This is a genomic window from Pontibacter liquoris (assembly GCF_022758235.1).
Lineage (GTDB): Bacteria > Bacteroidota > Bacteroidia > Cytophagales > Hymenobacteraceae > Pontibacter > Pontibacter liquoris.
The window spans coordinates 2,362,201-2,419,871 of record NZ_JALEBG010000001.1; the positions used below are offsets into that span (position 1 = coordinate 2,362,201).

The window sequence follows — 57,671 nt, forward strand, 5'->3', positions numbered from 1 at the left end:
CAGCCATCAACTACGTCATTGCGGCGGCCCAACCCGGCGATGTGGTGAACATGAGCCTGGGCGGTGGCATCTCGTCCACCCTCGACAATGCGGTGCTCACCGCTGCGGGCAAAGGCATCCTTTTTGCCATTGCTGCCGGCAACAGCGGGGTAGACTGCGCCGGGGCCTCACCTGCGCGGGTAAATGCAGCAGGCGTGTATACGGTTTCAGCCATGGATGCTTACGCGCGCCTGTGGTCCGGATCTGACTATGGCTTATCGGTTGATTTTGCTGCGCCGGGTGTAAATATCATCTCTACAAACAAAGCAGGCGGTTTATCCTCCGGATCTTCCGGCACCTCTTACGCTTCGCCACATGTGGCCGGCATTCTGCTGCTCCGCGGCGCAGTAGCCTCGCAGGGAACCATCACCGGCGACAAAGATGCCTCACCCGACCCGATTGCTTCGCTCAACTAATAATAATTCGTAATAAGTATAAACAAAGCAGGCTGCCCGATAAGGAGCAGCCTGCTTTGTTTATACTGTACTGTTTGTTGCGCCGACAAGGAAAGCTACCACGACATTTCCTTTTTATACATTGATACCGCCAGGCGTATTTTATAATACTCATACTTACCTTCCAGGTGCTCGAACAAATCCTTAAGTTTTGCCTCGGTGCCATACTTGTCCAGCATCTTGCCAATGGCCTTATATTCTGCCTTGTTTACGTAGTGTTCGATCGGAATATCATAGCCCTGCTCATATAAAGTGGCCAGGTGCGAGTAAATCGTCACCGGGTTCAGGTTACGCTCCTTGGCAATGTGGTCGGGCGTATGACCTTTCTGAAACAATTCGAATGTGACCAGATGCGTAGCTCCTTTCAGCTTGTTGCCTTTTGCCTGCTCCTCGGTTACAAAGTCGATAATCTCGTTGATAAATGCATCGCCATAGTGGCCATACTTGAGCTGGCCCACCCCCGAAATAGCCAGCATCGAGATTTTATTCGTAGGTCGCTCAGCCGACATTTCCAGCAGGGTGCTATCAGTAAACACCACGTAGGGCGGCACGTTCGCCTCATCGGCTATGCGTTTTCGCAGGGCACGTAAACGGTCAAACAAGGCATCTTTGATCAGCTCCTTTTTCGGTCGTGGTTTAAAGCGTTCCTCGGCTTCTTGCTGTTTTACCTCTTCAAATTTTACGAGCTGCACCTGCCGGTTCTCAAAAAGCACCTGTCGGCTCTGCTCGGTCAGCTTTAATGTATAATTCTGATCATAGGCTAGTTCTATGAGCCCGGCATTCAGCATCTGGTGCAGGTAACGGTTCCAGTCCAGCGGGCCAATGTCGCGCCCGGCCCCATAGGTTTTGATCTTATCGAAACCACCCTGCAGCACGAGACTGTTGCGCGAACCGCGGAGCACATCAACCAGCAGCCCCATTGTCACCTGCTCCTGTGTGCGGGCAATGGCCGACAAAGCTTTCTGCACGATCAGAGTGCCGTCGAAGGTGGTAGGCGGGTTGCGGCAGATGTCGCAATTACCGCAGTCTTTCGTCATTGCTTCGCCAAAATACTGGAGCAGGATGCGCCGGCGGCAGGCGGAAGCTTCGGCAAACTGCTGCATGCGCTCCAGTTTTACCAGCTGCAGTTCTGTCTGGTTTTTATTCCCTTCCCCTTCCGAGAGCATGTTGCGCATGTTCATCACATCGGCAAAGGAATAAAACAGCAACGCATCCGAATTGGCCCCATCCCGGCCGGCGCGGCCAATTTCCTGGTAATAGCTTTCGATGTTCTTGGGCAGGTTATAATGGATCACCCACCGCACATTCGATTTATCGATGCCCATACCGAAAGCTACGGTCGCACAAACGATCTGCACGTCGTCGCGCAGGAACTGCTCCTGGGCTTTGGAGCGCAGCTGCGGGTTCATGCCGGCATGGTAAAAGGTAACTTTGTAGCCGCTGGCTTTCAGCTTCTGCGCCAGCGATTCGGTGGCTTTCCGGCTCAGGCAATAGATAATGCCCGGCTGGCCGTGGTGGCGCGCCAGAAATTCCTCGATGTGCTTGAACCGGTTCTGGCCGGGCTTAACAGTCAGGTTAATATTAGGCCGGTCGAAAGAAGATTTGAAAACCTTTGGGTTAGCCAGGTGCAGCTGCCCCTGGATGTCTTTTTGCGTCAGCTTGTCGGCGGTAGCGGTTAACGCCACGACCGGCACCTGCGGAAATTGGTGCTTTAGAGCCTTGAGTTGGGTATATTCCGGCCGGAAATCATGCCCCCAGGCCGAGATACAGTGCGCCTCGTCCACAGCAAACAGCGATACTTGCAGGCGTTTGAGAAAAGAGAGAAAACCCGATGACAAAAGTTTTTCCGGCGACACGTACAGCAGCTTCAGCTCGCCTTCCAGGCACTTGTTCTCGATCGCATACTGTTCGTCGGCCGTTAAGGAGCTGTTCATGTAAGCAGCTGTAATACCGTTGGCATGCAGCGCCTCCACCTGGTCTTTCATTAGCGCGATCAACGGGGAGATCACCACGCAGATGCCCGGCAGCACCACCGCCGGTACCTGGTAACAAATGGACTTTCCGCCCCCGGTTGGCATCAGCACCACTACATCCTTCCGCTGCAGAATGCTTTCGATGATCTGCTCCTGCATGGGCCTAAACTGGTCATAGCCGAAGTATAGTTTAAGTGCCTCGCGTGCTGCTCGTATATCCATGGGTCTCTCTTTCGCTTTGCAGATGACAGGCCGGCGGTCTGCTCCTCATCATACTACAAAGATAGCTATTAAAATTAGCAATGGCAGGTTTGAGGTCCGCTTTCCGTGGCCAACAAATAACTCTGACAAATGGCTCCCGTAGTTTAATTACATACTAACAATTATTTAAAGTTCTTAAACTATGAAATCAGAGCAAACGAATAACCTCGAACACCTACTTGTAAAATGCATGACCGCCTGCGAAACCTGCGCCACACTTTGCCTGCAGGAAGATGACGTGAAAATGATGGTTCCCTGCATCCGGCTGGACCGTGATTGTGCCGATATCTGTGTGCTGACGGCACAGTTTGTTGCCCGGGATTCGGCCCATGCCGTGCATGTGATGAAAGAGTGTATTGAGATATGCCGCAAGTGCGCTGCTGAGTGCCGAAAGCATGACATGGATCATTGCCAGAAATGCGCCGATGCCTGCGAAGAATGCGCCGATGCCTGCCAGCAATGGATTGGCAGCAGAAAAGCCACCGCATAGTATAAATCACATTAAATATAAAAGCCCCGGCGCTGCTGTTCAGCGCTGGGGCTTTTGCTTGTCGCTGCTTTAGCAGCGATTAAAAAATAGCATCCAGAATGGCTGTCACAATAGAGAGCACCAAACTGAAGATCAAAGCCCACAGGAAGCCATCCACCGAAAAGCCCGGCACCAGGTAATCAGCCAGTAATATGATGAGCGCATTGATCACCAGCAGGAACAGGCCCAGCGTAAGTATGGTAACCGGTATGGTCAAAAACACAAGTATAGGGCGCACAATCGCATTTAATATGGCCAGCACCAGGGCCAGGATAATGGCAGTAACAAAGTTGTCGATGCTGACGCCCGGAAGCACGTAGGCAGAAAGCATAGCCGCTGCGCCCACGATCAATAATCTGATAATAAATCCCATAGTTTATAGCTTAAAGAGTATATAGTATAAAGTATTCCGATACATACGCACCATCTCCAAAGAAAGATAAGTTTGCTTTTCCCGCTGCCTATCCGAAGCCCGCAGATACCTGTTACAAATATTATAAAAATCGAAAGCCCGCAGTTTATTCTTGCTGCGGGCTTTCTGACTACCAGGTATAAGAGGCGGGCAACACCTCCGCTCCGGGGTGTTTTATAGCTGGGCCTCCAGGCGCTTCTGCGATACGGCTGCCCAGTTGCAAAGCTTGTAGAGCAGGCGGGCGCCTACGTTTCCGTTCCACTCGCTGTCGCCGGGGGCAACTTCGCACAGGTCAAATCCTATGATCTCGCGGCCGGATTTTACCAGCTGCTTGATCAGGTAAACAGCCTGTTCAAACTCGAGTCCGCCAGGCACGGGCGTACCGGTTGCCGGGCAAAGCTTCGGGTCCAGTCCGTCAATATCAAAGCTGATGTATACTTTCGGAGGCAGCTGGGCAATGATCTTTTTACACTCTTTTTTCCAGCTGTCGCCAGCATACATGTTTTCCTTCAGCGTAGCGTCATAGAAGATCGTCACGCGCCCGTTGGACTGCTCGGCCAGTTCAGCTTCGGCCTGACATAGGTCGCGAATGCCCACCTGCACCAGTTTTTTTACCTGCGGCAGCTTCAGGGCATTATACATGATGGAAGCATGCGAATACGTAAAGCCTTCGTAAGCTTCGCGCAGATCCGCGTGCGCATCAACCTGCAGTATGCCGAACTCCTCATTTTTTTCGGCCAGGGCGTGCAGCAGGCCCAAGGGGGTGCTATGATCACCGCCTAATACGCCAACCAGCTTATTCTGCTCCAGGTAACCTAAAGCTTTCTGCTTCAGCCACTGCAGCATCTCCTCCCCTTTTTGGGTGATCTGCTGAGGAGTTTGCTCAAAGGCTGCTCTCCCGGTTTCGGGGCTGCCGTCTTCCAGCCAGTTGATGTACTGCTCGGCCTGCTGGCGGAGCTCCTCGCTGGTCGCCTGCCACTCGCCGGAGATCTCTTCCATGGCAATCCCCAGCTTCCAGGCATCCCGGATGGAAGGTTCAAACAGGTCGATCTGCGGAGAGGCCTCTTTGATGGCCTGCGGCCCCTGTGCTGTGCCGGCGCTATAAGAAACCGTTACTTCCCAGGGTGTCGGAATGAGGACCACTTCGGCCTCCTCAATAGTAAAAGGAAGGCCAAACAGGCCGCCGTTCACATCGCCCACGCCATTGGGATCAAAACTGGCTATTTTTTGTTCTTTGCTGTTCATATCTGTTTTGCGCCGGAGCGGTTTATAGGTTAACTTCAATAGATGGTTTAAGCAGCTCCTTCACAAAGTTCGGAAGGGCAAATGCGGCCGTATGGATCGCTTCGTTATAGTATTTGAGGCCCTGCTGCTGCGAGAACCGGGCGGCCGCTTCGCGGTCGAAGTGCAACGGATGCGAGGCGCCTTTGGAGGAATACGAAAAGCTCCAGGTCCCGGTCGGGTACGTCGGGATAGCAGCCAGGTAGCAATGTACCTTGTCCTGCCCGAATATCTGCTTGTAGGTGTCGTATATCTCCGTGAATACACCACTGTTAAAGCGTGGCGATTCCGATTGCGTGATCATCAGCCCGTCCGGGGTAAGGCAGCGGTATACCTGGCGATAGAACTCGGCTGTAAACAAGCCTTCGCCCGGGCCAACCGGGTCGGCAGAATCCACAATGATCAGGTCGTAACGGCCATCGGCGCACGCGTTGATATACTTAATACCGTCTTCCACCAGCAGGTTAAGGCGCGGGTTATCAAACGAAACGGCTGTTTCGGGCAAGTGCAGCTTGCATGCCTCTATTACCAGTTCATCAATTTCCACCAGCGTTACTTCCTCCAGTTGCTCATGGCGCAGCAGCTCGCGCACCGTGCCGCCATCGCCGCCGCCAATAACCAGGGCGCGTCGGGCCTGCGGATGGCTGAACATGGGCACATGCGTGATCATCTCGTGGTAGACATACTCATCTTTCTGGGTGCACATCACCATGCCATCAAGCGTAAGCATGTTTCCGTAGGCCAGGGTTTCGTATACTTCCACACGCTGGTAAGGCGAATCTTTTTTGTAGAGCTGGTTGCCTGAGTGCTTCAGCGACAAGGCAATATTCTCGTCCCGCTCGGTAAACCATACATCGCGCGTAATGGTGCCGGCCGGCGCTCCCGGTGCCGCGGCTTCGGTCCGCAGGCTTTCCAGGTTAAACTCTTTGCGCGTGAGCAGGTCTAGTTGCCCGCGGCGGCACTCCATCGACGAGCCATGCCCCGCTTCAAAGGCCTCTTTCAGAAATTTGTAAGACACCCACGGATCTACGGAGTCGCCGCAGGTAAACAGATCGACGGCGGCATAGCCATACTCAGGCCAGGTATGTATAGCCAGGTGGCTTTCCTGGATCACGACAACGCCCGAAACTCCGTAGGGGGAAAAATGGTGAAAGGTGCTGTTAATAACGGTAGCTCCGGCCGTTTCGGCGGCAGCTACCATGCTGTTCTCAATATGAACAACGTCGTTCATGAGCTCAGGAGAGCAATCGTAAAATTCAACTAAAATGTGTCTGCCTAACGCGTTCATCCAGTGCTTTGGGGTAAGTTATAAAATTACTGAGAAGGCAAAACAACGAAAACTATGGCTATAATCAAAAGTATGGCCGGCACTTCGCTGTGCGCCGGCCTGCCGGAAATGTTTCTGACGCGGCCAAGCCGGCAAGCTTTTACGGCAGCTCTGTGGCAATGATCGCTTCCACTTTATACTCCTCCGCCATATCTCCGAACACATCAAACGTATTGTGGAAGCTCTCAAATTCTTTGAGCAACTTATACTGGGCCACGTGGTAGAGCAGGAAAAGCTCCGACTGGGTAAAGCTTGCCTTGGTAATAAAGCTGTAGTATTCTCCCTCGTCCTGCGCTTCGGAGCGGTAGCGCTGGATCAACTTGAAGAGTACGCTCAGGTTTTTGAGGTAGGGATTGAGGCTGGACTGGTAAAACTGAAAATGGTAAATAAAATACTCCTGGAAAACCCGTGAGAGGTGCTCGGGTGTTTTTTCGGCAGGCGCCATCGTGCGCACATGCTGCACAAAAGAGGACATGACCTTCTCCTGAAAAAAGACAAAGAAATTAGTGCCTGACCAGGCGCTGTTGTTGATGTCGTAGGCGGTGAGCGAGCTGATGATCTCGTCGTGCTTGCTGATGAAGCTGATAAAGAGGGTCGAAAAGTTCTGCTGCTGGTAGATGCGCTGCGTTTTATGCAACTCGATGCGCTGCAACTCGAATTCGTTTTTCTGGTAAGTCAGCGTAGCAAAGAAGAGGAACACACCGGCCAGGGCCCAAAGCGAGCCCACAATGCCGCCGATAAACTCGCCATACTCGCCAAACACATTTCCTTTGCGCTGTTCCGGCTCCAGGTATAGCTCGTGCAGGAGGTTGAATTTGATGGTGCCCCAAACAAGGACGATGGTGCCGGCAATGATGAGCAGGTAGCCGGTAAGCTCATAAGCACTAAGCTTTAATTTTGGTGCGGACATGCGCAGAAGTATAGCCGTATAAATTGTCAGCCATACTTACTGCATTTGGCCTTACTCGGTTTCCAGCATCGGGTTATTTTCGGTGCCGAACGAGCGGATGATATCGAGAATTTTAAGCAGCGTAGACGTATCGAAAAAGAGCAGCAGCGGTAATTCCACACTCTTGAAATTATGCGTGAACTGGGTAATGACTGTGAACACCAGCGGCTGGAAAAGCGGGTGTTGCACCAGAATATCCTTTAATGAGTCGGCAATGTGGCTTTTTGGCAGCCGGGGAGGTGAGCCGTAGATATCGGCTTTCAGGATGTTGGCCAGCTGCGTGACCAGCGCCCCGGTTATGATGTTACTGATCTCGAGCAGCAGCGATTCCTGCATCACCGAGAGCTCTCCTTTCTGCACGTCGATCATACTCAGGCATACTTCCGAAAGGCGTACGATATGATCGTCGGAAAAAAGCATGAGGGTGGCGCCGTTAAAATCGCCTTTGATGTCGGAGAGAATGATCGTATGGGTATCCTCATAGCGGGATACCAGCTGCAACAGGTCCTTTACCTCTATCAGCTGAATATCCGGAACTTTGAGCAGCACTTTATCCCGGGCCACCACTGCAAAGGAATCTGCTGCACGAGCAAGCCCGATATTGAGTATTTCTTTGATGATATCGCGCTCTAACTCTGAAATCTGAGGTTCCACCATACTTAGTAAATTCTTAGTTCCCTTAACCATCGACGCACTCTTTACCTTCTGTTTATAAAAAATCGCGTGATTGCCGGTACATCCAGTACCAGGCAAACCTTTCCGGTGCCAAGCAATGTAACGCCTCCATAGAGGTCAATGTTTTCAAGTGGTTTGCTCAGGGGCTTCACCACTATATCTTGCTGGCGGTATAATTTATCTACAATCAGCCCTAACTTCCGGTTGTTGTACGCCACCACAATGATGTTCTGTACATTTCCTTTCAGCCGGGATTTGTCACCAAGTTTCATATTGGCCTCATCGGCATTTAAAAGCTCGTGCAGGTAAACTACCGTCACGGTCTCTCCTTTGATATCGGCTACCAGCATATCGCCCACTTCGTGCAGCTCATCGATGTCCATGGCCACCACCTGGTCGGTATGGATCAGTGGAATGCCGAAGAAGATACTGTCCACTTCAAAGAGCAGGGCGCCTTTTACCGCAATAGAAGTCGGCAGGCGCATGGTAAAGGTTGTTCCCTTGTTTCTTTTGGAGTCCACCTGCAGGCGGCCGCCAATCGAATCGATCGCATTCTTCACCACATCTAGCCCTACGCCCCTGCCCGAGAATTCGGTTACTTCGCGGGCCATGGAGAAGCCGGGCTCAAACAAGAACGAGAGCACCTCCGACTCCGACAAGTTGCTGGCAACATCCGCTGACACCAGGTGCCGCTCTACCGCTGCGCGTTTTACCTGTTTCAGGTCAATGCCTTTGCCATCGTCTGTCAGCGTAATCACCACATTCTCGCGGTCGCTGCGGGCGGTAAGCGTCAGGTTACCCGTTCCGGGCTTGTTGTTTTTTTCCCGCTCGGCCGGTGCTTCAATCCCATGGGTAATGGCATTGCGCACCAGGTGCAGCAACGAGTCGGTAATGATCTGTAGAATGTTCCGGTCGATCTGGATGTCCTGACCTGTCAGCTCCAGGTTTACCTTCTTTTTCTCAGCTACAGCAATATCGCGCACCACACGCGGAAATTTGTTAAAGAGCGTGCCTATACTTACCAGGCGGGCATCCATCACGCTATACTGCAGCTCGTCGGTAATGCGGTAAAGGTGCGAACTAACGGTCTTTAACTCATCATTTTCTGTTTCGCGACTAATCGAAAGGATGCGGTCGCGGTCGATCATCAGCTCGCCCACCAGGTTCATCAGGTGATCTAGCTTCTTGATCTGAATGTAGATCAGGTCAGAGAGCGACAGGTTCTTGGAAGTATGATACTTCTGTACCTTGGCCAGTTCAATGGTGCTGTCTGATAGACTGTCTACAATAATATCCAGGTTGCGCAACAGCACCGGATCGGGTTCTCTGGCGGACTCATTGTCGATGTTGGTGATCAGCTCACCCAGCATGTCAATGCCGTCAAAAAGTACCGTTACCACCTCGTCGCTAAAGCTGAGCTCCTTGTTGCGGATCAGGCTAAAGGCCGTTTCGAGCTTGTGCGACACATCCGAGATCTGCAGGTAGCCGATGGCTTTTGCATTCGCCTTCAGGTTATGCAGCAAACGGAAGATCTCCGCCAGGGTCTGATCGTCCTGTGGCTGTTTCTCCAGTACGCTGATATGCCTGTTCAGCGCATCGTAATATTCGAGCGCTTCAGCGATAAATATCTCTTTGTATTCCTGTTCTCTCGATTTCATACGGCGGTGCCAGTGGCACTAACTACGTCCTGCCGGGCTGATAACCGGTTTAAGTAATGCGGAATATCAGCTAAAGGCAGTACCTGATTGGTAAATCCACTGTCGATGGCGGATTTAGCCATCCCGAAAATCAGGGATGTTTCTTCGTCCTGGGCGATCACGAGCCCGCCCCTGCTCTGGATGTGGCCTGCGCCTTTGGTGCCATCTTTTCCCATGCCGGTAAGGATGACGCCAATTACCTGTTTTACCTCGCTTTCAGCAACCGACTGCATCAGCAGGTCTATACTTGGCTGATCGAAAGAGTCCGAAGGCTCCGTGGAAAAACCAACTTTTAGATTGGCCTTATTGCCCATTACAGGGACTACCACTATGTCTTTGCCTCCTGGCGCCACGATGATCTTGCCTTGTTTGAGCAGGAGTCCTTCGCGGCCTTCCTCCACTTTCAGCTTCGTGAGCTCCCGTAAACGGGCAGCAAACGATTCGGTAAAGCTCTTCGGCAAATGCACCACTATCACCACGGCCGCCTGTAGCATGGGCGATAACTGCTTTACAATCGTTTCAAGAGCCTGCGTGCCCCCGGTAGAGGCTCCGATCACAATGACCGTTTCCGGTGCGCCCTTCAGGCGCTTTGCAGGAATCAAGGGTAAAAAGGACAATTCCTGCTGCAATTGCGCCAGGCGCTCTTTCGAGTCCCAATGCGGCGTATGCCGCACTGCCCGTACTTTTGAAATAACTTCCGAAGCAATGCCGCGGTAGTTAGTATAGTATGCGGGACCCGGTTTCAGCACGATGGCATATACGCCCAGTTCTGTAGCCTGTTTTACCAGCTCCAGCGACAGCTTTTCTTTTGCTATCAGCAGGATCACCGGTGTGGGCTTTTCACTAAAAATGCGCTTCAGCACCAAAAAATCCCGGTTGTCGGGCAGCATGTTATCCAGTACCACCACATCCGGCTGCTGGCTGTGTAAGGCAGCCAGCAACTCATCGGCCCCTGCTGCCTGGCCCTTCACACCCATATCCTGCTCGGCGCTGATGATATCGTCGAGCACCAGCCGGTGGTAACCGGATGAAACAGCAATAATTACTTTGATCTTCTCCTGCACGCTTCTTCTCTCCAAAAGGGGTAAAAATTACTGCCTGAGACGGAAATTTATTTAAGCCTGCGGTGTTTCAGCAAGTACTTTGCTCACTACCTCCAGCACTTTCTCTTCCGAAAAAGGTTTTACAATGTAAGAGAGGGCGCCATATTCCATCGCTTCGTTCACGATCACCTCCTGGCCTACTGCGCTTACAATGATCACTTTCATGTCCGGCTGGTCTGCCTTTATGCCTTTCAGCACATCCAGGCCGGTATTATCGGGCAAGATCACATCCAGCGTGATCAGGTCCGGCTGAGTCGACTTGGCCAGTTCAAGGGCTGTCTGCCCGTTCGGGGCCTCCCCAACTACTTCGTAGCCGGCATCCGTCAACATGTTCTTCAACATGGTGCGCATGTAGAAGGAGTCATCAACGATCAAGATTCTTTTCATACTATAAGGTATAATTTCTGTTGGTTAGCTGCCTAAGCAGTAAGCTGTAGCACTTCGTCATTGGTCAGGATCCGGAGCATGTCCAGTACAATGATCAGCCGGTTATCTACCTTCGCAATGCCTTCGATGTAGTTTTCGTGTATGCCGATGTCCTGCAGAAACGAAGGTGCTTTATCTATTTTAGACATCGGCAGGTTCAACGACTGCGGCACTTCCCGCACCATCACCCCGATCTTGTAATCCCTGGCCTCAATGACGAGGGTATAAGATAAATTAGGATTTACGTCTTCCGGCATTGGCGCCGGGCGGATACCAAAACGGTCCTCCAGGCTCATGATGGCAATAATATCACCCCGGATATTGGCTACTCCTTTTACAAAATCAGGTGTGCGCGGCATACGGGTAATGCCGGGGGTTACGGTTACTTCCCGCACCTGCTCGATCTTAATGCCATACTCCTCGGCGCCCAATTTAAATACGATCAGGTGCACCATCACTTCCATGGCAGGCTGCCTCTCTGAGGCTGCATCGCCTGGATTATCGGCAGGAGTGGCATTCGCAGCAGTATCTACTGCTGCGTCCTCCTCTTTATTTCCGTGCTTTACCATTATTTATTCTTTCCTTCTCCCGCTGCCCGGGTGCCTTTATCCCGTGAACCTGTCGCCATTCTGCTGTTACCGGTCGAGGTCTTCAGCATTTTCTGTGTCGTAGGAATAGAGGTTAGGCGGCGGTTCTTACCGTTGTTAAAGATCAGGTTTCCATCAATCAGCTTGAAGGCCGAGATACTGATCTGCAGATCGGCTGCAATATCGTTCAGGTTCTGAGAAGACGAGGTGAGTTCCTGCATCGAAGCGGAGAGCTGCTTGGCTGTGCTGGCCACCTGCTGCGTACCAGATGCGGTCTGCTCAGCAATGGCTACCACTTCTTCCACATACTTCACCACATCCCCGATAGAGGTTTTCTGTACTTCGGTTGCCGTTAAGATGTCCTGCGCTGTTCGGAGCGTTTCACCGCTGGAGGCGGCAATGTTCTTAAAGGCGCCGGATGCTTCAAACGTTGCATTCTTTCCTTTTAACACGCGGCCTTCCATGGTCGAGATCGCCGTTGCGGCAGAGGCCGTATCTTTTTTCACGTCTTCTACCAGCGTTGCAATCTCATTAGCTGACTTGCGTGAGCCTTCTGCCAGCTTCCTGATCTCTTCGGCTACCACAGCAAAGCCTCGACCGGCTTCCCCGGCACGGGCTGCTTCGATGGCCGCATTCAGGGCAAGCAGGTTGGTCTGAGAAGCAATATCGGTGATCACACCCAGAGATTTGGAAATTTCCTGGGAACGTATACTTAATACCTCAATGGTTTTGGCTGTCAGGGCAGCAGAACTGGAGATCTCTTCCATGTTCTTCACCACCTCGGCTACCGTTTTGAGACCCAGCTGCGAGGTTTCCTCACCAACTTTAGCAGACTTGTTCACTACTTCTGCCCGGTTGGCCGTTTCCTTCGTTGCGTTCATGATCTCTTCGATCAGCTTAAAGGCCTGGTCTGTTTTAAGGGCCTGGTTTTGGGCCCCTTCTGCCATTTGCTGCATGGCCAGGGCTACATCTAGGGTCACTTTGTTCATCTCCAGCCCTTTGCCAGCCATTTCTTCGGAAGAGCCTCCTACTACCAGCGAGGAATCGTTGATCTCCCCAAGCAGTGCATTCAGGTTTTCTACCGCAAGGTTCAGGGCATTAGCCATATCGAGGATATCACCTACCGATTTGATCTCCACCTGCTGAGTCAGATCACCTTCGGATATGGCGCGCACCACACGGGATACTTCCAGTACCGGCGTCACGATGGACTCCAGCAGGTCGTTCAGTGTATCCACCAGTTCTTTCCAGCTACCGCCAACTCCTTGCAGGGTTGCACGCTCGGTCAGTTTGCCTTCCACACCCGCTACTCTTGCCACGCGGCTAACCTCACCCGCCAGGCGGTTCAGGTCCACCACCATGGTGTTGATTGTATCGGCCAGTTCGGCTACTTCTCCTCTGGCTTCCAGCGTCAGTTTCTGCGTCAGGTCACCTTTGGATACAGCTGTTACTACTTTTACGATGCCCCGCACCTGCGTTGTCAGGTTGCTGGCCATCGTATTTACGTTGTCGGTCAGTTCTTTCCACACACCGCCCACGTTTGGCACGTTGGCCTGGCCGCCCAGTTTACCTTCCGTACCCACTTCCAAGGCTACCCGCGAAACCTCACCGGCAAAGATATTCAGCGAGTCCACCATGCGGTTGATGTTTTCCTTCAACTCGCCCAGCTCTCCTTTCACATCCACCGATACTTTCTGCGTTAAGTCGCCTTTGGATACGGCGGTGGCTACCTTGGCAATATCTCTTACCTGTAAGGTAAGGTTAGAGGCCATGGTGTTCACGTTGTCAGTCAGTTCCTTCCAGGTACCGCGTACTTTCGGCACATTGGCCTGGCCACCCAATTTACCTTCGGTTCCTACCTCACGCGCCACACGGGTTACTTCATCAGCAAATACGTTAAGTGAGTCCACCATCTGGTTCAGGTTCTCCTTCAGGTCCAGTATCTCACCACGTGCTTCTACTGATACTTTTTGCGTCAGGTCACCTTTCGCCACAGCGGTAGCAACCTTGGCAATATCGCGCACCTGCGAGGTCAAGTTGCTGGCCATGTAGTTCACGTTCTCCGTCAGGTTCTTCCAGGTACCACCCACGTTCGGCACATTTGCCTGGCCGCCCAGTTTACCTTCAGTTCCTACTTCACGCGCCACACGCGTTACTTCATCACCAAATATATTCAGGGAGTCCACCATGAAGTTGAGGTTCTCCTTGAGTTCAGCAAGTTCACCACGGGCTTCCACCGCAATTTTCTGAGTCAGATCGCCCTTCGCCACACCAATGGCTACCTTGGCTATACCCCGCACCTGTATGGTTAGGTTAGAGGCCATGGTATTTACGTTATCGGTCAGATCCTTCCATACACCGGCCACGTTTGGCACGTTAGCCTGGCCACCCAGCTTTCCTTCTGTACCCACTTCGAGGGCCACACGCGTTACCTCACCGGCAAAGATATTCAGCGAGTCCACCATGCGGTTGATGTTTTCCTTCAACTCGCCCAGTTCTCCTTTCACATCTACCGATACTTTCTGGGCCAGATCACCTTTCGCCACCGCGGTTGCTACGTTGGCAATGTCGCGCACCTGCGAGGTCAGGTTGCTGGCCATCGTGTTCACGTTGTCGGTCAGGTCCTTCCATACACCGGCCACGTTTGGCACATTGGCCTGGCCACCCAGTTTACCTTCTGTACCTACTTCACGGGCTACACGGGTCACCTCATCACCAAAGATGTTGAGCGAGTCCACCATCTGGTTCAGGTTTTCCTTCAGGTCGGCTAACTCGCCTTTCACATTCACTGTAATCTTCTGGCTCAAGTCACCTTTCGCTACGGCTGTTGCTACATTGGCAATATCCCGTACCTGTAAGGTCAGGTTAGAGGCCATGTAGTTTACGTTATCCGTCAGCTCTTTCCAGATGCCGGCTACGTTCGGCACGTTGGCTTGGCCACCCAGAATTCCTTCGGTGCCTACCTCACGTGCTACACGCGTTACTTCCGCGCCAAACACGTTCAGTCTGTCCACCATCTCATTGAGAATATCTTTCAGCTCACCCAGTTCGCCTTTCACGTCCACTGACACCTTCTGGGTCAGGTCGCCTTTTGCCACCGCAGTTGCTACGTTGGCAATGTCGCGCACCTGCGAGGTCAGGTTGCTGGCCATCAGGTTCACGTTATCGGTGAGTTCTTTCCAGGTGCCTTCTACTTTCGGTACTGTTGCCTGGCCGCCCAGTTTACCCTCTGTTCCTACTTCACGGGCAACGCGCGTTACCTCACCGGCAAAAATGTTGAGCGAGTCCACCATCTCATTGATGATGTCTTTGAGCTCGGCCATTTCGCCCTTTACATTTACCGTGATCTTCTGGCTCAGGTCGCCTTTTGCAACCGCGGTAGACACGTTGGCAATATCCCGCACCTGCGAGGTCAGGTTGCTGGCCATGTAGTTCACGTTATCAGTCAGGTCTTTCCATACCCCACCTACGTTTGGTACATTGGCCTGGCCGCCCAGTTTACCTTCTGTACCTACTTCACGGGCCACACGGGTTACTTCGTCAGCAAAGATGTTGAGCGAGTCCACCATCTGGTTCATATTGTCCTTCAGCTGGGCAAACTCACCGCGTACATCTACCGATATCTTCTGCGCCAAATCGCCCTTGGCCACCGCAGTAGCCACATTGGAGATGTCACGCATCTGCAAGGTCAGGTTATTGGCCATGGTGTTCACGTTGTCGGTCAGGTCTTTCCACACACCGGCCACGTTCGGCACCGATGCCTGGCCACCCAGCTTTCCTTCCGTTCCCACTTCCAGGGCCACACGCGTTACCTCACCGGCAAACAGGTTCAGGTTATCGATGGTACGGTTAATGGTTTCGGCCATTATTTTAAAGTCACCCGATACCGGGATCTGGAATGTTTCGTCCAGGTTACCGCCCGAGATATTCTTTAGTACTTTACCCACCTCCAGTACCGGCACCGCAATCGAATCTACCAGGCCATTGATGTTGTTGATCATGTCCTTCCAGAAGCCCGATGCATTTTCGGCAGAAGCCCTGGCCTTCAGGTTTCCTTCTACCCCAGCTACTTTCGAAATACGCGACACCTCGCCACCTACCCCACCAATCATCTCCACCATGGAGTTGTAGGCTTCGGCGATCTCGGCAAAAATGTCGTTGTTCTGTTTTGTCAGACGAACAGAGATATCCCCTTTCTTAAAGGCATCGAGGGCATAAAGCACTTTATTCAGTTGCTCGCTGATGTATTCAGGGCTTTGGGGCAGTTTCTGTTTGCTGACAGGCGCCGGCGCTTCGGCAATGGCAGCAGCGCCTCTGGCCGAAGAGGCATTCGCCGCTTTGTTGGCCGCTACTTTCGAATTGCCTTGTATGCTCCCGTTGCCGTTGGTGGCTGCCGGGGCACCGGCAGGCGCTTCGGATAAGGTAGTGGTAGCAACGGGGCCTGTTTCTTGTTTTGCCTTTGGGACAGAAATCTTGTTTGTGTTGGCTTCTACGTCACTGATGAGCTTGTCTTTGCTCAACTTCAAATTTTTACCTAAGGCCATATGTGTGTAATTGAGTTGGGTCTTTTAAACCTGCATTATAAGCAGAAGCACGCGCCGGTATCAGGTCCTTGCGCACAGTCAGGCATGAAAGTTTATGCAATTTAATCAATTTAATTGAATGCTTAAAATAGCGTTGCTGCGGATTTGGATATCAGGCCCCCGCAAACTCCTCAGCCAGTGCCCGGTAGTCTTTTGCGCCATGGGAGGAGGGTTCATAATCCAGCACGCTTTTGCCAAATGAGGGGGCTTCGGCAAGCTTCACATTTAGGCGTATCTGGCTTTTAAATATGCGTTCCTTCACATTTTCGTGTAGGTATTCGAGCACTTCCTGGCTCAGTTTACGACGTATATCAAACATGACCACTACGATGCCTTTAATTTTAAGTTTCGGGTTAAAAGCTTTTTTAACTTTTTGCACCGTATTCATGATCTGGTCCAGCCCCTGCAGGGTCAAAACTTCCATCTGCAGCGGAATGAGCACTTCCTGTGCAGCTGTAAGCGCATTCAGCGTTAAGACCGACAGGGAAGGTGGACAGTCGATGAGCACATAATCGTAGGACTTTGCCTGCGTTAGCATCTTTTTAAGAAACAATTCCCGTTCGGGTTGCTGCACCAGCGAGATCTCGATATCCACCAGGTCGTTCGACCCCGGCGCGATCCAGATGCCATCCTTCTCCACTACGATGTCCTCCAGTGACTTATTTCCCAGAAAAACATCGGCCAGGGTATCCTGCGGCCGCGAAACGGCCAGCGAATACGACAGGTTACTTTGCGGGTCCAGGTCTAGCAGCAGTACTTTGTGGCCTAATTTGCTCAGGGCGCTGCCCAGGTTAATGGTTGTAGTTGTTTTTCCAGTGCCGCCTTTCTGGTTGATGACAGCGACGATGGTTGTTCTCATATAGTATAATTCTTGACGCGAATGCAAGTATAAAACATGCGTGCCACTAAACTACAAAAATTCTGCACACAGCGCCTCCTTTCCCGAAAGACTTTCTGCTACCATGCGCTGCAGCACGTTTCCGGGAGAGCAGCCCTCTAAGTATAAACAAGTATAAAATAAGTATAAATAAGTATGAACAGGATGTTTCTTGCCGTGGCAGCAGTACTTATACCTGCTCCTGGGTCAGGAAACTGCCTGCAGGTTCGAAGCGTGCAGCAGGCCCGTAGTGGCGTATACTTCCTGCCAGTTAGCAAGTTCCAGGGTGATGGCCACCACATTGGCCGGGTTTAGATACCCCACATGTTGCCCGCTCAGGTCGCGGGCCAGGCGCGTAATTCCCGGGTTATGCGCTACGAGCAAGACGGTTTTTACCTGGTTGGGCAAGGCTGCCAGTGCGTGCAGCAGTTCTACTTCCCGGGCATTATACAGGCTGGGCTCATAGTTGATCTTTTCCTCATCAAAGTATAAGCGTGCGGCCAGAATACGGGCTGTATCGTGGGCGCGGCGGGCGGGGCTTGCCAGCAGGGCATCTACTTTCACGAATTTATCGCGGAGCCACTTGCCAGCCTGCAGGGCCTGCTGACTGCCGTGAGGCGTCAGCTCACGCTCAAAATCGGGCTGTAGCGGATAAGGGTCATACGTTTCTGCATGACGGCAGAGGAGTACAGTTCGTTGCATATTAAGTGTAAAGTATCCGTATAGCGTATTTATTAGTGAACTACTGGTTCATTTATCCGTGTTAAACCTATGTTATACGTTTGTGGTTGTAATTGTTAGAAAAATTATTGGAACTTTGGGCAAATTTCGACCGCACCTGCCTGTAAAAATAAAGGATGATAAAAAACTTAGTTATAGTAGAGTCGCCTGCCAAGGCCAAGACAATCGAGGGTTACTTAGGAAAAGACTTTGTAGTGAAATCGAGCTTTGGCCATGTACGCGATTTACCGAAAGACAACAATGCCATTGACGTAGCCCACGGCTTTAAGCCCACCTACGTGATATCCAGCGATAAAAAGGAAGTGGTGGCGCAGCTGCGCAAGCTGGCCAAAGAAGCCGAAACCGTGTGGCTTGCATCGGACGATGACCGAGAAGGCGAAGCCATTTCGTGGCACCTGACCGAGGCCCTGAACCTGAATGACAAACAAACGCGCCGGATCGTTTTCCGGGAGATCACCAAGAATGCGATCCTGAACGCCATCAGCACGCCGCGCGGTATCGACATGGATCTGGTAAATGCCCAGCAGGCCCGCCGTATCCTGGACCGGCTAGTTGGTTTTGAGCTATCGCCTGTGCTCTGGAAAAAAATAAAGACCGGCCTTTCGGCTGGCCGTGTGCAGTCAGTAGCCGTGCGCCTGGTAGTGGAGCGCGAGCGCGAGATTGAGCGCCACAAAGCCGAAGCTTCCTTCCGCATCACCGCTAAATTTGATGTGCAGGGCCGCACGCTGGAAGCCGAGCTGCCCACCAAGTATAAAACCGAAGATCAGGCGCAAGCTTTCCTGCAACGTTGCATCGGGGCGGATTATACCATTGAGAACCTGGAGCAGAAGCCGCTCAAGCGCACCCCTGCCCCTCCGTTCACCACCTCCACGCTGCAGCAGGAAGCCAGCCGCAAGCTATACTTCTCGGTGGCCCAGACCATGACTATCGCCCAGCGGTTGTATGAAGCCGGTAAGATCTCCTACATGCGTACGGACTCGCTGAACCTGTCGGAAGAAGCGATACAGGGCGCCAGCCGTGAGATACAGGCTTCTTTTGGCGAGCGTTTTGTGAAAACCCGCCGCTTTAAAACCAAAAACGCATCGGCACAGGAAGCCCACGAAGCCATCCGTCCCACGGATTTCTCGCAGATGGTAGCCAGCTCCGACCGCAACGAGCAGCGCCTGTATGAACTGATCTGGAAGCGTGCCATTGCCTCTCAGATGGCGGATGCTGAAATTGAGAAAACAACCGTAACGATCGGCATCTCCACCCAGCCGGAGCAAAAACTGATCGCTACCGGGGAGGTCATCAAATTTGAAGGCTTTCTGAAAGTATACATCGAATCGAAGGATGAGGAAGATGGCGAAGGCGAAGACCAGGATGTAAAAGGCATGTTGCCGCCGCTGACCATTGGCCAGCAGATTGCGCTGCGGCAAATGCTGGCTACCCAGCGCTACTCCCGCCCTGCTGCCCGCTACACGGAAGCCAGCCTGGTGAAAAAGCTGGAAGAAATGGGTATCGGTCGCCCGTCTACCTACGCTCCTACCATTTCTACTATCCAGAAACGCGGCTATGTGGAGAAGGATAACCGCGAAGGCAAAGAGCGCCCGTTCCAGGTACTGACCCTGCAAAATGATGCTATCACCTCGCAGACCAAAACCGAACTGACGGGGGCTGAAAAAGCCAAACTCTTCCCGACCGATACGGCTATGGTGGTAAATGACTTTTTGGTGGAGCATTTCCCCAACGTGATCGATTACTCGTTCACAGCGCGCGTGGAAGCAGAGTTTGATGAGATCGCCCAAGGTCAGAAAGGCTGGGAAACGATGCTGGACCAGTTTTACGAAGCTTTTCATGAGCGCATTGCCTCCAGCGAAAGCATTAACAGGGCCGATGTATCGGGTGCCCGCGAGCTAGGCCAGGACCCCACCACCGGCAAAACCATTCTGGCAAAGCTGGGGCGTTTTGGGCCTTATGTACAGTTGGGCGAAGAAAATGAAGAGACCGGTGAAAAGCCGCTTTACGCCAGCCTGCGCAAAGGCCAGTTCATCGAAAGCCTGACCCTGGAGGATGCCCTAGATCTGTTTAAGCTGCCTCGCATTGTGGGCATGTACGAAGACAAAGAAATGAAGGCGGCTATCGGGCGTTTCGGTCCCTATATCAGCCATAACAGCAAGTTTTATTCTTTGCCGAAAATACTGGACCCGATGACGGTAACGGCCGAAGAAGCGGTGGCGCTGATCGAGACGAAGCGCAAGGCGGATGCGGAAAAGCTCATCAAAGACTTCCCGGAAAATGCCGACGTGCAGGTTCTCAATGGCCGCTACGGACCCTACATTGTAGTGGGCAAAAAGAACGTGAAAATACCAAAGGACAAAGAGCCCGCGGAATTGACGCTGCAGGAGTGCCTGGATCTGGCGGAAGCTACACCGGAGAAAAAAGGCCGGGGTGGTTTCAAGAAAAAAGCAGAACCTGCCGCTAAGAAACCGGCGGCTAAGGCAAAGGCCAAACCGGCAGCCAAGAAGGCTCCGGCTAAAAAGAAACCGGCCGGCAAGTAAGCGGCTTATACTTTAACCATGAAAAAGCCTTCTGTTTATAGCAGAAGGCTTTTTCTTTTGCTGCCAACCAAGCTTTCTTACTTTACTTTCTGCTGCCTACTAGCCGATCTGCCAGAACGGTATATGCAGCAAAGATGCGTTGCATAGTGAAAACCTTGCAGCAACCTGGCAGGTACACCTTTATAGTAAAAAGATTTGCTACGAAAATGAAAAAGCGACTTGTCGTGCTTACGGGTGCTGGTATTAGCGCCGAAAGCGGAATTGCTACCTTCCGGGATGCCAACGGGTTGTGGGAAGGCGTGGATGTGATGGAAGTGGCCTCGCCGCAGGGCTGGCGCAAAAATCCGGAGCGGGTACTGGCGTTCTATAACCAGCGGCGCAAAAACGCGCACGAGGTGCAACCCAATGCCGGGCACCTGGCCCTGGCAGAACTGGAAACCGATTTCGATGTACGCATTATCACCCAGAACGTGGACGACCTGCACGAGCGCGCCGGCTCCAGCCATGTACTGCACCTGCATGGCAAACTGTTCGAAAGCCGCAGCACCCTAGACCCTACGCTGGTATACCCGGTGGAAGGCTGGGAACTGAAACTCGGCGATAAATGCGCCCGGGGGTCACAGTTGCGGCCCAACATCGTATGGTTCGGCGAGCCCGTACCGATGATGGAAAAGGCGATGGAAGAAGCGCTGATAGCCGACATCTTTCTGGTAGTGGGCACCTCGCTGGTTGTGTACCCGGCGGCAGGGCTGGTCGATTTTATTCCGGATGAAACGCCTCTGTTTGTGGTGGACCCTAAATTACCGGAACTGCCCAGGCGCCCGAACCTGCATCTGTATGAAGAGAATGCCAGCACAGGTATGCGCAAAGTAGCCGAGGTGCTTCGCCAAAAATACTGGTAGCGCCTGCCTGGCCACCCGGCAATGATCCTGATTCATTAATCGATAAAAATAATATTATCTATACTTGATTAAATCCGTAATGTTTTATATTCAACTACTTAGGTATAAAGTATGGATTTTAAAAGCAGAATTTTCAGAACACCTAATACCTGGAGCTTAACCATTATCCGGTGCTTTTTAGGCATCGTACTCTTTCCGCACGCCGCGCAGAAGCTGCTGGGATGGTTTGGCGGTCCGGGACCTTCGGGCTTTACAGGCGGATTTGCACAGATGACCGGCTGGCCGGCAGCAATCGCCTGGCTGGTGATCATCATAGAGTTCTTTGGCTCCATATGCCTGATCCTGGGTTTGCTCACGCGCTTCTGGGCCTTGTGCATCCTGTTCCTTTTTATGGGTATCATCCTGTTTGTGCACCTGCACAACGGCTTTTTTATGAACTGGAGCGGACAGCAGGCCGGCGAAGGATACGAATATCACCTGCTCGTGATCGGTATGGCCTGGGCATTGGTAGTAGGCGGACCGGGTAATTTAAGTATAGACCGCACCCTGCCGGAGAAAGAGCGGGCCTTCTAAAATGAAAAAGCGGGATCGCTGTGGCAGCTATCCCGCTTATTACAAGTATGTTTTACAAGGTTATTGGAGGGTTACAGGCAGCAATTAATCTTCTGCCTCTTCGCCTTTTTCTACAATATCTCCTTCCGAGAAGAGGATAATCTTCATCATCTCGCGCCATTTTGGTTTCTGGCGCAGCAAAAATTCCAGATCCATGCCAAAGTGCTTGAACTCTTCGTTCTGGGCATTTTTCATAATGGCTTTGGCCTGCTCGTTTTTCTCCACCGAGATGCGTTGCTCGTACCAGCTAATGGCCTCCGCCTCCTCAATTACGGAGGTGATCATGCGGGCAAATGTGCGTGTTTCTTCTGATAGTTCATGAGCAGGCTCATGGTATTGTTCTGTCGGCATGCTAAAAAGGTTAAGATTAAAGTATACTTACCTGACTAACGCCCCTCTGCCGCCAAGGTTAGTATTAATTTTGAATAACTGAATTCTGAATGACTGAATTCAATATGTAGATTTTGTGCCAACGCCTAATTAACAGCTTCATACCCTTCCCTATCAGTTATTCAAAATTCAAAATTACTCCTTGTACCAAAGCAGGCCCTGCTCAATTTGCAAACTTGAAGGGATGTTGTTATGATAAAGTTGCCCGGTGCCCAGCCCCTGCGGCATTTTGATGGTGTAGTTAGCCGTGAACTGGCTGATCGCATTTAAGCCGATATTCGACTCCAAAGCCGAAGTGATCCACCAGCCGATCCCCTGCGCTTCGGCAAGCCTGATCCAGTTGCTGCTGGCTTCCAGGCCACCTAGTAAGGTAGGCTTCAGGATGATGTACTGCGGTTTTAGCTGTTGCAGGAGCGATGCACGGGCATCCGTGTGCTGTACCCCGATCAGTTCTTCGTCCAGTGCTATGGGGATGGGCGTATGGGCGCAAAGTTCGGCCATTAGCTCGTGCTGCCCCTGCCGGATAGGTTGCTCAATGGAATGCAGGTCGTAGCGGGCAAGCCGTTCCAGCTTTTTAAAAGCTTCCTGCGGCGCGAAGGCCCCGTTAGCATCCACGCGGATGGTAAGCTCCCGGGCACTGGCCGTTTCGCGGATCTGTTGCAAAAGCGCCAGCTCGGTTGCAAAATCGAGGCTCCCGATTTTAAGCTTCAGGCAGGTATATCCTTCCGATAGCTTCTTTTTTATCTGCTCCTGCATAAACTGCTTGTCTCCCATCCAGATCAGCCCGTTGATGGGAATGCCCGCTTCTCCGCGGCTGAAAGCATTGTCATAGAGCACTCTTCTGCCACCGTGCTGCAGGTCGAGCAAAGCGGTTTCTAAGGCAAACTGCAGCGCGGGCCACTCTTGCAGTTGCAGTTCACCGGGCAACGGCTGTCCGGCCTGCAGATTTATACTACCTTCATTTACCTGTTGCACCACCTCCTGCAGCTTCTGCTCCAGGTCCGGCCGGTCGTCTATACTCAGTCCGGCGAGTGGCGCGCACTCGCCTACGCCGATTATTCCGGGCTCGTCCAGCTCCCACAGGTGCAGGAAGTATACTTTGTGTTCAGACAGGGCACCGCGGGAGGTACGCGCATCAAATTTAAATTTTAATGTATGGGGTTTACAAGAAAGCGTCAGGCTCATGGTATTTCCGGGCTATTTGATAGGTGGCAATATAAACCATAATCAGCAAAAAAGACGTAGATAGCTTGCACGCGGCGCTTGCTTTCCTCTACCCTACACCTGTTTATGGCCAGGATACAAGTGCGGCAGGCCAGGCGGGTACCCGTGGCAGCACCCTGCTATTTTATGATATCCATAACCTGCCGCTACTTCGTTTGTTAAGTATACACCTTGCGCGGGATACATCTTAAACACATTGCCTATGAACACCCTGACCCTTACCCCTGTTGAACTAGCTTTGCAACGGTTCGCCGCCGTACGTACCCAGACCGAGCGCATTTGCCAGCCCCTGGAGCCGGAAGATACCGTTGTGCAACCCATCGTGGATGTGAGTCCGCCCAAGTGGCATATGGCGCATACCAGCTGGTTTTTTGAGGAGTTTGTGCTGCAGCCCTATTTACCGGGGTATCAGGTATTTCACCCCAAGTACCGCTTCCTGTTTAACTCATATTATAATAGTGTGGGGAACCGCGTGCAGCGCCATGAGCGGGGCACCCTCACCCGCCCACCCCTCCGCGACATCTATGCGTACCGGCAGCATGTAAACGAACAGGTTACCCGCCTGCTGCAGCAGATAACCCCGGAAAAAGCGACAGAAATGTTGCCGATCCTGGAACTGGGATTGCAACACGAGCAGCAGCACCAGGAGCTGCTGCTGACCGACATCAAGTATATTCTGAGCACCAACCCGCTGCTGCCCGTTTATAAACCAGCTACTACAACAACCGCCGGAAGCAGTGCTGCTGCACCAGCAGCCACTTTTCTGGAAGTGCCCAGCGGCAGGTATACCATCGGCTTTCAGGGAGATGGCTTTAGTTTTGATAATGAACTGGGCGTGCACGAGGTGCTGATAGAGGATTTCCAGGTGATGAACCGGCTGGTGACAAATGGCGAGTACCTGGCTTTTATGCAGGATGGCGGTTACACGGATTTCCGCTATTGGTTGGACGAAGGGCTTGCCATGGTACGGACGCAGCACTTGGAGGCGCCACTGTATTGGGTAAAGCAGGACGACGAATGGCACCGTTTTACGCTGCACGGGTTGGAAAAAGTAAATCCCCACGCCCCGGTTTGCCACCTGAGCTTTTACGAGGCTGATGCCTTTGCCAACTGGTCGGGCAAGCGCCTGCTCACCGAATTTGAATGGGAAGCGGCCGCGCAGGTATACCCGCCGGCAAAAGGCAATTTTGTGGAAGGTGAGCTGCTGGAGCCAGCACCTGCCGATCCGGCGCAGCAGGGGCTGCAGCAACTCTACGGCGATGTATGGGAATGGACCTACAGCGCCTACCATCCCTACCCGGGCTTTGTGAAAGCACCTGGTGCCATCGGCGAGTATAATGGCAAATTTATGATCAACCAGATGGTGCTCCGCGGCGGTTCCTGCGCTACCCCGCTAAGCCACATCCGCACCACTTACCGCAATTTCTTTCATCCGGATAAACGCTGGCAGTATTCGGGTATCCGCCTCGCACTTAAATAATCTATGAAAACAAATACTACTTCTCCGATGATCGATCTGAGCCTGAAAAAAGATGGCACCACCGATACGGCCGCATTTGCCAGGGATGTGGCGCAAGGTCTGAGCCAGCAGCCCCGATCGCTCTCTTCCCGTTATTTTTACGATGCCGAAGGCAGCAGGCTTTTTCAGCAGATCATGCAGCTGCCGGAATACTACCTTACCCGTTGCGAGTACGAAGTGATGGAAGACAACAAAGAAGCCATGTGCCGGGAGTTTGCCGGCGGCGGCTTTTTCCACCTCATCGACCTGGGAGCAGGAGATGCGCTCAAAACTAAAATTCTGCTGCAGCAGCTGGCCCGGCAGCAAAGCGCCTTTGAGTACGTGCCGGTCGATATTTCGGGCGATGCCATGGCGCAGCTCAGCCAAAGCCTGCAGTCCCAGTTGCCCGCCGTGCAGGTAGAAGCCGTGGTTGGCGAGTATTTTAAAGCGCTGGAATGGTTGCAGGCAAATAAAGCCGCTCGGAAAGTGGTCTTGTTCCTGGGCTCTAACATTGGCAATTTTAAAACGTCCGAAAGTCAGGATTTCCTGCGCCGCATCCGCAGTTATCTGCGGCCAGGCGATAAGCTGCTGGTTGGCGTAGATTTGCGGAAGGACCCGCACCAGATTCTGCGGGCATACGACGATGCATCCGGCGTAACAGCTGCCTTTAACCTGAACCTGCTGCGCCGCATTAACCGCGAGCTGGGAGGGAATTTTGACCTGGCGCAATTTCAGCATTATGCCATGTATAACCCCGGTGACGGCGTGATGCGCAGCTTCCTGATCAGCAAAACAGACCAGCAGGTGTTCATCCGCGATACGGGTAGCACCTACCACTTTTCGGCCTGGGAAGCCATTCATACTGAAAATTCGCACAAGTATACTTTGCCCCATATAAAGGAGCTCGGGCAGGCTTGCGGCTTTAACCCGGAAACGGTTTTCCTGGATAAAAAGAGCCAGTTTGCTGATGTGTTGTTCGCTGTCACGTAGTTGAACACGGTTATGGTGAGATATCGGCAGCCCTGTAAGGATATTAGCCGTAAACATTTAAAGATTCTTTAAATGCATTTCAGCCATGGGTTTTCGTTGTACTGCCACAAAGACCACAGCAAGCTACAATGGAGTAAACAGAAACTTTTAGATGCTCTCAGATGAAATATGTGACGTTACTTCTTACCGCCAGTTTGTTACTGCTCTCCTTTCCGGCAAAAGGTAAAAAGGAAAAATTTAGCTCGTAATTGGCTACAGCATTTCAGACGGAATGCTTGTTCTTCCGTTTGAATTTGTATTAGCTATGTAGCACCGGGTCCAACCACCCTTGCCCCTCAGAGCTACGCTGGCTAGGTTCGAACTCGTGTTCTCGCTAGTCTAAGGAAGGGAGCTTGGCTATTGCTAGTTTAGAAGTATAAGAGGTGTAGATTCTATGCAGTTGCTAAACGAGAAACTCCCTTCCATACTGTCATCTCGACGCTAGGAGAGATCTGTTTAAACTATGCTGCTTCGGATTTGTAATCCGGAACGTTGTCTGCTGCGGATTTGCAATCCGCTTGTGTGCTTCGAGCTAAGGCTTTTCTCAGGCGGATTACAAATTCGCGGTTACTTTACTTTCGGATTAAAAATCCAAAAGAGCCGTTGCTGTTTGCCGAGTATAAACATCCCCATACCCCCTTCAAAGGGGGGCCTTAGGCTGATGGTTAGCAGCAGAATGCTTGCGTAGGAAAGGCTTAACCTCCCTTCCACCAAGATCCTTTCAGGATGACAAAAAGAAAGAGGCATGAAGAGAAAGTTTATACTTATACTTAGGCTCTGCTTACCTAGCAGCTGCCATCGCGCGGACATGTCGCAACCTGTCCCTACAAGGGGTATCAAAGCAAAAGCAGCCGCTATCGAACAGATTCCAGTCCTTGGGTTGAGCGCCTTGGTGTGTTGCGGTGCCACGATAGTGGCAGCCCACAGCGCGAGCGAGGAGCAGCTTCACGCCACAGCGCGATGCCAAAGGACGAGCCCCCGCGCCTGAGCGCTCCAAAGCAAGAAATGAAACGAGGCAAGTATAAAACTGAGGAAAACAGCTAGCTAACTAGTATAGCAGAAACCTAAATGATGAAGAAACCTTGCTAGAAATTATAGCTTGAATATCTTACTTGAGGAATATAGTTAGCTACCATCTATAGCCGGAAGCAAACCTGCGAAAGAACAGCTAACAAGTATAACTTTTAAGTCCTTTATAAGATTTTGGTTGAATAAAGTAGACACCTACATATAACCCAGCCACCCCTAAAAACCAAAATCTCTCCTCCTACAAACCAGGCAAACTCAAAAGAAAGAATTTAAACCAATCCACAGCTTAGCTTTAATTTCTATACCTTTGCGGGCCAGTTCTGATGCCTGCTTTTATGAATACCCTGAGTTACAAACAACACTTTTCCCGAAACTTCCTGCTTGCTTACCCGGTGGTCCTGAGCCAGTTGGGGCACATCATGGTGAGTGTCTTTGATAGTCTGATGGTCGGGCAGATCGGCACCATTCCCCTGGCGGCAGCCTCGCTGGGCAATAGTATCTTCATGATGACAATGGTCTTCGGAATGGGCATCTCCTATAGTATAACGCCCCTTATTGCCGCAGCTGATGGCCGTAAGAACTATACCCGCATTTCGCTGCTGCTGCTCAACGGGTTGGTTTCGAATGTACTGCTGGGCATTTTCCTGTTTATTATCGGCTACATTTTCTCGCCATATATTACCTACCTGAACCAGCCGCAGGAAGTAGTGACAATGGCTATTCCATACATCAATATCCTGTTTTTCTCGATGGTGCCGCTGATGATATTCCAGGCATTCCGGCAGTTTGCCGAAGGACTGTCTTTTACCAAACAGGCCATGTATATTTCGATCGTAGCCAACAGCCTTAACATTGTCCTCAATTATATCTTTATCTGGGGCAAGCTGGGGCTCCCGGCCATGGGCCTGCTAGGGGCTGGTTGGGCTACCTTTATCTCCCGCGTTGTGATGGCCTTGATGATGGGCGCTTTTGTGCTCTATAACAAGCGGTTTGCCATCTTTAGGAGGTTCATGCGCCTGCGCCATCTTTCCTTCATCCACATGTACCGCATCTACCGTCTGGGCCTGCCCATTTCGGGCCAGATGCTGTTTGAAATGGGGGCTTTCGGGTTCTCCGCGATCATGATCGGGTGGCTGGGTGCCAAGCAGCTGGCCGCGCACCAGATCGCCATCAATGTGGCCTCTGTTACCTACATGATGGCCAGTGGCATTGCCGCAGCGGCCACCATACGCGTGGGGAACCAGAAAGGCCTTGGCAATTACCACGACATGCGCATGGCGGGTTATACCAGCTTTACCATGGGCACTTTGTTTATGATTGGCAGCGGCCTGCTGATGGTAGCCGGCAACAGAATCATCCCGATGCTTTATATCGATGATCCGGAAGTGATCCATATGGCGGCGGGCTTGCTGGTGATTGCGGCGCTGTTCCAGATCTCTGACGGCGTGCAGGTTGTGGGCCTGGGAGCCTTGCGGGGTTTAGAGGATGTGCGTATTCCGAGTCTGATCTCGCTACTGGCTTATTGGGTGGTGGGCCTGCCTGTAGGGTATCTGCTCTGTTTCAAAGCCGGCTTCGGGGTAAGTGGCATCTGGACCGGCCTACTGGTTGGCTTGTCAGTAGCGGCCGTTCTTTTGTTCCTGCGCTTCAAAACCTTAAGCAACAAGTATAGAAGACTGGCTTACTAATAGACCGAATAAACGGGGAGTTATTGCCCATGCTGGCACATGCCCTTATAAACGTGGTAGCCAATAAATTCCAGGGCCCTTGCTACAAAGTGTAGTAAGGGCCCTGGAGCTGCACTTCAAGTATAAATCAGCTTTTTAGATAGGGCCAAGTTCTTTGATGGCCGGGCCGGTGATCACTTTGCCATACGGGTTAAAACGGGAACCGTGGCAGGGGCAATCCCAGGAGCTTTCGACACTGTTCCAGCTTACCACGCAGCCCATGTGCGTACAAACAGCCGAGCACTGGTGCCGGTTGCCGTCGGGGTCGCAGTATACGGCTATCTTTTTCATACCATCGCGCATAATACGCCCTGTGCCAGGCATAACCTGCATCATATCATCCACCTCGCCGGGTGTAACATAATCTTTCATTTGCGCGGCCACGTTCAGGTTGGTCTTCAGGTACTCCCCCGCTGATTTAAGCTTCAGCCGGGCCGGATCATAAATAGTTGCCCAGGCGTTTGGCCGGCCCAGGATCAGGTCGGTTAGCAACATGCCGGCAATCGTAGCGTGCGTCATGCCATGCCCTGAATCGCCGGTAGCGATATACACATTGTCGCTGTCGCCGGGGTTGCGGCCGATGTAGGCCAGGCTGTCCACCGGCTCCATCACCTGCCCGGACCAGCGGTAGAGCACATCCTGCGCCATTGGGAATTTAAGGCGCGTCCAGCGCTCCAGGTCCAGGAAATGGTTTAGGTAATGTTCTTCCTGGCCCGTTTTATGGTCAGCGCCCCCCACAATGAGCAAATCATCCTTTGGGGTCTCTCCTTCGTGCACATCGCTTCGCATCAGGCGGATGTAATGGTAAGGGTCGTCCATGTCCCAATACAGGGCATCGGGCACAGCACCCGCCGGCACCGACACACCGATCACGTAGGTTCTGTAAGGCGCCTGCTTGGTATGGATGGTTACCCGGTCGTTTACGGGTGTATTGGTTGCTACCACCAGGTGGTTGGCCGAAACGGCATGCCCGCTGGCGGTAACCACCGTCACAACCGGGCCGGTCTGAAAATCCACAGCCGGAGAAGCGGTGTAGATCTCGCCGCCCTCGTCCAAAAAGGCCTGTGCCAAGCCGGCCAGGTATTTGGTTGGGTGGAACCGCCCCTGGTTGGGGAAATGTAGCGTAGGCAGGGCAGTCAGTGTTTCGACAGGGCATCCTTTGCGGAGCACCACATCGTGCCAGCCAATGGCCTGTACCGCTTCGAGTTCTTTTATAAGGTCCTCTTCCTGCTCTCTGTTATTGGCAAACAGATAGCCATCTACCCGGCTGAAATCACAATCTATTTTCTCGTGTTTGGCAATTTCCTCAATTTTATCAATCGCAGCGCCATGGCTTTGGCAGGCCAAGCGGGCTCCGTCCTTTCCAAACAGGCTGATCAGGTGTGAATACCGATCATCGAGGGCGTTGGACAGGTGGGCGGTGGTGCGGCTGGTTTCGCCGGAGCCAATGCCTTTGGCTTCGAGTACAATTACTTTCTTACCTTCTTTTGCCAGCATATACGCTGTCGAGATGCCTGCCAGCCCGGCTCCTACCACACACACATCACAGGTACGGTTTTCAAGCAGGGGACTTGTCTTGGGCATGGCAACTTCCTTGTCCCAGACAGGAAGGCTCGCGCCGGATTCATTTTTCATAGTTACGTTTTTAGCACTTGTCGCAGATATTGGCGCCTGCTGCAGGCAGAAGGGCCACCTGCATAGGATTACGGCGCACTGGGGCTTAGGTTCTGTGGCACGTTTGGAGCGAGGCAGTATAAACCGAGCGTGCGGCTGAAAACGAAAATGAAGTAGCAGGAGGAGCCTCTTCCTGGGGCATGGGCCTTGCAGCAAGTATAACCACCGGAGATGGAGGTTTATACTTGCTGCGGGTGATCTTTATACTTGATACTATTTACTATAAGGTAAGGAGCTGCTGAATTTTATGCACCAGCACTTCGTTGATCTTCACGTAGGATTCGTGCGTCCAGCCGGCAATGTGCGGCGTCAGGATCACGTTATCGGCGGCAGCCAGGTAGGCGAAGGTGGTCTGCTGCTGCTCTGTTAGGGTGGCCAGCTTTTCGTTTTCCAGCACATCGAGCGCTGCGCCTTTGACCCGGCCATTTTCCAGGTGTTTTACCAGCGCTGCCTGGTCCACCACATCGCCCCTCGAAGTGTTTAAAAACCAGATGGGCTTGCTGAAGCTGCCAAAGAAATCGTGCCCGGCAAAGCCGAGGTTCTCAAAGATATACGGTATGTGCAGGCTCACCACATCGGCCTCTGCCTGCAGTTGTTCCAGCGAAACCGAAATAGCTGGTGCGCTGATCTTTTCCGGGGCAAAACGATCGTAGGCAAGTATGCGACAGTTAAACCCCTGCAGCACGCGCGCAAAGCTTTGCCCCATGTTTCCGTAGCCGATGATGCCCACGGTTTGCCCGCCAAGCTCCTCGCCCCTGTTCTCCTCCCGTAGCCATACTTTGTTTCGTACCTGCTTGTCGGCACGAACGAAGTTCCGCATCAGGCCCAGCAATGTTCCCAGGGCAAACTCCCCTACCGCCTGGCTGTTTCCTTCGTTCGCGGCAAGCAGCGCAATGCCGCGCGCCTGCAGCGCTGCCACATCAATATTATCGACGCCTGCACCAGCCCGGGCCACAAACTTTAATGATTCCGCCAGTTCCAGCGTCTGGGCCGTGATCCGCATTTTGCTGCGCACGATCAGCCCCTGGACACCCTGCAAGGCCTGGCATACTTCCTGTGGCTTTATTTCTGGCCGGTAATCGGCTCTTATGCCTATACTTTCCAGCATCGGAAAAAGGCTGGGGTGCATCTCATCGATGATCAGGACTTTAGTTGGAGTGCTGAATTCTGAGTTCTGAGTCACGCTTTCGGAGTTAGAAAGTTAGAAAAGTAGAAAGTTAAAAAGTTGCTTAAAGAAAGGTAATTCGTAATTCGTTAAAGATTATACAGCATGTGCGCTACGCTGAAGTAGATGGCCAGCCCCAGCAGGTCGTTGGCCGTGGTAATGAACGGGCCCGCGGCTACGGCTGGATTGATACCGAAGCGGTCGAGCACCAGGGGCGTAAGCGTGCCCATGAGGGAGGCCAGCATCACAACCGAAAACAACGCCGCCGAAACTACAATGGACAAGGTAAGCTCGTGACGAAACAGGTACGTCAGCGTAAATACCAGCCCCGAGATGATCACGGCATTGAGCAGCGCCACCAGCAGCACTTTTAATAGGCGTTGGGCAAAGTTGTCGAATATCACCGTGTTAGACGAAAGGGTCTGGATGATAATGGAAGAGGACTGGATGCCTACATTGCCGCCGGTGGCCGTAATAAGCGGCACAAACAGCGCTACAGCGGGTAATAGAGCAATATCGTCCTCAAAAAGGCCCATGAATTGGGCCGCCAGCAGCCCGCCAATCATTCCGATGATCAGCCACGGAAGGCGCGAGCGGGAAATGCGGAACACACTATCGTCTTCCTCCACGTTCTCGGTGATACCCGTCATCAGCTGGCGGCTGAGTTCGGCCTGCTCCTGCATTACGTCTATCACGTCGTCGATGGTGATGCGGCCCAGCAGGCGCTTTTGGATGTTCACGACCGGGATGGCCTCCAGGGCATACTTCTGCATCACGGTTACCACCTCACCTTCATCACGGAATGACTCGATTGAGATCACATCCGGGTTGTAAATGTCTTTTACCAGGGTGTCGTCTTTTGCCAGCAGCAGCGTCTTCACGCTCACACGGCCCACCAGCACATCGCGGTTATCCACCACGTACACAGTATAAATTTTCTGTACCTCTTCGGCCTGCCGCCGGATCTCTTCAATGCACTGGCGCACCCGCCAGTTCAGGTTCACTTTTACCAGTTCTTTGGCCATCAGGCCGCCGGCGCAATCTTCCTCGTAGTGCAGCAGGTCCAGGATGGCGGCGGCTTTTTCCTCGTTATCCAACAGGGCAAGTACCTCCTCGCGCGTCTTCACCGACTGCTCATTGAGAATATCCACGGCATCGTCGGAGTTCATCAGGTTCACATAGCGGGCAATCTCCTGGCTGGTAAAGGTTTGCAGAAAGCCGGTGCGAATGTCGTAATCCAGGTCCGACAGGATCTGGGCGCCTACTTCGGGCGGCAGTAGGTCCATCACATACTTCGATTCCTGCTCATCCAGCTCGTAAAGCACGGTGGTAATATCGGCCGGGTAGAGCTCGGCCATGGTCCCAAGTATAAACGGCGCATCGTGGCGCGCAATGGCTTCCTCTACCTGGTCAACATACTCCCGTGTAATTTCTGCCCGCATGCTACGCTGCTAAATGCTGTTCTACCAGTTGCGTTAACCCCACAAAATCCTGCACCGAAAGCTGCTCGGCCCTTTTATCAAAAATGGGCTGCGCCTGCACCTCCGGCGGCAGGTTAAACTGCTTCAGGCAGTTGCGCAGCGTTTTGCGGCGCGTACCGAAACTGAGCTTCACCACCTCAAAAAAGCGCTTTTCGTTGCAGGGCAGCTCATTTACCTCGTTGCGCACCAGGCTGATCACGGCCGACTTTACTTTGGGCTTGGGATGAAACACGTGTTCGCTCACCGTAAATTTGTAATCAATGGTATAGAACGCCTGCAGCAGCACGCTCAGAATGCCGTAGGTTTTGGAGCCCGGAGGCGCTGCGATGCGCTCGGCCACTTCTTTCTGGATCATACAAACCACCTCAGGCACCAGGTCGCGCTGGGTCAGCACTTTAAAAAAGATCTGGCTCGAGATGTTGTAAGGGAAGTTGCCGATGATGGCAAAAGGCCCCGGAAACAGCTTAGCCATGTCTGCTTTCAGGAAATCGGCAGAAATGATCCGGTCATTAAGCTGCGGAAAATGTTCTTTCAGGTAAGCGATGGACTCGCGGTCGATGTCCAGCACAGTTGTGCGGTATTCAGGATGCTGCAGGAGGTACTGCGTGAGCACGCCCATTCCCGGGCCAATCTCCAGCACATCGGTCACGCCCCGGGGCAGGGTGAGTTGCTCCACTATCTTAATCGCGATGTTCTGATCGACCAGGAAGTGCTGGCCTAAATGCTTCTTCGGACTTACTTTACTCACAGCTTGTTGGTTATGATCGGAGCCGGCAGGTATACTTTTCGGCTCAAACCCGTTATACTTATTGTTTCTGTTTCCGTTACCTGCCGGGGCAGGCACGGATTTTCTTATTCCGTTTTATACTTACTATATTGCAGCCCTAATATTGCAGCACCAAAGATACGAACGACAGATGCCAACACAACTTAATTACAATACAAGCCTTACGAAAGATACGGATCTTGCCCTGCTGGTAGCAGCCGGACAGGTGGCACAGCTCCCGGAACTCAGACCCGAAGAGAAGGCTTTTGTGCAGCAGCAGGTGCAGCAGGAATCAAAGCTTATAACCCTGAACCGCTATACCCACCGCCTGTATGTGCTAGCGGTAGCGGAGGCTAAAACAGAAGGCTCCCGCCGCGAAGCCCTGCGCCAGGCTGGCTATACCCTGCTAAAGCAGCTGCGCACCGACAACGTAGCAGCCCTGGCTATCCAGGATAAAACCGGCACCGACGCCAGCTTATACCTGGCCGAAGGCCTATACCTGAGCAACTACCAGTACCTAAAACATAAAACAAAGAACACCAAACCAAGTCCGCTCCAAAGCATTACCATTGCCGATGCCCACGTGCATGCGCAGGATGTAACCGAACTGGCAAACCTGCTGGAAGCCGTGTGCAAGGTGCGCGACCTGGTAAACGAGCCCCACAGCCATCAGACCGCCGTGCAGCTAAGCGAGGAATTAACGGCATTCGGAGAAGCCGCCGGTTTTAAAACCGAGGTGCTGGACGAACTGAAGATACAATCCCTGAAAATGGGCGGCCTGCTGGCCGTCAACCAGGGTTCCGAAGAACCGGCCACCTTTACCATTATGGAGTGGAAGCCGGAGAATGCTAAAAACACTAAGCCATACGTGCTGGTGGGCAAAGGTGTGGTATACGATACCGGCGGCCTAAGCCTGAAGCCAACACCCCAATCCATGGATTACATGAAATCGGATATGGCCGGCGCTGCTGCGGTAGCGGGCGTGCTGTATGCCGTGGCAAAGAACAAACTGCCGCTGCATGTGATCGGGCTTGTGCCTGCTACCGACAACCGCCCTGGTGGCAATGCGGTAGCCCCAGGCGATGTGATCACGATGCACAATGGCATGACGGTGGAAGTGTTGAATACTGATGCCGAAGGCCGCCTCATCCTGGCCGATGCGTTGAGCTTTGCCCACAAGTATAACCCGGAACTGGTATTTGACCTCGCCACGCTGACAGGAGCCGCTATGCGGGCCGTGGGCAAAGAAGGCATGGTAGCCATGGGCACCGCTGGTGACCAAGTGATGGCCGAACTGAAAAAGGGGGGTGATGCCGTGCACGAACGCCTGGTGGAGTTTCCGCTTTGGGAGGAGTATAAAAAGCACATGGAATCGGATGTGGCCGACCTGAAGAATATTGGCGGTGCCGATGCGGGCGCTATCACAGCGGGCATTTTCCTGCAGCATTTCACCAGCTACCCGTGGGTACATTTTGATATTGCAGGCACAGCCTACCTGCATAGCGAAGATGCGTACCGGGGCAAGCTGGCAACAGGTTCCGGCGTGCGTTTACTTTATAACTTCCTTCGCACAAAGGCTAACTAAACAACATGGATACTAAACCTAAAATACGCCTGGGCATCAGTATTGGCGACACCAACGGCATTGGACCGGAAGTGGTGATCAAAACCCTGTCGGACCAGCGCATCCTTAATTTCTGTACACCCGTCATCTACGGGTCTGCCGCCATCCTGAACAAGGTGCGCAAAGACCTGGAGGCCGAGCATTTCCATTACCAGCAGCTGGATACCGCCGCTAACCTGACACTTAAAAAGGTAAACCTGGTTAGCTGCATCGCAGAAGACCTGGAAATTACGCCTGGCACACCGACCGCTGCCTCCGGCAAAGCGTCGCTGGACTCTTTGCTGGCCGCCTCGCGCGATCTGAAAGCCGGTTTATTGGACGGACTGGTAACCGCCCCCATCAACAAGGATAACATACAGGCAGAAGATTTCCGTTTTCCGGGCCATACCGAGTTTCTTACCTCCTATTTTGATGCGGCCGACAGCCTGATGCTGCTGGTCAGCGGCGATTTGCGGGTTGCCACCGTAACGGGCCATATTCCGGTAAAAGAGGTAGCAGCCAAACTGACTGAGGCCTTGCTGATCCGTAAGATCACGATTCTGCTCGAATCGCTGCGCAAGGATTTTGGCATATTGAAACCCCGTATTGCGGTGCTGGGCCTAAACCCGCATGCCGGCGAAAAAGGCCTGTTAGGTAATGAAGAAGTGGAGATCATCCGGCCAGCGGTAATGCACCTGAAAGAGCGCGGGCACCTGGTATTTGGTCCTTATCCGGCCGATGGCTTTTTTGGCATGCGTCAGTATACGCAGGTAGATGCCGTGCTGTCGATGTACCACGACCAGGGGCTCATCCCCTTTAAAACACTGGCCATGGAAACCGGCGTAAACTTTACAGCCGGTTTGTCGGTGGTGCGCACCTCCCCTGACCATGGCACAGCCTACGACATTGCCGGCAAGCAGCTGGCAGATGAAACCTCGTTCCGGGAAGCCCTGTTTCTGGCCTGTGATGTGATAAAAAAGCGGCAGGCAGCGCAAATAGCACTGGTTTAAATAGGCGAAGTATTTTATTTGTCAGAAATATATTCTAATTTTGCATCTTGCAATAAAAAGTCGATGGAGAAGAAGCTAAGAGAGTATGAAATCGGCATTGCCAAGCTCAGCGACAAGACGCACACGTATGCGTTTGAACTGAACGATGCCTTTTTTGAGCTTTTCGGAAGTGAGCTTATACTTGGCGGCAACTTATTGGCAAATGTGACCCTGGATAAGACAGAGACGCTGCTTACCTTTCATTTTGACATTAAAGGGCACGTGCGCCTGACCTGCGACAGAAGCCTGGAAGAGTTTGACCAGCCGTTGGAAGTGCAGCAGACGTTCCGGATCAAGTATGGCCCGGAAAATGCTGAACTGGACGATGACCTGTGGCAGATTACCAGCGGCACGCAATCCATTAACATTGCCCAGCACTTGTACGATTATATCGCCCTGTCGCTGCCAATGAAAAAGTTGCACCCCCGTTTTGTGCAGGAAATGGCCGAAGAGGAGGAAGATGACAATGATATCCTGATTTATTCCTCCGGCACGCACAGCCAGGCGGGGGATGAAGACAGCGAGGACGGAGATGATGACGACGGGACAGATCCCCGGTGGGACGCGCTCCGCAACCTGAATTAAGAATTTTTAGAAGTATAAAAGTATAAACAGCAAGTAAATTATTTAACTAAAAATGGCACATCCTAAACGTAAGATCTCGAAGACCAGAAGAGATAAGAGAAGAACTCACCAGAAACTTTCTGAGAAAGCCATTGCGATCTGCCCTACTACAGACACGCCTCACCTGTACCACCACGCTTATGTGGTTGAAGGCGATTTGTACCACAAGGGCAAGCTGGCAATAAAAAATTATACAACTAACGCGCAGTAAGCACTCGCCTGCCTCCTGTATTAGTTCTGTATAATTTAACTTACTCCTGTAAATGAGGATCGCCTTAGACGCAATGGGCGGCGATTTTGCACCTGAGGCCATCATCAAGGGTGCAATTCTGGCCGCACAGCAGCTTACCCAGGAAGATGAAATCCTGCTCATCGGCAAGGAAGACATCATCAAGCCGCTGCTCGATGAATACGGATATACTGGATCTGGCATTAGGACTTACCATGCCAGCCAGGTAATTGAAATGGGTGAGCACCCGACAAAGGCGCTCACGCAAAAAACCGACTCCAGCATTGCTGTTGGGTATGGCTTACTCAAAGCGCAGCAAGTAGATGCTTTCTGCAGCGCCGGTAACACCGGGGCCATGTTAGTAGGAGCCATGTTCAGCGTAAAAGCAATAGAAGGCATACTCAGGCCTTCTATTGGTGGTTTAGTTCCAAAGCTTAAAGGCGGTTACGGGATCATGCTGGATGTAGGCGCAAACGCCGAGTGCAAGCCTGAGGTGCTCGAACAGTTTGCCGAGCTTGGCTCTATTTACGCCAAGTATGTACTGGAGATCGAGAACCCCAAAGTAGGACTGATGAACCTGGGAGAGGAAGAGGGCAAGGGCACTGTGAACACACAGGCAGCTCACCAACGCCTCAAAGCCAACACCACGATCAACTTTATCGGTAATATCGAAGGGCGCGACCTGTTCAACGACAAAGCCGATGTGATTGTATGCGATGGTTATACCGGAAACATCATCCTGAAAATGGCCGAGTCGCTGTATGATATCTTAAGCGAGAAAAACATCCACGATCCTTTCTTCGACAAGTTTAATTACGAAACCGAAGGAGGCAGCCCTATCCTAGGAATCAACGGGAATGCCATTATCGGGCATGGGGTTTCTTCTCCGCTGGCTATCTGCAATATGGTGATGCAGGCGCAAAAAATGGTCACCTCCCGAATCTCTGAAAGGTTCAGAAAGTACTATAGTGTTTAAGTAGTGGCCGCTGGCCGGAAAAATATTACTTGGCATACTCTGTTCCAGTTTTCTTTTTATAGAAACTGGCAGGCTATGCCAAGTTTTTTTTGTTAAATTGCCTTCCTTAAATCATACACCCAAAGATACTTTTAATATGAGTAAGATTACTGCCGCCATAACTGGTGTGAGTGGCTACGTTCCGGAATATGTACTGACCAACAAGGAACTAGAGACGATGGTTGAAACCAACGATGAATGGATTACCTCTCGTACCGGTATCAAGGAAAGGCGAATTTTAAAAGGGGAAGGCCTGGGCACCTCCCACATCGCTGTTCCGGCAGTAAAGGAACTCCTGAAAAAAACTAACACCAGCCCCGAAGAAGTGGAGCTGCTGATCTGCGCCACCACTACCCCGGACATGGTTTTCCCGGCTACGGCTAATCTGATTACCGCCGAAGTAGGCGCTGTAAATGCCTTCGGCTACGACCTGCAGGCAGCCTGCTCCGGCTTCCTGTATGCCCTTGCCACCGGCGCCAAGTTCATCGAATCAGGTCAGTATAAAAAAGTGATTGTAGTGGGCGCTGATAAAATGTCGGCCATTATTGATTATACCGACCGTGCTACCTGCATTATTTTTGGAGATGGCGGCGGGGCCGTGATGCTGGAGCCAAATACCGAAGGCTATGGTATTCAGGACCAGGTGCTGAAGTCAGATGGTAGCGGCGCCCCTTTCCTGCACATGAAAGCCGGCGGCAGCCGCAAACCAGCCACCATCGAGACCGTTCAGGCCCGCGAGCACTTTGCTTTTCAGGAAGGCCAGCAGGTGTTTAAATTTGCCGTGAAAGGCATGGCCGATGTATCGGCGGAAGTAATGGAGCGCAACAAGCTTACCGCCGACGATGTGGCCTGGCTTGTACCGCATCAGGCTAACAAGCGCATCATCGAAGCGACAGCCAACCGCATGGGCGTAAGTAACGACAAGGTGATGCTCAACATCCACAAGTATGGCAACACCACCAGCGGCACCATTCCGTTGTGCCTGTGGGAGTATGAGAGCCAGCTAAAGAAAGGCGACAACCTGATCCTCGCTGCTTTCGGCGGCGGGTTTACCTGGGGCGCCATCTACCTGAAATGGGCCTACGATCCGAAGTAATCTCTCTGAAGTATAAAGTATAAAAGCGGCCCTCGTGCCGCTTTTTTTATATCCTGTAATTCATACTTACAGAGATTTTCACTAACCATGCCACCTACCTCCTTCCTCTCTGGCGCAAGCGTCCGCTTTTGCCCTGCTTGCTCTGTGGCTTTGCTATACTTGCTTATACTAGGTAAATGGCACATGCGGACGCCTGCGCCAAGGGAGTATTCTGTTTTTGGTTTCCTGATAATGCTATTTCGGATTGCTTACTTCGAAAGTATACCTGAAGAGGATTTCCTAATCCGCGTTAGCAACAATGCAGGCACTGGACACCCGGCATCAGTTTTGGATCAGGAAAGATAAAGAGCAGCTTACAGAAAACAGTTTGGGTGGCGGTGAGTTGCATCGGCAAACCCTGGCGCGGACAGGTCGCGACCTGTCCTCTACAAAAAGCAAACAAAAAAGGCTTAGCGAACGCTAAGCCTTTCTTATACTATATAGACAAGTAAATTACTTTACTTTATCAACGATGCTCTTGAAAGCCTCTGGGTGGTTCATCGCCAGGTCAGCAAGTACTTTGCGGTTCAGGTCGATGTTTGCCTTCTTCAGGGCGCCCATTAAGGCGGAGTAAGACAGACCGTGCTCACGGGCACCGGCGTTGATACGCTGGATCCACAGGGAACGGAAATCTCTCTTCTTAACTTTTCTATCACGATACGCATAAACGAGACCTTTTTCAATTGCGTTCTTCGCAACGGTCCATACGTTTTTGCGACGGCCAAAGTAACCTTTGGCCATTTTCATCATTTTCTTTCTTCTGTGTCGTGCTGCAACGACATTTACCGATCTTGGCATTTCTTTAAAGTTTTAGCGGCTGGTGATGCTAATGATCTTTAAACCAGACACTGGGTTCGTACTAATAAATTAACCTCTAATTTGTGCGTATTAGATTTGAAGCATCAGCTTCACTCTGTTCGTGTCAGCAGAGCTAACAAGGCCAGTGTGCGTCAGGCTACGCTTCTGTTTTGTTGTCTTCTTGGTCAGGATGTGGCTTTTGTAAGCGTGCTTACGCTTAATTTTGCCAGTACCTGTCAAAGAAAAACGCTTCTTTGCACCAGATTTGGTTTTTACTTTAGGCATGGTATATAATTGATTTAAATAATTACTTTTTTGCCGGCGCTGCCGCTTTTGGCGTCAGGATCAGGAACATGCGCTTACCTTCCAGTTTGGGCAGTTGCTCTACCTTTGCTACATCTTCCAGGGCCTGGGCAAACTTAAGCAACAGGATCTCGCCCCGCTCCTTAAACACAATGCTGCGGCCTACAAAATGCACGTAGGATTTCACCTTAAAACCGCTTTCCAGAAAGCCTTTGGCATGCTTCAGCTTAAACTCAAAATCGTGATCATCCGTGTTCGGACCGAAACGAATCTCCTTGATCACTACCTTCTGAGCTTTCGCCTTCATCTCGCGCGTTTTCTTCTTCTGCTCGTACTTAAATTTCGAGTAGTCGATGATGCGACATACGGGCGGGTTAGCTGTTGGAGAAATCTCAACTAAGTCAAGATTCTGCTCATTGGCCATTTGCTGGGCTGCTCTGTATCCGAACACTCCCTGCTCTACATTGTCACCCACAAGCCTTACTTCTCGGGCCGTGATCTTATCATTGACTTTGTATGGCTCCTCCACCTTTCCGCGGGGGATGTAGCGCCTATTTTGCGTAGCTATAGTAGTACCTCCTTAAATTAATGTTATTACAATTAGGCTGCGAATATCGCAATTAATCTATTCAGAAAAAAATATCTTCTGCTAATTGTTCAGCATTGCCGCTATTTTCTCCTTGAACATACTGATAAATTCCGCTACCGGCATGGTGCCCAGGTCTCCTTCGCCGTGGCGGCGCACCGAAACAGAATTTGTCTCCTGCTCCTTCTCGCCTACGATCAGCATATAAGACACTTTGCGCACTTCCGCGTCACGGATTTTACGGCCAATCTTCTCATCGCGGTTGTCCACTGAGCCGCGGATGTCCTCCAGCTGCAGCAAATCATTCACCTGCTGGGCAAATTCCTGGTACTTCTCTGAAATAGGAAGTATAGCAAACTGCTCCGGGCTAAGCCACAGCGGGAAGTTGCCGCCGCAATGCTCGATGAGCACGGCTACGAAACGCTCCAGCGACCCAAATGGTGCACGGTGGATCATCACCGGGCGATGCTTGGCATTATCTGCGCCGATATATTCCAACTGGAAACGTTCGGGCAGGTTATAATCTACCTGTATCGTGCCCAGCTGCCACTTACGGCCGATGGCATCCCGCACCATGAAGTCGAGCTTGGGACCATAAAACGCAGCTTCGCCCAATTCGGTTACAGTGCGCAGGCCTTTCTCATCGGCAGCCTCAATAATGGCGCTTTCAGCTTTCTCCCAGGCTTCATCCGAGCCAATATACTTGGCTTTGTTCTGCGGGTCGCGCAACGAGATCTGAGCCGTATAATCTTCAAAACCAAGCGCTTTAAACACATACAGTACCAAGTCGATCACCTTGGTGAACTCCTCCTTTACCTGGTCAGGACGGCAGAAGATGTGGGCATCGTCCTGCGTAAAGCCCCGCACGCGGGTTAGGCCATGCAGCTCACCACTTTGCTCATACCTGTAAACAGTACCGAATTCCGCCAGACGCACCGGCAGCTCTTTGTAAGAGCGTGGGCGCACTTTGTAGATCTCGCAGTGGTGAGGGCAGTTCATCGGCTTAAGAAAGAACTCCTCCCCTTCATTCGGCGTTTTGATCGGCTGGAAAGAATCGGCGCCATACTTTTCATAATGCCCGGACGTAACATAAAGTTCCTTGCTGGCAATGTGCGGCGTAACCACCGGCTGGTAGCCGGCGCGCATCTGGGCCTTGCGCATGAACTGCTCCAGGCGCTCGCGCAGCAGCGTGCCTTTGGGCAACCACAGCGGCAGACCCATGCCTACTTTCTCGGAGAAGGCGAACAGTTCAAGTTCTTTGCCCAGCTTACGGTGATCGCGTTTCTTGGCTTCTTCCAGCCGCTCCAGGTACTCGGTCAGCTCCTTTTGCTTGGGGAAGGTAACACCATAGATGCGTGTGAGCTGCTTTCTGGTTTCGTCTCCTCGCCAGTACGCTCCCGCCACGTTCATCAGTTTAGCCGCTTTGATAAAGCCCGTATTTGGGATATGCGGCCCGCGGCACAGGTCTGTAAAGTTGCCCTGCTCATAAAAAGAGATCGTGCCATCGGCCAAGTCCTTGATCAGGTCCAGCTTATACTCGTCGCCTTTTTGGGTAAAGAAATCGGTGGCTTCGGCTTTCGAAACTTCGCGGCGGCGGAACTCGCTTTTATTACGGGCCAGTTCCAGCATCTTCTGTTCTACTTTCGCAAAGTCATCCTGCGAGAACTGCCGGTCTCCCAGGTCCACATCGTAATAAAAACCGTTCTCTACGGGAGGGCCGATGCCGAACTTTACGCCCGGATACAATTCTTCCAAGGCCTCGGCCAGCAAGTGCGCCGACGAGTGCCAGAAGGCATTTTTCCCCAGGTCATCGTTCCAGGTGAGCAGCTGCACCGTCGCATCTTCGTTTATCGGGCGCGAAAGATCCACGACCGTGTCGTTTACTTTGGCAGCAAGCACATTGCGCGCCAATCCTTCGCTGATACTTTGTGCAATCTCAAGACTTGTCACGCCTTTTTCATACTGGCGTTCAGAGCCGTCGGGCAGTGTGATATTGATCATGTATTGGTCCTTTGTCTTTATTCTTCAATTGTTACCGGGGTCACTACGGTACTGTCCGTTGTGATGCCCCGCTGTAATTTATACTTGATCCGGGCAATAGCCTGGTAAGCGTACGTATACCTGGGATCTACCTGCACCAGGCGCTGGTAAGTGGCCAAGGCCTGAAAAGGCTGCCCGGCTCGCTCATAACTCGCACCAAGGGCCGCCAGGTACCGCGGCTGATCTTTATACTTCTTCCCGGCTTTCAGCAAATGGGCCAGAGCGCCTTCACCGTCTCCTTTCGCATACTGCCGCAAGCCAATAAAATAATGGGCCTCCTGCAGCGTGTCGTTCAACGCCACGGCGTGGGCAAAGTATAACTGGGCACTGTCGGGCTTCTGCGCCACCTGGTATAGCACTCCCTGGTAATACAGCAACAAGGCATCGTCTGGTGCCAGTCGTGCTGCACTTTGCAGGTAGGGCTTTGCCCCTTCAAAATCTTTACGGGCCACCAGAATACCTGTTAACTCGCGCTGTGCTTCCATGAACTGGGGCATTTGCTTTAAAGCCAGTTTATAGTTGTGCACGGCACTGCTTGTATCGCCGGTAGCTTCCTGTATCCTGCCCCGGTAATAGTAGGCAAACTCATTGCCAGGTGCAAGCTCCTGCGCCTTACCGATATAATAAGTTGCCTGCTCATACTTGCGTTGCTGCAGGTATAGTTCCCCCAGCAACACATAGAGCGAAGCACTCTGGTATGCATTGCGCTCGGCCTGCAGCGCCAATGGCAGGGCTTCGTCCCGCCGGCCCATTGCCCGCAGTACCTGGGCTTTTACAAAGAGTGTTAATGGCTCGCTTTTCGTCAGCCGGATCGCCTCATCAGCGTCCTGCAGGGCTTTGTTCAATTCTCCTTTGCGCAGCAGCACCACAGCGCGCCGCGCATACAGGCTGCCATCGCGTCGGGCGTTGGCAATGGCGGCATTGAGGTTCCGGAGCTGCGCTTCAGGATTGTCCTGTATCTTTTGCAGGTTCACCATCCGCTCCTTTTCTCCTTCCTCCTGCCGGCAGGCAGCCATTGTAATAATGGTGAGCAGCAGTACCAGCAAACGCGTAAAACGCCCCATCTTAGGTCTTAATATCGGTCCGGCCCGAAGGCTGTGTTTTCTAATCAGCGCTAAATTAAGACTTTTTGCCCAAATAGAAACATTCCCCGCCACCTGAAAGCTGCTGTATAAAAAACAAAAAGCCTGCCACCAGTGGGGAGCAGGCTTTTTGACAGTAGCAAAAGGCTACTTTTTAGCGTATACCTCCTGCATCATGATTTTACAACGCCTGCTCAGTTCCAGTTCATCCTTCGTTTCCAGGTTTACCGTGAGCGCTTGCTGAAGCGTATGAATACAGGCTTCCTTATCTTTCATTTCTTCATAAACACAAGCCAGGTCATAATAATAGCGGATATTATCCGGGTTATACCTGATGGCATTGGTCAGGGCATCCGCCGCATCCTGGTTAGTTGGCTTCTCCTCTATGCCTCCAAAGAAAACTTTGGCAGCAGCCTGTTCGGCAATATTCAGGTTAGCCACTTTAAAATACCACCGCCCCAAAATATACCATGCTCCCGCATGCTGGTTGTCACAGGCCAGGGCCTTGTCTATAAACGGTTTTACCTGGTAAATAGTGGCCAGGCGCTGTTTTGGGCCGGCAATCATGGCGGAGCTTCCCAGTGCAAGTGCCATCACATAATTCGCTTCCGCATCTTCCGGGGCCAGGGCATATGCCCGTAGCGCCAGGTTACGCGCCTGCTCAAAATGGTCTGACTTGCTTGTTTCGTCGGTATATCGGTCGCCAATGCGGCAGTGCAGGTAACTGGCCTTGCAAAGCGCTTCGTAATTGTCAGCGTCGGTTTTTAACACCTGCTCATACAGGGCCAGCGCTTCACTGTCTTTGTAGGCTACCAACAACTTACCAGCCCGGTTAAGCATCTGCTCATGCTCAGTGGCAGCGCCATCTGCCATTACGGCAGGCGCACTTCCACAGAGCATCAGAGCAAGTATTAAAACGCTACAAAGTCTTTTCATCTTCAGTAATCCTTCCGGTAACTTACAGCTTTCAAAAGACTTTTGCAAGTATAGCGCTTTGTTCTTAGAACAGATTAAGCTGCTTTTTCTCTTTTAAAGCCTTTTTTTCGCTGTCAGGGTGAGTATCACTGTCTACGTCTTCCGAGCCAAGAAGTTGAGTGCCGCTGGCCCGGGCCGCTTCTTCTGCAAGTTCCTTTAACTCAGCAGGTAAGCCGGCAGTAGCTTTCTTCGGCGCAGCGGCCTTGCGGCTTCTGCCAGCATCCTGCTCCTGTACCACCACTTCCTGCCGGGGCACCTCCACTTCCAGTATCTTGTGGTAGTTGAGCTTATTCCCCATGGCCTTCCAGCCTTTCACGTCGATAAACTCGCTCAGCAGCAGCTTCTCTGTTTCCTTTTCGCTTTTACGATCGCGCTTGAACCGGATCTCTGCCAACGGTTCAGGATGGGTCGATACGGCTTCCAAACGCGAGTTTTTCGTTTCCGGGATAAAGGTAAACCTCTTCCCTATGGTGGAGGTCTCTATCCTGAAACGCTTCACATAGTAGGTTTTATTTTCCCCCTCGTAATAAATAGCCGAAACCACCAGCTCCGGATCATACTTCTGCAGCACCTTAATCTTCTCCACGGTGTAGTGGTTAGCCAGGTCAAAGGTGGTTTGCTCGTAGCTGCCGTCTTCGTAGATCACCAGAATTGTATCGTCGGTGTTGAACGAGCCCAGGTAACGGCCCCGGCCTTCGGTATTGAGCCTTCCGATCACCTCGTCGTAGAAGATCTCGCGTCCGCCTAGGGTAGAATCGCCACGGCTTTTCTGCACCACTTTCTTGATGGCATGCTTCGTAATAATGTTGCCGTTCGAGCCCTTGCCTTTGATCATCAGCTCGGCAAAGTCAAAATCAAACTGCTTGTTGCGGGCAGCGGCCTGCGGCGCCAGCGTTATACTTACCACCTCCGACTCGGAGTTGGGGTTAGCGGTCAGGTAATGTACTTTGGAATTCTTCTCGCCCTTGGTCAGATCATACTCCTTGTCGCGGGTAATGGACTTCACAGCAAAACGCTTGGCAAACGAAATACCGGACTTGCCATCCACATAGATCATGTTGTAGACCATGTGCTCGTCGTTCTTATTATAAACGCTGGCCATGATAATGTCTTTGCCCACAAACGTCTTATCGGCCACTTTGGTCACCGTGAACTTACCGTCTTTGCGGAACACAATGATATCGTCCATATCCGAGCAGTCGCACACAAACTCGTCTTTGCGCAGGCCTGTTCCGATAAAACCATCTTTGGCATTCATGTAGAGCTTCTGGTTGGCAATAGCCACTTTCTGCGCCGTGATCACATCAAAGGTTTTGATCTGCGTCTTGCGGTCACGGCCCTGGCCATACTTCTTCAGCAAGCCTTCAAAGTAGCCGATCGCATAGCGGATCAGGTTCGCCAGGTTATCATCCACTTCGGCCATCTCATCTTCCAGCTTGCGGATATACTCGTCGGCTTTGAAGGAGTCATACTTGGAAATGCGCTTGATGCGGATTTCGGTCAGGCGTACAATATCGTCTTCCGACACTTCGCGGCGCAGCAGGTGCTTGTAAGGATCCAGGCCTTTGTCGATGGCCTGCAGCACGGCCTCCCAGGTTTCGCACTCTTCGATGTCGCGGTAAATGCGGTTCTCGATAAAGATCTTTTCCAGGGAGGAATGATGCCACTTGTCTTCCAGCTCCGCTTTGCGGATTTCCAGCTCGCGCTTGAGCAGGTCTACTGTTTTAAACGTAGAGATGCGCAGGAGCTCATCCACATTCAAAAAGTGCGGCTTGTCGTCGATAATCACGCAGGTGTTCGGCGAGATGGATACTTCGCAGTCAGTGAAGGCATACAGCGCGTCCATGGTCAGGTCAGGCGATACGCCCGGCGGCAGCTGCACCTGTATCTCCACATCCGCAGCGGTATTATCCACTACCTTTTTGATCTTAATCTTATTGTTCTCGCTCGCTTTCACGATCGACTCCATCAACCCCGTCGTGGTGATGCCGTAGGGCACGTCGCGGATGATGAGCATGGTCTTGTCTACCTTCTCGATGGTGGCGCGCACCCGGATCCTGCCGCCACGCATGCCGGCATTGTAGTTGGTCACATCTACCAGTCCGCCATTTGGGAAGTCCGGTAAAAGCATGGTGCTACGGCCTTTCAGCACATCAATAGAACCTTTCAGCAGCTCTTTGAAGTTGTGCGGCATGATCTTGGTCGACAAGCCTACGGCAATACCTTCCACGCCCTGCGCCAGCAGCAGCGGGAACTTTACCGGCAAGGTTACCGGCTCATTTTTACGGCCATCGTAGCTCAGCTGCCACAGCGTGGTCTGTGGGTTGAACACCACATCCAGCGCAAACTTGGAAAGGCGCGCCTCAATATATCGGGGGGCTGCCGCACTGTCGCCGGTGCGCACGTCGCCCCAGTTACCTTGCGTTTCGATGAGCAAATCTTTCTGACCCAGGTTCACCATCGCATCACCGATCGAAGCATCGCCGTGCGGGTGGTACTGCATAGTTTGCCCGATCACGTTGGCCACTTTGTTAAAGCGTCCATCGTCCATCTCTTTCATGGCATGCAGAATGCGGCGCTGCACCGGCTTTAAGCCGTCCTCAATAGCAGGAACCGCCCGCTCCAGAATCACATATGAAGCATAGTCGAGGAACCAGGTTTCGTAAAGTCCGGAAACAGGCGTAATGTTATGGATGACTTCTTCTTCGCCATCCGTGAACGTAACTTCCTGCTCGTCTTCTCTTTCTATTTCTTCGTTGTTGAGCTCGTCGTTATGCATAAATTTCTTCTACTATGTCTTTTTCGATCTTCAGATTCTCGATGATAAACTGCTGACGCTCCGGCGTGTTCTTGCCCATGTAGTAAGTCAGCATTTTCTGTATCGTCGTGTCCTTTTGTAGTATAACCGGCTTTAGTTTGATGTTCTCGCCAATAAACTTGCCAAACTCGTCCGGCGATATCTCGCCCAAGCCTTTAAAGCGGGTAATCTCGGGGCGCTTACCCAGTTTCTGGATCGCTTCCTGCTTTTCGGTTTCGTTGTAGCAGTAGATCGTGTCCTTTTTGTTGCGTACTCTGAACAGCGGCGTTTCCAGGATATACACGTGGCCGTTACGCACCAGGTCGGGGAAGAACTGCAAAAAGAAAGTGAGCAGCAGCAAGCGGATGTGCATGCCGTCCACGTCGGCATCGGTGGCGATCACCACGCGGTTGTAGCGCAGCCCATCCAGGCCTTCTTCAATATTGAGGGCGTGCTGCAGCAAGTTGAATTCCTCGTTTTCATACACGACTTTCTTCTTCAGGCCAAAGCAGTTGAGCGGCTTACCGCGTAAGCTGAACACCGCCTCGGTGCCCACGTTGCGCGATTTAGTGATAGAGCCACTCGCTGAGTCGCCCTCGGTGATGAAAAGTGTGGAAAGCAGCGATTTCTCGTCTTTGTCCTCGTTAAAGTGCAGGCGGCAATCGCGGAGCTTGCGGTTGTGGAGGTTGGCTTTTTTTGCCCGCTGGTTGGCCAGCTTTTTCACCCCAGCCATGTCCTTGCGCTCCCGCTCGCTCTGCATCACACGCTTGAGCAGCGCCTCGGCCGTCGCTGGGTTTTTATGCAGGTAGTTATCGAGGTGTTCTTTTACAAAGTCGTTGATATAGGCACGTACAGCCGGACCATCCGGTCCCATCTCAATAGAACCCAGTTTGGTTTTGGTCTGCGATTCAAACACCGGTTCCTGTACGCGTAGCGAGATCGCCCCGATAATAGAACCTCGTATATCGGCCGCATCGAAATCTTTTTTGTAGAAATCGCGCACGGTTTTTACCACCGCCTCACGGAAAGCTGCCAGGTGCGTACCACCCATGGTAGTATACTGCCCGTTCACGAAGCTGTAATATTCTTCGCCATAATCGCCGCCATGCGTCAGGGCCAGCTCAATATCAGGCCCTTTCAGGTGGATGATCGGGTAGCGCATACTTTCCTCATCTGCTTTGTTGCGGAGCAGGTCCAGCAGGCCGTTTTCAGAAAAGAACTTCTTCCCGTTAAAGTTTATTGTCAGCCCGGCGTTAAGGTACACGTAGTTCCACATCTGGTTTTCCAGATAGTCGGGGTTGAACTTATAGTTCTTAAAAATGGTATCGTCCGGCGTGAACATGGTCAGGGTACCATTGCGTTGCGTGGTTTCCTGCAGTTCAAAGTCTTCTGTTAGCACACCTCTGTCAAACTCGGCTGCTTTCACTTTGCCATCACGCACCGACTGAATGCGGAAGTAGCTCGACAAAGCATTCACCGCCTTGGTACCTACCCCGTTCAGACCAACGGATTTCTGGAAAGCCTTGCTGTCATACTTACCGCCGGTGTTGATCTTGCTCACGCAGTCGATGACCTTGCCTAGCGGAATGCCGCGGCCATAGTCGCGCACCTGCACGCGGTGATCGGAAATTTTGATCTCAATGGTTTTACCGAAGCCCATCACATGCTCATCGATCGAGTTATCGATCACCTCCTTCACCAGGATGTAGATGCCGTCATCGGCCGAGGAGCCATCGCCCAGCTTTCCGATATACATGCCGGGGCGCAGGCGGATATGTTCGCGTGGCTCCAGCGAGCGGATGCTATCTTCGTTATAGTTATGTTCTAACTCTGCCATGCTGTAAGCGTAAGTATGTTTTTAGAGTATATCAATCGGAAATATAGAAAAATTAAAAAGACAAGGCGCAAAATTAAGCTTCTGCGCGGGGCCCGGCCACAAAGAAAGGAAATTTTTTAACTAATTTTTTTAGCAATCTAGTATTCTAATCGTTTCCTTACTGTCCGTCTGCTCAAGTATAACCATCTTTTTCCCTTTCTGGTTCATCCAGCAGCCTTTAATTCCGAACAATATTAAGCTAATTTTATTAGTATAAAAATATATAACTGCAAGTATATTCGAAGGATTACTTTTGCCTATATTCAGGCCCGGCCAGGAGGGTGGGCAACAAAGAACGTCAAATTTTATGGAGATAAAGCTACCTAATTACTTAAAGTATACGATCCTGCTGCTGGCTGTTGTGCTGCTCATTTACCTGCTGCAACTCTTCAAATCCATCCTGGCACCCCTGGCTTTCTCGGTTCTTTTTGCCCTGCTGCTGCTGCCCTTTACCCGCAACCTGGAGCGGCTGCGCATACCGCGGCCACTGGCTATACTGACTAGCATACTGCTGGTGGTAGTGGTACTGGGGCTGGTAATCTGGTTCCTTTCCATGCAGCTCATGAGCCTTACCTCCGAGCTCGATAGCATTGGCGGCAATGTGGTGGATCTGATCGATAACGTGCAGAATTTCCTTTATCACAAATTTGGCATTTTACCCTCTAACCGCACCGAGCTTATCCAGAACCTGGTGGGCAGCGTGCAGGATATTGCAACCAGCTTTTTAGGGAATACCATTTCGATCACAACCGGGGCCATTGCCGCCCTGACCATTGTGCCAATCTTTGTCTTCTGCCTTTTATACTACCGCGACCACCTGGAGCAGTTCCTCTTTAAATTTACCACCAAAGACCACCGTGGCGGGCTATTGCAAACCATTGTGAACATACAGCGGGTGGTGCAAAGCTACATCTCTGGGCTCATGATCGTGATCGTGGTCGTGTCGCTGCTTAACTCGGCGGGGCTGCTGCTGCTGGGCGTCAAGTATGCTATCTTTTTTGGCGTATTTGCCTCCATCCTGACCATCATCCCCTACATTGGCATCATGATCGGGGCAACCGTGCCGGCCTTGTTTACCCTGGCTGCTACCGGCCACATGATCGATGCGCTGCTGGTGATCGGCGTATTTGCTTTTGTGCAGTTTCTGGAAGGTAATTTTATTACCCCGCTGGTCGTAGGCTCCAAAGTAAGTATAAACCCATTTGCGGCAATCGTGGCCTTGCTGGTGGGCGGCGAAGTATGGGGGGCCCCAGGCATGATCATCGCCCTACCGTTTATTGCCATGCTGAAAGTGATCTTTGATGCCTATGAGCCCCTGGCGCCATTAGGGTTTCTGCTGGCCGACGTGGATGACGTGAAGCCTAAAAAGAAAGGGAAAGTGGAAGGCTGGTTTGCAGAGATCTGGAATGGCCTGGGCCGCGGAAAAAAGAACACTTCGGAATAAACAGCCTTTGTCAGCAAAAGGACTAAGGAGAAGGGCTTTTTGAAACGGATTACTAAAAATATTGGTTTACAGGTATGCTGCCCTTGCCAGGCACCAACTGATACAAACATAAAACGAGAGAAGCTTGTACGCCATTATTGATATTGAGACCACCGGCGGCCAGCCCGCGCAGGACCGGATCACCGAAATAGCCATTTTCATCCACGACGGGCAAAAGGTTGTAGACCAGTACAATACTCTGATAAACCCGCAGCGGCCTATCCCCTACTTTATTTCGCAGCTTACCGGCATTACGGATGAAATGGTGCAGGATGCACCCAAGTTTTACGAAGTTGCTAAAGAGATCGTGGAGTTTACCGAAGGCAAGGTGTTTGTAGCCCACAACGTGCGCTTTGATTATTCTTTTGTCAAGAAGGAGTTTGCCGACCTGGGTTATACGTTCCAGCGCAAAACGCTTTGTACCGTGCGCCTCAGTCGCTCGCTTATCCCGGGGCTTCCCTCCTACAGCCTGGGCAAACTCTGTAAGAGCATCGCCATACCGCTAAACCAGCGCCACCGCGCCATTGGCGATGCCGAAGCAACCGCCAAATTATTTGATAAGCTCATCAAAATTAACCGCCCGGTGGTGGATGGCAACATGCACATGGCTGCTGAAGCCTCCGACAAGCTCATCAAAGCCGAGATGAAGACCTCGCTGCTGCCACCCAACATTAACAAAGAGCAAGTAGATGCCCTGCCGATGGTGCCGGGCGTATACTACTTTCATAACCAGGCGGGCGAGGTGATTTATGTGGGCAAGAGCATCAACATCCGCAAGCGCATTATCCAGCACTTCAACATCGATTACAAGAGCCGCAAATCCCTGGATTTCAAAAACAGCATTACACATATTTCTTACGAGCCCATGGGCAACGAACTGGTGGCGCTGCTGTTTGAGTCGGCAGAGATCAAGCGGATGAAACCACAGTATAACCGGCAGCAGCGGCGCAGCGTGTTCAATACCGGCATCTTCATGTATGAGGATGGCAACGGCTACAAGCGCCTGACTTTTGGCAGCGTGAACCGGGCTGATAATGTGAACATGACGCCGCTCATCGCGCTGTCGAACCAGTTTAAAGCGAAGGGCTTTCTTTACCACAAGGTAGCCAAGTATAGCCTATGCCAGAAACTCTGCGATCTGTATAAAACGACCGGGGCCTGCTTCGATTACCAGGTGCACCAGTGCAACGGCGCCTGCATCGGCAAGGAAAGTCCCGAGGAGTATAACCAGCGCGTGGATGCCGCCATCGACTCCATCACCTATGAGCACAACAGCTTTGTGATCGTGGGCAAGGGCCGGGAACCGGGGGAGAAATCCGTGGTGGTAGTGGAGCACGGCGCCTACCTGGGTTTTGGCTTTGTAGACGACACTTTTTCAGCTCAGGGCCTGGAGGATTTTAAAGGCGCTATTACGCGTTACAACGATAACAAAGACATCCAGCAGCTTATCCGCGGGCATATGCGTAGCAAGCACAAGGACAAAATCATCATATTTGATTAACTTACACCCGGCGGGCTTCCATACCTGCCCTGTGTTTTGCTTTTATACTTAGGCACAATACAAAAGGGCTACTCCTCCTTCAGACATTGGGAAGGGTTTACACTGGCAGCTTTTGCCGCCTGCATACCTACCGTAAGCCAGGCTAAGAGCAAAGCAAGAACGCCCGCACCTATAAAATACCCTGGTTCCAGCGCTATTTTATAGGCAAAGCTATCCAGCCAATTTTTCACGAGCAGGTAACTTATGGGCAGTGCTATCAGAATAGAGACCAGCACTAGTTTGGTGAAGTCCGCAGACAATAAGTAGACGATCTGTAACTCTGTTGCGCCCAACACCTTCCGAACCCCGATTTCTTTCCGCCTTCTTTCAGCTGTAAAGGCTGCCAGTCCAAACAGGCCCAGGCAGGAGATCAGGATGGCCAAACCGGCAAAGTAGCGGGATAAGGCGGAAACATGCTGTTCTGCGGCATACTGCGCCTGGTAATCTTCATCCAGAAAGGTATAATCGAATGGCAAGCCAGGATTAAAGGTGGCGTACAAGTTCCGGACACGGGCTATCGCTTCTTTTTCCTTTCCGGCTTCCATCCGAATCATCACTATACTTGTATTGCGGGGTTGGAGCCTGATAAACAAGGGCTTTACCGTTTCATGGAGCGACTGAAAATTAAAATCCTTTACTACCCCCAGTATCTCCAGGTTGGTACCCCAAAGCTTGACTGTTTTGCCGACCGGATCCTGGAGCCCCATCGCTGTAATGGCGGCTTCGTTGAAAATAATCTTTGCCGTATCAGTAGCAAAGTCACTCGAAAAGGCCCGTCCCTCCTTCACTTTTATATCCAGCGTTTCCAGCAGGCCATAGTTCACCCCCACAATTTCGAATGCCACTACTTCATCCGGCTTTTTTCCTGCCCAACTCAGGCCGCCCGTGGTGTTGTGGCTGCCTATGATGCGCCGGTCAATACTGGAGGCATTCACAATTCCCGGCACCTTTTTTACTTCTGCTAAAAACGCCTCCCGGCTTTCATTTAGCTTTTCCGCCAGATCAAAGTAAATCACATTGTCTTTTTCATAACCCATGTTTTTGTGCTGCACATACTTTATTTGTTTGTATACCACAAAAACAGCTATGATCATAATAACGGAGGTCGTGAACTGAAACACCACTAACCCTTTGCGGGCCCATAGTTCGCCCCCGAAGGAATGTAACCTGCCCCGCAGCACAGCTGCCGGTTTAAAGCCGGAGAGGTACAAGGCCGGGTAACTACCCGCCAGCAGCCCGGTGAGCAGCGCCATACCGATGGCCACAAGTAGGAAAGGAGTATGAAAGGAATGCGTGAGCTGTTTCCCTGTCAGGTTGCTGAAAGGGGCAAGTAGCAATTCTACCAGCATCAGGGCAATAAGCAGCGAGGCAAAGGCTGTGAGCATAGACTCGCCCAGGTAGTGGAAGACCAAGGATTTTCGGCTGGCACCCATCGCTTTTTTTATGCCTACCTCTTTGATCCTGCGAGAGGCTTTAGCCGTGGAAAGATTCATAAAATTAATGCAGGCAATAACAAGAATGAAAACCGCGATAATCGAAAAGAGCCGGACGTATGTTATGCGGCCTCCTGCCTGCACACCGTTTTCATACTGGCCATACAGGTAGCCATCGGCATAAGGTCTAAGGAATACCTGGCGATTAGCCCCGCCGTTTTTTTGCTTTATATACCCGGCAATTTTTTGGTTGAATTGCGCCAGGTTCGTGCCTTCTTTCAAAACCACATAGGTGTTGGTTCCATCATTTCCCCAATCCAAAACGGATGGCGAAATGCCCTTCCATGCATCAAAGGACAGTATAAAATCGAATTGCTCCGAGGAACCAGCTGGCGTGCCTTTAAATACGCCAGAAATGACGACCTGCTTTTTTAAACCTGGCAGTTCCCAGGCTACCACCCTGCCTACCACATTTTGGGTAGTATGAAATAGTTTCAGGGCCAGTGCTTCCGATATCATCATGGCATTCTTAGCAGAAAGCACCTGGTCTTTGTCTCCCTGTACAAGGCCGTAGGAGAAAACACCAAAAAAATCTTTACTAGCAAACTGTCCCACCGCCTTAACTTTCTGATCCCCGGCAGCAGAAAGGATGAACTTTGGAAACCAGGAATGGTGCATAACGGCAGTTGCCAATTCCACTTCAGGCATTTCTTGCGGCAGCGTTTCTGCCACCAGCCCAGCCGTCATGCCGGTCGTAACAATGTTCTCTGCGTGCTGCTGGTTTTCCATTACCTGAAAAAGCCGGCTATTCTTTTCATGAAAAGAATCGGTATGCACCTCGTCATTCACCCACAGAAAAATAAGCAAGACACAGGCTAAGCTGGTAGAAAGCCCGATCATGTTGATGAAGAACGTACTTTTGAACCGTTTGAAATTCCGGTAGATGAGCAGAAGGCTGTGACGGATCATAGTTTTATCTGGGAGCAAGCGAAGCTGGTAATTACAAGATAAACAAGTATTTCCAATAAGTATACCACTTTCTAATATTGCCTTTTCAGCAACTGAATGCCCATAGCAGCCCCCTGCTGTTCGGAATCAGACACCTGAACGTTCGGAAACAGACACCCAAACGCATGAAGTGCCGGCCTATACCTGCAAACACCCCACTGGTGCTTTTATTTTGATGAAGTATACCTATCGTCAGTTAACAGGAAGAGGCGGTCCCGCTGCTCCCCGCCTCCTGCACACAGAATTATATAAGGTCGCGCTGATATTTCCGTATTAGCAAAGTAAATTGTAAATTTACTTTCGACATCTTTTTTGTTGTACTGAGAGCCTGTACAGAAGCTGCTACCAGTGCAGGAATAACGAACCTAAAACAATAACACAGTGAGCGAAACTAAAACTAAGTTCAGAGCCGGCGTACTATACGGAGATGAAGTAACAGAATTGTTTAAGTATGCCAATGAAAATAACTTTGCCCTTCCGGCAGTAAACGTCATCGGCACCAACTCTATCAACGCCGTGCTGGAAACAGCCCGCGATGTTAATTCACCCGTGATCATTCAGTTTTCGCACAGCGGTGCCCAGTTCGTAGCGGGCAAAGGCCTGGCGAACGATCAGCAGAAAGCAGCCATTGCCGGTGCTATTTCCGGTGCCCACCACGTGCACCTGATGGCCGAAGCCTACGGCGTGCCAGTCGTATTACATACCGACCATGCCGCTAAAAAACTGTTGCCGTGGATAGATGGCCTGCTGGATGCCGGTGAGAAATTTTTTGCCGAGCACGGCAAGCCTTTGTTCAGCTCGCACATGCTGGACCTCTCCGAAGAGCACATCCAGGAAAACGTGGAAACCTGCGCTTCTTACCTGAAGCGCATGGATCGCATGGGCATGACCGTAGAAATTGAGCTGGGTGTGACCGGTGGCGAGGAAGATGGCGTAGACAACTCTGATGTGGACAGCAACCGCCTTTACACGCAACCAGAAGAAGTAGCTTTTGCCTACGAAGAACTCAAGAAGATCAGCCACCGCTTTACCATCGCGGCAGCTTTTGGCAATGTGCACGGCGTGTATAAACCAGGCAACGTGGAGCTGCGTCCGGAAATCCTGAAAAACTCGCAGGAATTTATTCAGCAGAAGTATGGCACCGGCCCTAACCCGGTAAACTTTGTATTCCATGGTGGTTCCGGCTCAGAGAAGGCCAAGATCAAGGAAGCGATCGAATACGGCGCCATCAAAATGAACATTGATACTGACATGCAATGGGCGTTCTGGGAAGGCATCAAAAACTACTATGAAGCCAACAAAGCTTATTTGCAGGCACAGCTGGGCAACCCAACCGGCGATGATGCCCCGAATAAGAAATACTACGATCCACGGGTATGGCTGCGCAAAGGCGAGGAGACGTTTATTGAGCGCCTGAAAGAAGCTTTCACCGACCTGAACGCGAACAACCGTAACTAGAATAAAGATTTAACTTATGAGAAAAGGCGAGGTATAACCTTCGCCTTTTCTTTTTTATACTTTCTTACTTGCGGGCTTGCAGCCACTGGAAGATGTTCTCAGTGTCGTCTTTGCGGCACAGCTCCGAACCGGACGTCATGGTAGCCGCCGTACCGGCCGCCACGCCGTAGCGTACCACATCGTCCATCGAGCATCCTTTGATCAAACTCAGCACCATGCCGGCTACCATACTATCGCCGGCTCCAACGGCACTTTTCTGGGGCACTGTGGGCGGAACGACATACGTGATACCGCCTTCTTTTGTAGCCATCATGGCACCACGTGGCCCCAGCGACACAACCAGCACCTGGCATTTGCCTTTTTCAAGCACCTCTCGGGCTATCTTCTCCTGCTCCATAGCCGATATTTCTTCTTTCCCGGCCAGGGCGGCCAGCTCTCCCAGGTTGGGTTTGAGTAGGTATACGCCTGCGCCGGCTGCTTTCAGCATCGCCTCGCCCGAGGTATCGACCACCAACCGGAAGCCGCGGCGCCTGGCGATCAGCGCCAGCTGCAGATAAAAATCATCGGGCACGCCCGGCGGTAGGCTGCCACTGGCTACTACATACTTCGGCAGTTCCGCGGCAGGCATCTGCTCCAGTTTGTCCAAGCATTGCCGCCATTCATCCTCTGATGTTTCGGGCCCCGGCAT

Annotated in this window: 47 protein-coding genes (2 of these 47 only partly in view); 18 read left to right on the plus strand and 29 right to left on the minus strand. The window is 51.8% G+C overall.

Annotated elements, in window-relative coordinates; all coding sequences use genetic code 11:
* On the plus strand, window positions 1-455 hold the final stretch of the coding sequence (locus LWL52_RS09735; RefSeq protein ID WP_242919288.1) for a S8 family serine peptidase. The gene continues 916 nt to the left of window position 1, outside the view; only the last 455 of its 1,371 coding nucleotides appear in the window; its start codon lies beyond the left edge, outside the window; the stop codon is at window positions 453-455.
* Between the two features lie 95 nt (window positions 456-550).
* On the opposite strand, the gene recQ is transcribed toward LWL52_RS09735, so the two are convergent.
* Entirely contained in the window at window positions 551-2,689 is a 2,139-nt protein-coding gene (recQ, locus tag LWL52_RS09740) for a DNA helicase RecQ (RefSeq protein ID WP_242919291.1), read from the minus strand.
* 181 nt (window positions 2,690-2,870) lie between these two features.
* On the opposite strand from recQ, the gene LWL52_RS09745 reads away from it, so the two are divergent.
* Window positions 2,871-3,218, plus strand: coding sequence for a four-helix bundle copper-binding protein (locus LWL52_RS09745; RefSeq protein ID WP_242919293.1), 348 nt, complete (start codon window positions 2,871-2,873; stop codon window positions 3,216-3,218).
* Window positions 3,219-3,297: 79 nt separating this feature from the next.
* Here the strand turns inward: LWL52_RS09745 and LWL52_RS09750 are convergent, their stop codons facing one another.
* The 12 genes from LWL52_RS09750 to LWL52_RS09805 form a co-directional block, all read right to left on the minus strand.
* The gene (locus LWL52_RS09750; protein ID WP_242919295.1) at window positions 3,298-3,630 is read right to left on the minus strand and encodes a phage holin family protein; all 333 of its coding nucleotides are present in this window, start codon (window positions 3,628-3,630) and stop codon (window positions 3,298-3,300) included.
* Window positions 3,631-3,843: 213 nt separating this feature from the next.
* The gene (locus LWL52_RS09755) at window positions 3,844-4,914 is read right to left on the minus strand and encodes an agmatinase family protein (RefSeq protein ID WP_242919297.1); all 1,071 of its coding nucleotides are present in this window, start codon (window positions 4,912-4,914) and stop codon (window positions 3,844-3,846) included.
* A 22-nt stretch (window positions 4,915-4,936) separates the two neighbouring features.
* Window positions 4,937-6,238, minus strand: a complete 1,302-nt coding sequence (speE, locus tag LWL52_RS09760; RefSeq protein ID WP_255748928.1) for a polyamine aminopropyltransferase — start codon at window positions 6,236-6,238, stop codon at window positions 4,937-4,939.
* Window positions 6,239-6,377: 139 nt separating this feature from the next.
* Entirely contained in the window at window positions 6,378-7,187 is an 810-nt protein-coding gene (locus LWL52_RS09765) for a putative phage abortive infection protein (RefSeq protein ID WP_242919301.1), read from the minus strand.
* A 51-nt stretch (window positions 7,188-7,238) separates the two neighbouring features.
* Window positions 7,239-7,883 carry a chemotaxis protein CheC gene (locus LWL52_RS09770; protein ID WP_242919303.1) on the minus strand — a complete coding sequence of 215 codons (645 nt, stop codon included), beginning with the start codon at window positions 7,881-7,883 and terminating at the stop codon, window positions 7,239-7,241.
* 41 nt (window positions 7,884-7,924) lie between these two features.
* Entirely contained in the window at window positions 7,925-9,559 is a 1,635-nt protein-coding gene (locus LWL52_RS09775; protein ID WP_242919305.1) for a chemotaxis protein CheA, read from the minus strand.
* Window positions 9,556-10,677 (minus strand): chemotaxis protein CheB, encoded by a 1,122-nt coding sequence (locus LWL52_RS09780; RefSeq protein WP_242919307.1) that lies wholly within the window; start codon window positions 10,675-10,677, stop codon window positions 9,556-9,558. The genes LWL52_RS09775 and LWL52_RS09780 overlap by 4 nt, the downstream gene beginning before the upstream one ends.
* 36 nt (window positions 10,678-10,713) lie before the next feature.
* A complete protein-coding gene (locus LWL52_RS09785; protein WP_242919309.1) occupies window positions 10,714-11,088 on the minus strand; it encodes a response regulator in 375 nt (124 codons plus the stop codon).
* 32 nt (window positions 11,089-11,120) lie between these two features.
* A complete protein-coding gene (locus LWL52_RS09790) occupies window positions 11,121-11,696 on the minus strand; it encodes a chemotaxis protein CheW (RefSeq protein ID WP_242919311.1) in 576 nt (191 codons plus the stop codon).
* Window positions 11,696-16,258, minus strand: a complete 4,563-nt coding sequence (locus tag LWL52_RS09795) for a HAMP domain-containing protein (protein WP_242919314.1) — start codon at window positions 16,256-16,258, stop codon at window positions 11,696-11,698. Before LWL52_RS09795 ends, LWL52_RS09790 begins: the two co-directional genes overlap by 1 nt.
* A gap of 151 nt (window positions 16,259-16,409) precedes the next feature.
* Entirely contained in the window at window positions 16,410-17,156 is a 747-nt protein-coding gene (locus tag LWL52_RS09800) for a ParA family protein (protein ID WP_242919316.1), read from the minus strand.
* Window positions 17,157-17,381: 225 nt separating this feature from the next.
* On the minus strand, window positions 17,382-17,876 hold the full coding sequence (locus LWL52_RS09805; RefSeq protein ID WP_242919317.1) for a SixA phosphatase family protein: 495 nt from the start codon (window positions 17,874-17,876) through the stop codon (window positions 17,382-17,384).
* A gap of 155 nt (window positions 17,877-18,031) precedes the next feature.
* Between LWL52_RS09805 and topA the strand changes: the two genes are divergently transcribed.
* The 3 genes from topA (at window position 18,032) to LWL52_RS09820 (ending at window position 21,930) form a co-directional block, all read left to right on the plus strand.
* A complete protein-coding gene (gene topA, locus LWL52_RS09810) occupies window positions 18,032-20,455 on the plus strand; it encodes a type I DNA topoisomerase (RefSeq protein WP_242919318.1) in 2,424 nt (807 codons plus the stop codon).
* A gap of 206 nt (window positions 20,456-20,661) precedes the next feature.
* Complete coding sequence (locus LWL52_RS09815; protein WP_242919319.1) at window positions 20,662-21,357, plus strand: SIR2 family NAD-dependent protein deacylase; 696 nt, start codon at window positions 20,662-20,664, stop codon at window positions 21,355-21,357.
* A 111-nt stretch (window positions 21,358-21,468) separates the two neighbouring features.
* Entirely contained in the window at window positions 21,469-21,930 is a 462-nt protein-coding gene (locus tag LWL52_RS09820) for a DoxX family protein (protein ID WP_242919320.1), read from the plus strand.
* A gap of 84 nt (window positions 21,931-22,014) precedes the next feature.
* Here the strand turns inward: LWL52_RS09820 and LWL52_RS09825 are convergent, their stop codons facing one another.
* Both LWL52_RS09825 and LWL52_RS09830 read right to left on the minus strand, forming a co-directional pair.
* Complete coding sequence (locus LWL52_RS09825) at window positions 22,015-22,320, minus strand: ferritin family protein (protein WP_242919321.1); 306 nt, start codon at window positions 22,318-22,320, stop codon at window positions 22,015-22,017.
* Between the two features lie 174 nt (window positions 22,321-22,494).
* Complete coding sequence (locus LWL52_RS09830; RefSeq protein WP_242919322.1) at window positions 22,495-23,544, minus strand: o-succinylbenzoate synthase; 1,050 nt, start codon at window positions 23,542-23,544, stop codon at window positions 22,495-22,497.
* A 241-nt stretch (window positions 23,545-23,785) separates the two neighbouring features.
* Here LWL52_RS09830 and egtB point away from each other — a divergent pair, with 241 nt between their 5' ends.
* The 3 genes from egtB (at window position 23,786) to LWL52_RS09845 (ending at window position 28,824) form a co-directional block, all read left to right on the plus strand.
* On the plus strand, window positions 23,786-25,063 hold the full coding sequence (egtB, locus tag LWL52_RS09835; protein ID WP_242919324.1) for an ergothioneine biosynthesis protein EgtB: 1,278 nt from the start codon (window positions 23,786-23,788) through the stop codon (window positions 25,061-25,063).
* Window positions 25,064-25,066: 3 nt separating this feature from the next.
* Window positions 25,067-26,071 (plus strand): L-histidine N(alpha)-methyltransferase, encoded by a 1,005-nt coding sequence (gene egtD / locus LWL52_RS09840; RefSeq protein ID WP_242919326.1) that lies wholly within the window; start codon window positions 25,067-25,069, stop codon window positions 26,069-26,071.
* Between the two features lie 1,403 nt (window positions 26,072-27,474).
* On the plus strand, window positions 27,475-28,824 hold the full coding sequence (locus tag LWL52_RS09845; RefSeq protein ID WP_242919329.1) for an MATE family efflux transporter: 1,350 nt from the start codon (window positions 27,475-27,477) through the stop codon (window positions 28,822-28,824).
* A gap of 135 nt (window positions 28,825-28,959) precedes the next feature.
* On the opposite strand, the gene LWL52_RS09850 is transcribed toward LWL52_RS09845, so the two are convergent.
* The 4 genes from LWL52_RS09850 to rsmA form a co-directional block, all read right to left on the minus strand.
* On the minus strand, window positions 28,960-30,498 hold the full coding sequence (locus LWL52_RS09850) for an FAD-dependent oxidoreductase (RefSeq protein WP_242919331.1): 1,539 nt from the start codon (window positions 30,496-30,498) through the stop codon (window positions 28,960-28,962).
* A gap of 259 nt (window positions 30,499-30,757) precedes the next feature.
* On the minus strand, window positions 30,758-31,720 hold the full coding sequence (locus LWL52_RS09855) for an NAD(P)-dependent oxidoreductase (RefSeq protein ID WP_242919333.1): 963 nt from the start codon (window positions 31,718-31,720) through the stop codon (window positions 30,758-30,760).
* A 71-nt stretch (window positions 31,721-31,791) separates the two neighbouring features.
* Window positions 31,792-33,144, minus strand: a complete 1,353-nt coding sequence (mgtE, locus tag LWL52_RS09860) for a magnesium transporter (RefSeq protein ID WP_242919335.1) — start codon at window positions 33,142-33,144, stop codon at window positions 31,792-31,794.
* A 1-nt stretch (window position 33,145) separates the two neighbouring features.
* A complete protein-coding gene (gene rsmA, locus LWL52_RS09865) occupies window positions 33,146-33,931 on the minus strand; it encodes a 16S rRNA (adenine(1518)-N(6)/adenine(1519)-N(6))-dimethyltransferase RsmA (protein ID WP_242919337.1) in 786 nt (261 codons plus the stop codon).
* 169 nt (window positions 33,932-34,100) lie between these two features.
* On the opposite strand from rsmA, the gene LWL52_RS09870 reads away from it, so the two are divergent.
* The 7 genes from LWL52_RS09870 (at window position 34,101) to LWL52_RS09900 (ending at window position 40,028) form a co-directional block, all read left to right on the plus strand.
* Window positions 34,101-35,534 carry a leucyl aminopeptidase family protein gene (locus LWL52_RS09870; RefSeq protein ID WP_242919339.1) on the plus strand — a complete coding sequence of 478 codons (1,434 nt, stop codon included), beginning with the start codon at window positions 34,101-34,103 and terminating at the stop codon, window positions 35,532-35,534.
* A 5-nt stretch (window positions 35,535-35,539) separates the two neighbouring features.
* Window positions 35,540-36,562, plus strand: coding sequence for a 4-hydroxythreonine-4-phosphate dehydrogenase PdxA (gene pdxA / locus LWL52_RS09875; protein WP_242919341.1), 1,023 nt, complete (start codon window positions 35,540-35,542; stop codon window positions 36,560-36,562).
* Between the two features lie 63 nt (window positions 36,563-36,625).
* Window positions 36,626-37,186 (plus strand): YceD family protein, encoded by a 561-nt coding sequence (locus LWL52_RS09880; RefSeq protein WP_242919343.1) that lies wholly within the window; start codon window positions 36,626-36,628, stop codon window positions 37,184-37,186.
* Between the two features lie 52 nt (window positions 37,187-37,238).
* Entirely contained in the window at window positions 37,239-37,436 is a 198-nt protein-coding gene (rpmF, locus tag LWL52_RS09885; RefSeq protein WP_229961645.1) for a 50S ribosomal protein L32, read from the plus strand.
* 52 nt (window positions 37,437-37,488) lie between these two features.
* On the plus strand, window positions 37,489-38,430 hold the full coding sequence (gene plsX / locus LWL52_RS09890; protein ID WP_242919345.1) for a phosphate acyltransferase PlsX: 942 nt from the start codon (window positions 37,489-37,491) through the stop codon (window positions 38,428-38,430).
* Window positions 38,431-38,566: 136 nt separating this feature from the next.
* Window positions 38,567-39,565 carry a beta-ketoacyl-ACP synthase III gene (locus LWL52_RS09895; protein WP_242919348.1) on the plus strand — a complete coding sequence of 333 codons (999 nt, stop codon included), beginning with the start codon at window positions 38,567-38,569 and terminating at the stop codon, window positions 39,563-39,565.
* A gap of 298 nt (window positions 39,566-39,863) precedes the next feature.
* Complete coding sequence (locus LWL52_RS09900) at window positions 39,864-40,028, plus strand: hypothetical protein (RefSeq protein ID WP_242919350.1); 165 nt, start codon at window positions 39,864-39,866, stop codon at window positions 40,026-40,028.
* Between the two features lie 29 nt (window positions 40,029-40,057).
* Here LWL52_RS09900 and rplT read toward each other — a convergent pair whose 3' ends face one another.
* The 8 genes from rplT to LWL52_RS09940 form a co-directional block, all read right to left on the minus strand.
* Window positions 40,058-40,402 (minus strand): 50S ribosomal protein L20, encoded by a 345-nt coding sequence (gene rplT, locus LWL52_RS09905; RefSeq protein ID WP_242919352.1) that lies wholly within the window; start codon window positions 40,400-40,402, stop codon window positions 40,058-40,060.
* Window positions 40,403-40,492: 90 nt separating this feature from the next.
* Window positions 40,493-40,687, minus strand: a complete 195-nt coding sequence (rpmI, locus tag LWL52_RS09910) for a 50S ribosomal protein L35 (RefSeq protein WP_242919354.1) — start codon at window positions 40,685-40,687, stop codon at window positions 40,493-40,495.
* 22 nt (window positions 40,688-40,709) lie between these two features.
* Window positions 40,710-41,234 carry a translation initiation factor IF-3 gene (gene infC / locus LWL52_RS09915; RefSeq protein WP_242919356.1) on the minus strand — a complete coding sequence of 175 codons (525 nt, stop codon included), beginning with the start codon at window positions 41,232-41,234 and terminating at the stop codon, window positions 40,710-40,712.
* 120 nt (window positions 41,235-41,354) lie between these two features.
* Window positions 41,355-43,292 (minus strand): threonine--tRNA ligase, encoded by a 1,938-nt coding sequence (gene thrS / locus LWL52_RS09920; RefSeq protein ID WP_242919358.1) that lies wholly within the window; start codon window positions 43,290-43,292, stop codon window positions 41,355-41,357.
* 17 nt (window positions 43,293-43,309) lie between these two features.
* On the minus strand, window positions 43,310-44,395 hold the full coding sequence (locus LWL52_RS09925) for a tetratricopeptide repeat protein (protein WP_242919360.1): 1,086 nt from the start codon (window positions 44,393-44,395) through the stop codon (window positions 43,310-43,312).
* 165 nt (window positions 44,396-44,560) lie between these two features.
* Window positions 44,561-45,313, minus strand: coding sequence for a tetratricopeptide repeat protein (locus LWL52_RS09930; protein ID WP_242919362.1), 753 nt, complete (start codon window positions 45,311-45,313; stop codon window positions 44,561-44,563).
* 100 nt (window positions 45,314-45,413) lie between these two features.
* Window positions 45,414-48,167 carry a DNA gyrase/topoisomerase IV subunit A gene (locus LWL52_RS09935; RefSeq protein ID WP_242919364.1) on the minus strand — a complete coding sequence of 918 codons (2,754 nt, stop codon included), beginning with the start codon at window positions 48,165-48,167 and terminating at the stop codon, window positions 45,414-45,416.
* Window positions 48,160-50,022 (minus strand): DNA topoisomerase IV subunit B, encoded by a 1,863-nt coding sequence (locus LWL52_RS09940; protein WP_242919366.1) that lies wholly within the window; start codon window positions 50,020-50,022, stop codon window positions 48,160-48,162. The genes LWL52_RS09935 and LWL52_RS09940 overlap by 8 nt, the downstream gene beginning before the upstream one ends.
* A gap of 346 nt (window positions 50,023-50,368) precedes the next feature.
* Between LWL52_RS09940 and LWL52_RS09945 the strand changes: the two genes are divergently transcribed.
* Together LWL52_RS09945 and LWL52_RS09950 are read left to right on the plus strand one after the other, a co-directional pair.
* Window positions 50,369-51,505, plus strand: a complete 1,137-nt coding sequence (locus tag LWL52_RS09945; RefSeq protein ID WP_242919368.1) for an AI-2E family transporter — start codon at window positions 50,369-50,371, stop codon at window positions 51,503-51,505.
* Between the two features lie 124 nt (window positions 51,506-51,629).
* Complete coding sequence (locus tag LWL52_RS09950) at window positions 51,630-53,045, plus strand: exonuclease domain-containing protein (protein ID WP_242919370.1); 1,416 nt, start codon at window positions 51,630-51,632, stop codon at window positions 53,043-53,045.
* 68 nt (window positions 53,046-53,113) lie between these two features.
* Here the strand turns inward: LWL52_RS09950 and LWL52_RS09955 are convergent, their stop codons facing one another.
* Complete coding sequence (locus LWL52_RS09955) at window positions 53,114-55,486, minus strand: ABC transporter permease (RefSeq protein ID WP_242919373.1); 2,373 nt, start codon at window positions 55,484-55,486, stop codon at window positions 53,114-53,116.
* 420 nt (window positions 55,487-55,906) lie between these two features.
* Between LWL52_RS09955 and fbaA the strand changes: the two genes are divergently transcribed.
* Window positions 55,907-56,983, plus strand: coding sequence for a class II fructose-bisphosphate aldolase (fbaA, locus tag LWL52_RS09960; RefSeq protein ID WP_242919375.1), 1,077 nt, complete (start codon window positions 55,907-55,909; stop codon window positions 56,981-56,983).
* Between the two features lie 64 nt (window positions 56,984-57,047).
* Here fbaA and LWL52_RS09965 read toward each other — a convergent pair whose 3' ends face one another.
* Window positions 57,048-57,671, minus strand: partial view of a 1-phosphofructokinase family hexose kinase gene (locus LWL52_RS09965; RefSeq protein WP_242919377.1) — the 3' portion only. Its footprint extends 342 nt past the window's final position; 624 of the gene's 966 nt are visible here — the last part of the coding sequence; its start codon lies beyond the right edge, outside the window — the gene reads right to left on this strand; the stop codon is at window positions 57,048-57,050.

Coding starts and splice junctions, on each gene's coding strand:
- plsX (WP_242919345.1), top strand. CDS start 37,489: ATGAGGATCGCCTTAGACGCAATGGGCGGCGATTTTGCACCTGAGGCC.
- LWL52_RS09820 (WP_242919320.1), top strand. CDS start 21,469: ATGGATTTTAAAAGCAGAATTTTCAGAACACCTAATACCTGGAGCTTA.
- LWL52_RS09775 (WP_242919305.1), bottom strand. CDS start 9,559: ATGAAATCGAGAGAACAGGAATACAAAGAGATATTTATCGCTGAAGCG.
- LWL52_RS09870 (WP_242919339.1), top strand. CDS start 34,101: ATGCCAACACAACTTAATTACAATACAAGCCTTACGAAAGATACGGAT.
- egtB (WP_242919324.1), top strand. CDS start 23,786: ATGAACACCCTGACCCTTACCCCTGTTGAACTAGCTTTGCAACGGTTC.
- LWL52_RS09825 (WP_242919321.1), bottom strand. CDS start 22,320: ATGCCGACAGAACAATACCATGAGCCTGCTCATGAACTATCAGAAGAA.
- mgtE (WP_242919335.1), bottom strand. CDS start 33,144: ATGCGGGCAGAAATTACACGGGAGTATGTTGACCAGGTAGAGGAAGCC.
- LWL52_RS09925 (WP_242919360.1), bottom strand. CDS start 44,395: ATGGGGCGTTTTACGCGTTTGCTGGTACTGCTGCTCACCATTATTACA.
- pdxA (WP_242919341.1), top strand. CDS start 35,540: ATGGATACTAAACCTAAAATACGCCTGGGCATCAGTATTGGCGACACC.
- LWL52_RS09770 (WP_242919303.1), bottom strand. CDS start 7,883: ATGGTGGAACCTCAGATTTCAGAGTTAGAGCGCGATATCATCAAAGAA.
- LWL52_RS09850 (WP_242919331.1), bottom strand. CDS start 30,498: ATGAAAAATGAATCCGGCGCGAGCCTTCCTGTCTGGGACAAGGAAGTT.
- LWL52_RS09815 (WP_242919319.1), top strand. CDS start 20,662: ATGAAAAAGCGACTTGTCGTGCTTACGGGTGCTGGTATTAGCGCCGAA.
- LWL52_RS09800 (WP_242919316.1), bottom strand. CDS start 17,156: ATGAGAACAACCATCGTCGCTGTCATCAACCAGAAAGGCGGCACTGGA.
- egtD (WP_242919326.1), top strand. CDS start 25,067: ATGAAAACAAATACTACTTCTCCGATGATCGATCTGAGCCTGAAAAAA.
- LWL52_RS09785 (WP_242919309.1), bottom strand. CDS start 11,088: ATGAAAAGAATCTTGATCGTTGATGACTCCTTCTACATGCGCACCATG.
- recQ (WP_242919291.1), bottom strand. CDS start 2,689: ATGGATATACGAGCAGCACGCGAGGCACTTAAACTATACTTCGGCTAT.
- LWL52_RS09750 (WP_242919295.1), bottom strand. CDS start 3,630: ATGGGATTTATTATCAGATTATTGATCGTGGGCGCAGCGGCTATGCTT.
- LWL52_RS09845 (WP_242919329.1), top strand. CDS start 27,475: ATGAATACCCTGAGTTACAAACAACACTTTTCCCGAAACTTCCTGCTT.
- LWL52_RS09900 (WP_242919350.1), top strand. CDS start 39,864: ATGCAGGCACTGGACACCCGGCATCAGTTTTGGATCAGGAAAGATAAA.
- rplT (WP_242919352.1), bottom strand. CDS start 40,402: ATGCCAAGATCGGTAAATGTCGTTGCAGCACGACACAGAAGAAAGAAA.
- LWL52_RS09790 (WP_242919311.1), bottom strand. CDS start 11,696: ATGGTAAAGCACGGAAATAAAGAGGAGGACGCAGCAGTAGATACTGCT.
- rpmF (WP_229961645.1), top strand. CDS start 37,239: ATGGCACATCCTAAACGTAAGATCTCGAAGACCAGAAGAGATAAGAGA.
- thrS (WP_242919358.1), bottom strand. CDS start 43,292: ATGATCAATATCACACTGCCCGACGGCTCTGAACGCCAGTATGAAAAA.
- LWL52_RS09935 (WP_242919364.1), bottom strand. CDS start 48,167: ATGCATAACGACGAGCTCAACAACGAAGAAATAGAAAGAGAAGACGAG.
- speE (WP_255748928.1), bottom strand. CDS start 6,238: ATGAACGCGTTAGGCAGACACATTTTAGTTGAATTTTACGATTGCTCT.
- LWL52_RS09805 (WP_242919317.1), bottom strand. CDS start 17,876: ATGCAACGAACTGTACTCCTCTGCCGTCATGCAGAAACGTATGACCCT.
- LWL52_RS09880 (WP_242919343.1), top strand. CDS start 36,626: ATGGAGAAGAAGCTAAGAGAGTATGAAATCGGCATTGCCAAGCTCAGC.
- LWL52_RS09930 (WP_242919362.1), bottom strand. CDS start 45,313: ATGCTCTGTGGAAGTGCGCCTGCCGTAATGGCAGATGGCGCTGCCACT.
- LWL52_RS09830 (WP_242919322.1), bottom strand. CDS start 23,544: ATGAGCCTGACGCTTTCTTGTAAACCCCATACATTAAAATTTAAATTT.
- topA (WP_242919318.1), top strand. CDS start 18,032: ATGATAAAAAACTTAGTTATAGTAGAGTCGCCTGCCAAGGCCAAGACA.
- LWL52_RS09955 (WP_242919373.1), bottom strand. CDS start 55,486: ATGATCCGTCACAGCCTTCTGCTCATCTACCGGAATTTCAAACGGTTC.
- LWL52_RS09765 (WP_242919301.1), bottom strand. CDS start 7,187: ATGTCCGCACCAAAATTAAAGCTTAGTGCTTATGAGCTTACCGGCTAC.
- LWL52_RS09895 (WP_242919348.1), top strand. CDS start 38,567: ATGAGTAAGATTACTGCCGCCATAACTGGTGTGAGTGGCTACGTTCCG.
- LWL52_RS09745 (WP_242919293.1), top strand. CDS start 2,871: ATGAAATCAGAGCAAACGAATAACCTCGAACACCTACTTGTAAAATGC.
- rpmI (WP_242919354.1), bottom strand. CDS start 40,687: ATGCCTAAAGTAAAAACCAAATCTGGTGCAAAGAAGCGTTTTTCTTTG.
- LWL52_RS09945 (WP_242919368.1), top strand. CDS start 50,369: ATGGAGATAAAGCTACCTAATTACTTAAAGTATACGATCCTGCTGCTG.
- LWL52_RS09755 (WP_242919297.1), bottom strand. CDS start 4,914: ATGAACAGCAAAGAACAAAAAATAGCCAGTTTTGATCCCAATGGCGTG.
- LWL52_RS09795 (WP_242919314.1), bottom strand. CDS start 16,258: ATGGCCTTAGGTAAAAATTTGAAGTTGAGCAAAGACAAGCTCATCAGT.
- LWL52_RS09940 (WP_242919366.1), bottom strand. CDS start 50,022: ATGGCAGAGTTAGAACATAACTATAACGAAGATAGCATCCGCTCGCTG.